The 55,971-nt window shown below is 70.0% G+C and carries 49 protein-coding genes and 10 pseudogenes (2 of these 59 cut by a window edge); 29 read left to right on the top strand and 30 right to left on the bottom strand.

Going from position 1 to position 55,971, the window contains the following annotated elements; translation table 11 throughout:
- The 4 genes and pseudogenes from ABZ865_RS33965 to ABZ865_RS33950 all read right to left on the bottom strand — a co-directional run.
- A pseudogene (locus tag ABZ865_RS33965) lies at positions 1-111 on the bottom strand (hypothetical protein) (its annotated part extends 255 nt beyond the left edge of the window); the annotation flags it as partial.
- Positions 112-216: 105 nt separating this feature from the next.
- Positions 217-2,013 carry an acyl-CoA dehydrogenase gene (locus tag ABZ865_RS33960; protein WP_361239079.1) on the bottom strand — a complete coding sequence of 599 codons (1,797 nt, stop codon included), beginning with the start codon at positions 2,011-2,013 and terminating at the stop codon, positions 217-219.
- Between the two features lie 69 nt (positions 2,014-2,082).
- Positions 2,083-2,853 (bottom strand): SDR family oxidoreductase, encoded by a 771-nt coding sequence (locus ABZ865_RS33955; protein WP_361239077.1) that lies wholly within the window; start codon positions 2,851-2,853, stop codon positions 2,083-2,085.
- 312 nt (positions 2,854-3,165) lie between these two features.
- Complete coding sequence (locus ABZ865_RS33950) at positions 3,166-3,543, bottom strand: MerR family transcriptional regulator (protein WP_361239075.1); 378 nt, start codon at positions 3,541-3,543, stop codon at positions 3,166-3,168.
- Between the two features lie 116 nt (positions 3,544-3,659).
- On the opposite strand from ABZ865_RS33950, the gene ABZ865_RS33945 reads away from it, so the two are divergent.
- From ABZ865_RS33945 to ABZ865_RS33930, 4 genes and pseudogenes are all read left to right on the top strand, one after another.
- The gene (locus ABZ865_RS33945) at positions 3,660-4,736 is read left to right on the top strand and encodes an alkene reductase (protein ID WP_361239073.1); all 1,077 of its coding nucleotides are present in this window, start codon (positions 3,660-3,662) and stop codon (positions 4,734-4,736) included.
- 78 nt (positions 4,737-4,814) lie between these two features.
- Positions 4,815-5,506 (top strand): annotated as a pseudogene (locus tag ABZ865_RS33940) (transposase); the annotation flags it as partial.
- Between the two features lie 159 nt (positions 5,507-5,665).
- Entirely contained in the window at positions 5,666-6,109 is a 444-nt protein-coding gene (locus ABZ865_RS33935) for a nuclear transport factor 2 family protein (RefSeq protein ID WP_361239071.1), read from the top strand.
- 182 nt (positions 6,110-6,291) lie between these two features.
- Positions 6,292-6,635, top strand: a pseudogene (locus ABZ865_RS33930) (IS1380 family transposase); the annotation flags it as partial.
- 285 nt (positions 6,636-6,920) lie between these two features.
- Here the strand turns inward: ABZ865_RS33930 and ABZ865_RS33925 are convergent.
- Together ABZ865_RS33925 and ABZ865_RS33920 are read right to left on the bottom strand one after the other, a co-directional pair.
- Entirely contained in the window at positions 6,921-7,772 is an 852-nt protein-coding gene (locus tag ABZ865_RS33925; RefSeq protein WP_361239069.1) for a hypothetical protein, read from the bottom strand.
- A 46-nt stretch (positions 7,773-7,818) separates the two neighbouring features.
- Complete coding sequence (locus ABZ865_RS33920; RefSeq protein ID WP_361239333.1) at positions 7,819-8,319, bottom strand: hypothetical protein; 501 nt, start codon at positions 8,317-8,319, stop codon at positions 7,819-7,821.
- Between ABZ865_RS33920 and ABZ865_RS33915 the strand changes: the two genes are divergently transcribed.
- The 4 genes from ABZ865_RS33915 (at position 8,207) to ABZ865_RS33900 (ending at position 10,542) form a co-directional block, all read left to right on the top strand.
- Positions 8,207-8,821, top strand: coding sequence for a hypothetical protein (locus ABZ865_RS33915; RefSeq protein ID WP_361239342.1), 615 nt, complete (start codon positions 8,207-8,209; stop codon positions 8,819-8,821). The genes ABZ865_RS33920 and ABZ865_RS33915 overlap by 113 nt on opposite strands.
- 144 nt (positions 8,822-8,965) lie before the next feature.
- On the top strand, positions 8,966-9,628 hold the full coding sequence (locus tag ABZ865_RS33910; protein ID WP_361239067.1) for an alpha/beta hydrolase family protein: 663 nt from the start codon (positions 8,966-8,968) through the stop codon (positions 9,626-9,628).
- A 90-nt stretch (positions 9,629-9,718) separates the two neighbouring features.
- Positions 9,719-9,979, top strand: a complete 261-nt coding sequence (locus ABZ865_RS33905) for a hypothetical protein (RefSeq protein ID WP_361239065.1) — start codon at positions 9,719-9,721, stop codon at positions 9,977-9,979.
- A 119-nt stretch (positions 9,980-10,098) separates the two neighbouring features.
- Positions 10,099-10,542: a hypothetical protein gene (locus ABZ865_RS33900; RefSeq protein ID WP_361239063.1), complete on the top strand. Its 444-nt coding sequence runs from the start codon at positions 10,099-10,101 to the stop codon at positions 10,540-10,542.
- A gap of 142 nt (positions 10,543-10,684) precedes the next feature.
- Here ABZ865_RS33900 and ABZ865_RS33895 read toward each other — a convergent pair whose 3' ends face one another.
- The 3 genes from ABZ865_RS33895 to ABZ865_RS33885 form a co-directional block, all read right to left on the bottom strand.
- Positions 10,685-12,286 (bottom strand): hypothetical protein, encoded by a 1,602-nt coding sequence (locus tag ABZ865_RS33895; RefSeq protein WP_361239061.1) that lies wholly within the window; start codon positions 12,284-12,286, stop codon positions 10,685-10,687.
- A 63-nt stretch (positions 12,287-12,349) separates the two neighbouring features.
- On the bottom strand, positions 12,350-13,003 hold the full coding sequence (locus ABZ865_RS33890) for a hypothetical protein (RefSeq protein WP_361239059.1): 654 nt from the start codon (positions 13,001-13,003) through the stop codon (positions 12,350-12,352).
- Positions 13,004-13,100: 97 nt separating this feature from the next.
- On the bottom strand, positions 13,101-13,511 hold the full coding sequence (locus tag ABZ865_RS33885) for a hypothetical protein (protein ID WP_361239057.1): 411 nt from the start codon (positions 13,509-13,511) through the stop codon (positions 13,101-13,103).
- 62 nt (positions 13,512-13,573) lie between these two features.
- Between ABZ865_RS33885 and ABZ865_RS33880 the strand changes: the two are divergent.
- The 4 genes and pseudogenes from ABZ865_RS33880 to ABZ865_RS33865 all read left to right on the top strand — a co-directional run.
- Positions 13,574-13,909, top strand: a pseudogene (locus ABZ865_RS33880) (DUF6192 family protein); the annotation flags it as partial.
- A gap of 390 nt (positions 13,910-14,299) precedes the next feature.
- Positions 14,300-15,367 (top strand): hypothetical protein, encoded by a 1,068-nt coding sequence (locus ABZ865_RS33875; RefSeq protein ID WP_361239055.1) that lies wholly within the window; start codon positions 14,300-14,302, stop codon positions 15,365-15,367.
- Positions 15,368-16,221: 854 nt separating this feature from the next.
- Entirely contained in the window at positions 16,222-16,830 is a 609-nt protein-coding gene (locus ABZ865_RS33870; protein WP_361239053.1) for an HAD family hydrolase, read from the top strand.
- 164 nt (positions 16,831-16,994) lie between these two features.
- Positions 16,995-17,210, top strand: coding sequence for a hypothetical protein (locus ABZ865_RS33865; protein ID WP_361239051.1), 216 nt, complete (start codon positions 16,995-16,997; stop codon positions 17,208-17,210).
- A 13-nt stretch (positions 17,211-17,223) separates the two neighbouring features.
- Here ABZ865_RS33865 and ABZ865_RS33860 read toward each other — a convergent pair whose 3' ends face one another.
- The gene (locus ABZ865_RS33860; protein WP_361239049.1) at positions 17,224-18,657 is read right to left on the bottom strand and encodes a hypothetical protein; all 1,434 of its coding nucleotides are present in this window, start codon (positions 18,655-18,657) and stop codon (positions 17,224-17,226) included.
- Between the two features lie 445 nt (positions 18,658-19,102).
- Positions 19,103-21,148, bottom strand: a complete 2,046-nt coding sequence (locus ABZ865_RS33855) for an AAA family ATPase (protein ID WP_361239047.1) — start codon at positions 21,146-21,148, stop codon at positions 19,103-19,105.
- A gap of 267 nt (positions 21,149-21,415) precedes the next feature.
- Here ABZ865_RS33855 and ABZ865_RS33850 point away from each other — a divergent pair, with 267 nt between their 5' ends.
- The 6 genes from ABZ865_RS33850 (at position 21,416) to ABZ865_RS33825 (ending at position 26,101) form a co-directional block, all read left to right on the top strand.
- Positions 21,416-21,913, top strand: a complete 498-nt coding sequence (locus ABZ865_RS33850) for an ATP-binding protein (protein ID WP_361239045.1) — start codon at positions 21,416-21,418, stop codon at positions 21,911-21,913.
- 252 nt (positions 21,914-22,165) lie between these two features.
- A complete protein-coding gene (locus ABZ865_RS33845) occupies positions 22,166-22,957 on the top strand; it encodes an aquaporin (RefSeq protein WP_361239043.1) in 792 nt (263 codons plus the stop codon).
- Positions 22,958-23,135: 178 nt separating this feature from the next.
- Positions 23,136-24,443, top strand: a complete 1,308-nt coding sequence (locus ABZ865_RS33840) for a YbfB/YjiJ family MFS transporter (protein WP_361239041.1) — start codon at positions 23,136-23,138, stop codon at positions 24,441-24,443.
- A 29-nt stretch (positions 24,444-24,472) separates the two neighbouring features.
- Positions 24,473-24,895 (top strand): universal stress protein, encoded by a 423-nt coding sequence (locus tag ABZ865_RS33835; RefSeq protein ID WP_361239039.1) that lies wholly within the window; start codon positions 24,473-24,475, stop codon positions 24,893-24,895.
- 1 nt (position 24,896) lies between these two features.
- Positions 24,897-25,322 carry an OsmC family protein gene (locus ABZ865_RS33830; RefSeq protein ID WP_361239037.1) on the top strand — a complete coding sequence of 142 codons (426 nt, stop codon included), beginning with the start codon at positions 24,897-24,899 and terminating at the stop codon, positions 25,320-25,322.
- 119 nt (positions 25,323-25,441) lie between these two features.
- A complete protein-coding gene (locus ABZ865_RS33825) occupies positions 25,442-26,101 on the top strand; it encodes a histidine phosphatase family protein (protein WP_361239035.1) in 660 nt (219 codons plus the stop codon).
- Positions 26,102-26,709: 608 nt separating this feature from the next.
- Here ABZ865_RS33825 and ABZ865_RS33820 read toward each other — a convergent pair.
- The 3 genes from ABZ865_RS33820 to ABZ865_RS33810 all read right to left on the bottom strand — a co-directional run bounded on the left by ABZ865_RS33820 (position 26,710) and on the right by ABZ865_RS33810 (position 30,043).
- Entirely contained in the window at positions 26,710-27,732 is a 1,023-nt protein-coding gene (locus tag ABZ865_RS33820; protein WP_361239033.1) for a sensor histidine kinase, read from the bottom strand.
- A 172-nt stretch (positions 27,733-27,904) separates the two neighbouring features.
- Positions 27,905-28,924 (bottom strand): GlxA family transcriptional regulator, encoded by a 1,020-nt coding sequence (locus ABZ865_RS33815; RefSeq protein ID WP_361239031.1) that lies wholly within the window; start codon positions 28,922-28,924, stop codon positions 27,905-27,907.
- 78 nt (positions 28,925-29,002) lie between these two features.
- Positions 29,003-30,043, bottom strand: coding sequence for a DJ-1/PfpI family protein (locus ABZ865_RS33810; protein WP_361239029.1), 1,041 nt, complete (start codon positions 30,041-30,043; stop codon positions 29,003-29,005).
- Between the two features lie 329 nt (positions 30,044-30,372).
- On the opposite strand from ABZ865_RS33810, the gene ABZ865_RS33805 reads away from it, so the two are divergent.
- A complete protein-coding gene (locus ABZ865_RS33805; RefSeq protein WP_361239027.1) occupies positions 30,373-31,623 on the top strand; it encodes a serine hydrolase domain-containing protein in 1,251 nt (416 codons plus the stop codon).
- 134 nt (positions 31,624-31,757) lie between these two features.
- On the opposite strand, the gene ABZ865_RS33800 is transcribed toward ABZ865_RS33805, so the two are convergent.
- The 4 genes from ABZ865_RS33800 to ABZ865_RS33785 form a co-directional block, all read right to left on the bottom strand.
- A complete protein-coding gene (locus ABZ865_RS33800) occupies positions 31,758-32,429 on the bottom strand; it encodes a response regulator transcription factor (RefSeq protein WP_361239025.1) in 672 nt (223 codons plus the stop codon).
- Positions 32,426-33,694, bottom strand: coding sequence for a sensor histidine kinase (locus tag ABZ865_RS33795; protein ID WP_361239023.1), 1,269 nt, complete (start codon positions 33,692-33,694; stop codon positions 32,426-32,428). Before ABZ865_RS33795 ends, ABZ865_RS33800 begins: the two co-directional genes overlap by 4 nt.
- A gap of 465 nt (positions 33,695-34,159) precedes the next feature.
- A complete protein-coding gene (locus tag ABZ865_RS33790) occupies positions 34,160-36,388 on the bottom strand; it encodes an MMPL family transporter (protein WP_361239021.1) in 2,229 nt (742 codons plus the stop codon).
- Positions 36,389-36,772: 384 nt separating this feature from the next.
- Entirely contained in the window at positions 36,773-37,645 is an 873-nt protein-coding gene (locus ABZ865_RS33785; protein WP_361239019.1) for a DUF6424 family protein, read from the bottom strand.
- Positions 37,646-38,263: 618 nt separating this feature from the next.
- Here ABZ865_RS33785 and ABZ865_RS33780 point away from each other — a divergent pair.
- Positions 38,264-38,956: a lysophospholipid acyltransferase family protein gene (locus tag ABZ865_RS33780; protein ID WP_361239018.1), complete on the top strand. Its 693-nt coding sequence runs from the start codon at positions 38,264-38,266 to the stop codon at positions 38,954-38,956.
- Positions 38,957-39,961: 1,005 nt separating this feature from the next.
- Here the strand turns inward: ABZ865_RS33780 and ABZ865_RS33775 are convergent.
- From ABZ865_RS33775 to ABZ865_RS33765, 3 genes and pseudogenes are all read right to left on the bottom strand, one after another.
- Positions 39,962-40,330 carry a VOC family protein gene (locus tag ABZ865_RS33775; protein WP_361239016.1) on the bottom strand — a complete coding sequence of 123 codons (369 nt, stop codon included), beginning with the start codon at positions 40,328-40,330 and terminating at the stop codon, positions 39,962-39,964.
- A gap of 444 nt (positions 40,331-40,774) precedes the next feature.
- Positions 40,775-41,176, bottom strand: coding sequence for a hypothetical protein (locus tag ABZ865_RS33770; protein WP_361239014.1), 402 nt, complete (start codon positions 41,174-41,176; stop codon positions 40,775-40,777).
- A gap of 66 nt (positions 41,177-41,242) precedes the next feature.
- Positions 41,243-41,375 (bottom strand): annotated as a pseudogene (locus ABZ865_RS33765) (IS5/IS1182 family transposase); the annotation flags it as partial.
- Positions 41,376-41,667: 292 nt separating this feature from the next.
- Between ABZ865_RS33765 and ABZ865_RS33760 the strand changes: the two are divergent.
- The gene (locus ABZ865_RS33760; RefSeq protein WP_361239012.1) at positions 41,668-43,224 is read left to right on the top strand and encodes an esterase; all 1,557 of its coding nucleotides are present in this window, start codon (positions 41,668-41,670) and stop codon (positions 43,222-43,224) included.
- A gap of 595 nt (positions 43,225-43,819) precedes the next feature.
- On the opposite strand, the gene ABZ865_RS33755 is transcribed toward ABZ865_RS33760, so the two are convergent.
- Together ABZ865_RS33755 and ABZ865_RS33750 are read right to left on the bottom strand one after the other, a co-directional pair.
- Positions 43,820-44,473: a class I SAM-dependent methyltransferase gene (locus tag ABZ865_RS33755; protein ID WP_361239010.1), complete on the bottom strand. Its 654-nt coding sequence runs from the start codon at positions 44,471-44,473 to the stop codon at positions 43,820-43,822.
- Between the two features lie 225 nt (positions 44,474-44,698).
- Entirely contained in the window at positions 44,699-44,893 is a 195-nt protein-coding gene (locus ABZ865_RS33750; protein WP_361239008.1) for a hypothetical protein, read from the bottom strand.
- Positions 44,894-45,053: 160 nt separating this feature from the next.
- On the opposite strand from ABZ865_RS33750, the gene ABZ865_RS33745 reads away from it, so the two are divergent.
- The 3 genes from ABZ865_RS33745 to ABZ865_RS33735 all read left to right on the top strand — a co-directional run bounded on the left by ABZ865_RS33745 (position 45,054) and on the right by ABZ865_RS33735 (position 46,254).
- Entirely contained in the window at positions 45,054-45,338 is a 285-nt protein-coding gene (locus tag ABZ865_RS33745) for a hypothetical protein (protein WP_361239006.1), read from the top strand.
- Between the two features lie 110 nt (positions 45,339-45,448).
- Positions 45,449-45,643 (top strand): hypothetical protein, encoded by a 195-nt coding sequence (locus ABZ865_RS33740; protein WP_361239004.1) that lies wholly within the window; start codon positions 45,449-45,451, stop codon positions 45,641-45,643.
- Between the two features lie 116 nt (positions 45,644-45,759).
- Complete coding sequence (locus tag ABZ865_RS33735; RefSeq protein ID WP_361239002.1) at positions 45,760-46,254, top strand: hypothetical protein; 495 nt, start codon at positions 45,760-45,762, stop codon at positions 46,252-46,254.
- Positions 46,255-46,442: 188 nt separating this feature from the next.
- Here ABZ865_RS33735 and ABZ865_RS33730 read toward each other — a convergent pair whose 3' ends face one another.
- Both ABZ865_RS33730 and ABZ865_RS33725 read right to left on the bottom strand, forming a co-directional pair.
- Positions 46,443-47,162: a DUF2993 domain-containing protein gene (locus tag ABZ865_RS33730; RefSeq protein ID WP_361239000.1), complete on the bottom strand. Its 720-nt coding sequence runs from the start codon at positions 47,160-47,162 to the stop codon at positions 46,443-46,445.
- A gap of 47 nt (positions 47,163-47,209) precedes the next feature.
- A complete protein-coding gene (locus ABZ865_RS33725; protein WP_361238998.1) occupies positions 47,210-49,414 on the bottom strand; it encodes an MMPL family transporter in 2,205 nt (734 codons plus the stop codon).
- A gap of 157 nt (positions 49,415-49,571) precedes the next feature.
- Here ABZ865_RS33725 and ABZ865_RS33720 point away from each other — a divergent pair, with 157 nt between their 5' ends.
- Positions 49,572-50,195, top strand: a complete 624-nt coding sequence (locus ABZ865_RS33720; RefSeq protein WP_361238996.1) for a TetR family transcriptional regulator — start codon at positions 49,572-49,574, stop codon at positions 50,193-50,195.
- A gap of 158 nt (positions 50,196-50,353) precedes the next feature.
- On the opposite strand, the gene ABZ865_RS33715 is transcribed toward ABZ865_RS33720, so the two are convergent.
- Both ABZ865_RS33715 and ABZ865_RS33710 read right to left on the bottom strand, forming a co-directional pair.
- Positions 50,354-50,569 (bottom strand): hypothetical protein, encoded by a 216-nt coding sequence (locus ABZ865_RS33715; RefSeq protein ID WP_361238994.1) that lies wholly within the window; start codon positions 50,567-50,569, stop codon positions 50,354-50,356.
- Positions 50,570-50,691: 122 nt separating this feature from the next.
- Positions 50,692-51,005: pseudogene (locus ABZ865_RS33710) on the bottom strand (transposase); the annotation flags it as partial.
- Between the two features lie 132 nt (positions 51,006-51,137).
- Here ABZ865_RS33710 and ABZ865_RS33705 point away from each other — a divergent pair.
- Together ABZ865_RS33705 and ABZ865_RS33700 are read left to right on the top strand one after the other, a co-directional pair.
- A complete protein-coding gene (locus tag ABZ865_RS33705; protein ID WP_361238992.1) occupies positions 51,138-51,899 on the top strand; it encodes a maleylpyruvate isomerase family mycothiol-dependent enzyme in 762 nt (253 codons plus the stop codon).
- Positions 51,900-52,067: 168 nt separating this feature from the next.
- The gene (locus tag ABZ865_RS33700) at positions 52,068-52,241 is read left to right on the top strand and encodes a hypothetical protein (protein WP_361238990.1); all 174 of its coding nucleotides are present in this window, start codon (positions 52,068-52,070) and stop codon (positions 52,239-52,241) included.
- Between the two features lie 29 nt (positions 52,242-52,270).
- Here the strand turns inward: ABZ865_RS33700 and ABZ865_RS33695 are convergent.
- Positions 52,271-52,393, bottom strand: a pseudogene (locus ABZ865_RS33695) (IS630 family transposase); the annotation flags it as partial.
- Positions 52,394-53,628: 1,235 nt separating this feature from the next.
- On the opposite strand from ABZ865_RS33695, the pseudogene snpA reads away from it, so the two are divergent.
- Positions 53,629-54,285: pseudogene (gene snpA, locus ABZ865_RS33690) on the top strand (snapalysin); the annotation flags it as partial.
- Between the two features lie 234 nt (positions 54,286-54,519).
- Here snpA and ABZ865_RS33685 read toward each other — a convergent pair.
- A pseudogene (locus ABZ865_RS33685) lies at positions 54,520-55,018 on the bottom strand (transposase); the annotation flags it as partial.
- 150 nt (positions 55,019-55,168) lie between these two features.
- A pseudogene (locus ABZ865_RS33680) lies at positions 55,169-55,522 on the bottom strand (transposase); the annotation flags it as partial.
- Positions 55,523-55,664: 142 nt separating this feature from the next.
- Between ABZ865_RS33680 and ABZ865_RS33675 the strand changes: the two are divergent.
- Positions 55,665-55,971, top strand: the 5' portion of a protein-coding gene (locus tag ABZ865_RS33675) for a 5'-nucleotidase (RefSeq protein WP_361238988.1). Its footprint extends 644 nt past the window's final position; the window shows 307 of its 951 coding nt (coding positions 1-307); it begins with the start codon at positions 55,665-55,667; the stop codon falls past the right edge of the window.

Raw genomic sequence — 55,971 nt, 5'->3', positions numbered from 1 at the left:
CAGGAACCGGATGCTGTCGGCGGCGTCCAGGCGAGCGGCGAGGGCCTGGCCGTCCCGGTGGTTCTTGATGGAACGGTAGAGCGAGTTGGCGCAGGCGTCGAGCCGGCCACTGGCGTTCCATCCCATGGCGACAAGCTCACGGCCATGGCCAGAACCCCTGCGTCCGCCGATCTTACGAATGACCGGCTCAGACCCACGCTCGGAAGGTGGGCAAGATCAGAAGCAGTCCGCGGGCATGTCGAGGGTGGTGCGATCGAGGCTTTCCAGAAGCGTGAACTGCGCCTCCGTCCTGGGCAGTTCGTATCGGAAGAAGTACTGACCCGCCCGGCGCTTGCCCTCGTAGAAGGCGCCGCTGCGTCCGGCGGCGGCCAGCATCTGCTCCAGCCACACCCAGGCGACGACGACGTGTCCCACGGCCTCCAGATACACAGAGGCGTTGGCGAGGGCGGTCTCGGCGTCCCCGGCCTCCCACAGGCGCCGCGTCACGGCGGCGACGCGGGCGACGGAGGCGTCCAACTGCCGTCCGAAGCCGGCGATCTGGTCGTCCGCGGTTGCCGCGCGGGCGGTCGTCGTGGAGACGGTCTCGATGAGCAGGCGGAGCCCCGCGCCGCCGTCCATGACGACCTTTCGGCCCAGCAGGTCGAGGCCGTGGACGCCGTGCGTCCCCTCGTGGATGGGGTTGAGGCGGTTGTCCCGGTAGAACTGCTCGACGTTGTACTCGCGGGTGTAGCCGTAGCCGCCGTGGACCTGGATGGCAAGGTTGTTGGCCTCCAGGCACCACTGGGAGGGCCAGCTCTTGGCGATCGGGGTGAGCATGTCCAGCAGAAGCCCGGCCCTGGTCCGCTCGTCGGCCGTCGGGGCGGTGCGTTCGTCGTCCAGCAGCCGCCCGCAGTACAGGATGAGAGCGAGCGCGCCTTCGACGTACGACTTCTGGGCGAGGAGCATGCGCCGGACATCGGGATGCCCGACGATCGGGATCTGGGGGGTGGTGGCGTCCCTGGCCGTGAGCGGGCGCCCCTGGGGCCGGGTGCGCGCGTAGTCCAGGGCGTGCAGGTAGCCGGTGTAACCGAGTGCTGTGGCACCGAGTCCGACACCGATGCGGGCCTCGTTCATCATGTGGAACATGTAGGACAGTCCGCGGTGGGGTTCCCCGACCAGGAAGCCGACGGCACCGGGGGCCCCGCCGGGCCGGAAGGCGCCCTCACCGAAGTTCAGCAGCGTGTTGGTCGTCCCTCGGTACCCCATCTTGTGATTGAGGCCGGCCAGGGCGACGTCGTTGCGCTCGCCGAGCGTCCCGTCGGCTCCCACGAGGACCTTGGGGACGATGAAGAGCGAGAGTCCCTTCACCCCGGGCGGGCCGCCGGGGATCCTGGCCAGGACCAGGTGGACGATGTTCTCCGTCAGTTCGTGGTCGCCACCCGAGATCCACATCTTGTTGCCGAACAGGCGGTAGGTGCCGTCGTCGGCCTGTTCCGCGCGGGTGCGCACATCAGCCAGCGAGGAGCCCGCCTGTGGCTCCGACAGGCACATGGTCCCGGAGAAGCGGCCCTCGACCATCGGGCGGACATAGGTGTCGATCTGCCCGGGGGTGCCGTGGGCCAGCAGCAGGTTTGCGTTGCCGATGGTGAGGAAGGGGTAGGCGGCCGTTCCCACGTTGGCTGCCTGGAACCAGGCGAAGCAGGCGTTGGCCACCACGCTGGGCAACTGCATGCCGCCCACCTCGTGGTCCATGCCCCCGCCGATCAGCCCGGCGCCGGCGAAGACCTTCAAGGCCTCTCCGACTTCGGGGATGATGTGCACCCGCTCGCCGTCGAAGCGCGGCTCCTGGGTGTCGTTCTTCTTGTTGTGCGGGGCGAAGTGCCGGGCGGCGATCGTCTCGCTGAGGTCCAGCACCGCGTCGAAGGTTTCGCGCGAGTGGTCGGCGAAGCGGGGGCGCGCGGTCAGGGATTCGACGTCGAGCCATTCGTGCAGCAGGAAGTCGAGGTCTCGGCGGGAGAGCAGGAGGGAGGCCATGGTGCTCTTCTTCTCGGGTTCGGGTTGCTTGTGCGAGGGGGAGGGAGGAGGGGAGCTGCTGACGGCCGGTCAGACCGTGGTGCCGAGGCCGCCGTCGACGGGGATGACGGCGCCGGTGACGTAGGCGCCCGCACGGCTGGCCAGATAGACGGCGACGCCCGCCATGTCGTCCGGCCGCCCGATCCGGCGCAGCGGAGCCGCCTCCGCGATCGCCTCGCCCATGGCGTCCAGGGTCGCGGCCATCATCTTCGACTCGAAGGGACCGGGCGCGATGGCGTTCACCGTGATGCCCTGTGGGCCGAGCTCCTTGGCCAGGACGCGGGTCAGGTGGTGCAGGCCCGCCTTGCTGGCCGCGTAGGAGTAGGCCGAGACCGGGCTGACGTGCAGGCCGTCGATGGATCCGACGTTGATGATCCGCGCAGGGTCCTCCATCGACCCGGCGGCGCGCAGCTTCGGCAGGAGGGCTTGGGTGAGCAGGAAGGGGCTGCGCAGGTTGAGGTCCATCACCTTGTCCCAGCCGCTCACCGGGAACTCGTCGAGGGGCGCGCCCCAGGTGGCGCCGGCGTTGTTGACCAGGATGTGCAGCCGCTCCTCCCGCTCGCCGATGTCTGCGGCGAGTCGGTGGCACTCCTCCTCGCGCGACAGGTCGGCGGGCAGCGCGACCGCCTCACCGGAACCGGAAAGTCCGCGCACGGCCTCCTCGCAGGCTTCCGCCTTGCGGGAACTGACGTAGACCTTGGCTCCCGCTTCGACCAGGCCCCGGGCGATCATCAGGCCGATGCCGCGGGAACCGCCGGTCACGAGGGCGGTCTTGCCGGAGAGGGAGAACAGTGAGTTCACGGTGGACTCCTGAGGGGGAGGGGCGGCACGGGCAGGTTGTTCCCGCCCCGATCAGATACTAAGCAGTCGCTTAGCCGATTTCCAAGCCTTGCGCCCACGGAAGAACCCCTTCCGTGCCTCCGGGCCTCGACGGTGGCGGAGCGGACCGGCAGCGGATCCCTCGGCGGCAAGAGGGCCGCCCGCGCCCTCTACGGCCGGCTCGGCCTGACCTTCCACATCGACGAACTCTTGCCCACCTACGCCGCGCGCGATCTGCACAACGGCTTTCACCTCACGCTCGACACCGAGGACTTCGCTACCGCGCTGCGGACATCAGTCGGCGACCGCCGACCGCTGGCGCTCCCGATGTGCCCGCGCCGTGGTCATCAGCCCGGCGAGGGCGTCCCGGGTGCGTACGAGGTCGGCGATGTGCTCGGACAGCCGGTCGTGCTCCAGCGCCATCCGTTCCAGCGCGGCGTCGGAGTTCTTCTCGCTGGGGGAATCGACGCACGGCAGCAGTTCGGCGATGGTGCGGCTGGACAGTCCTGCGGCGAACAGCCGCTGGATGAACGCGACCCGCTCGACCTCGTCGTCCGTGTAGTGCCGCTGTCCGCTGGCACTGCGGGTGCTGGTGAGCAGCCCCTGCTCCTCGTAGTAGCGCAGGGACCGGACGCTGACTCCGGCCCGTGATGCCAGCTCCCCGATGCGCACGCCGTCTCCCTCTGTGCTGTGGGCTGAGCCACAACCCTTGCCTCTGACGTCAGTGTCAGGTTCTAGCGTAGCTGCCGCGCCCGGGTGTCCGGCGCCGATCACGAAGGAGCCATGACATGACGACCCTGTTCACGCCGTACCAGCTGGGGGACCTGACGCTGCCCAACCGGATGGTGATGGCCCCTATGACACGTGTCCGTGCCGCCGCCGGCGGTCTGGCGACGCCGTCGATGGCGACCTACTACGCCCAGCGAGCCACGGCCGGACTGATCGTCAGCGAGGGGGTGCAGCCGAACGTAGTCGGGCAGTCCAACCCCGGCACGCCCGGACTGCACACCGACGAGCAGGTCTCCTCATGGCGCCCGGTCACTGATGCGGTGCACGCCAACGGCGGACGGATCTTCGCCCAGATCATGCACGGCGGACGGGTTTCGCACCCCGACACCACCGGTATGCAGCCGGTCGGTCCCTCGGCAGTCGCGGCTGAGGGGTGGAAGGTGTTCACCCCGACCGGGCTCCAGCCGGCGCCGATCCCGCGAGCTCTGGACACCGCCGAGGTGTCCGAGCACGCCGAGTCGTACGCCCAGGCCGCCCGCCGCGCCATCGACGCCGGCTTCGACGGCGTGGAGCTGCACGGCGCCAACGGCTATCTCATCTCGCAGTTCCTCTCGTCCAACGCCAACCTGCGCACCGACCGCTACGGAGGCTCGGTGAGCAACCGGATCCGCTTCGCCGTCGAGGCGGTGTCCGCAACCGCCGAGGCCATCGGCGCGGCCAGGACCGGTATCCGCCTGTCCCCAGACGCGACCTTCTGGGGAGTCGAGGAGACCGACGTCCCCGAGCTCTACACCGCGCTACTGACCGAGCTGTCCCGCCTCGGACTGGCCTACATCCACCTCGAAGCCACCGCCGAGGAGGAGGTGCTGGCGGGCCTGCGCCGCACATGGCAGGGCACCCTGATCATGAACCCTGTGCTCCCGATGGGACCGAAGCAAACCGGCCGGGAAGAGGCCGACCACTGGCTCGACCTGGGGGCCGAGCTCATCAGCTTCGGCCGCGCCTTCATCTCCAACCCCGACCTGGTCGAGAGGCTGCGCACCGGAGTGCCGCTCGCTCCCGTAGACGAGGCCACGTACTACCAAGGCGGCGACGCGGGGTACCTGACCTACCCGGCATACCAGTACACGGCGTGACACCGCCTCCTCGGCCTCCGGCCCCCGACGCATCCGGCATCAAGCCCGGGCCGGGGGCCGGTCCGATAAGACTGTGGTGTGACGCGTGCAGAACTCACCGACATCGAGCGGGAGTTCATCGAGCCGTTCCTGCTGGTCGGAAGATTCGGCTCGTACCCGAGCGGCTGCGTGAGCAGTTCGAGGGGGTGATCTGGCTGTTCCGCACCGGCAGTCAGTGGAGAGAGAGATGCCCGAGCGGTTCGGCGCCTGGCAGACCGTCTACAACCGCTTCATGCGATGGCGGGACGCGGGCGTCGTCCAGACCCTGCTGGACGAGGCGATTGCCGAGGCCGCTCGGGACGAGATCGACATGTCCCTGATCAGTGTGGACTCCACTACCACGCGGGCCCATCACGACGCCGCCGGCATGCGGGTCAGCGAACCGACCTTGGCCACGCTCGAGAAGGCGACCTCGAAAAGGGGGAGCGTCGGAGGGACGAGGCGGGCAGGACGGCGAAGCCGATCCGGTCCGCGCCGAACGCTGACGCATCCGCTGACGACGGCGAGCTCGGCTGAAGGCCGCCCTGCTCGGACGGTCCCGCAGTGGGCTGGCCGGCAAGATCCACCTGCTGCCGACCGGCGTTGGCGGCCGATGGCCTTCCCTCTGACCCCGGGCAGGCCGCCGACAGTTCCCCGTTCATCCCGATCCTGAGCGAGGTACGGGTCCGTCGGCCCGTCGGCCCGTCGGCCGTCCCCGCACCTGGCCGGCCGCCGTGGCCGGCGATAAGGCCTGACCTCGCGCTTTCACGAGCGGTGCCGACCAGGGCGACGGTCATGTGGCGCGTCAGTCAGGCGGGTGGGGTGCTGTTGGTCGAGACACCCCGCAAGACTGGCCTGGATCAGGCGATAATGATCACCAGCCGCCTGTGCGTATTACCTGGGGAGGTCTTGTGAGTCTGAGTCCGCGTGAAGTGTTTCTCCGGCTTGTTCATGGGGTCGCGGGCGGGAACTTCGATGAGTTGCCTGACCTGTATGGCGAGGTCACCGATGTCCGCCATCCGATGGCGACGCCGGAGTCCGAGCCGTTGACGAGTCGGCGTGCACTCCAGGAGCATTTCACGGTGCCGCCGGAAGCTCGGGGGTCCTTGCCGAAGAGGCGGGTCGTCGATGTCGTCGTTCACGAGACCGCCGATCCTGAAGTGATCGTCGCCGAGTTCGCCTATGAGTTCACGTTGCCGGACGACTCCATGAGCAAGGTGCCCTGCGTCTTTGTCATGCGTGTCCGGGACGGTCAGATCATCGAGTCACGCGATTACATCGACCCGATCCGTACGTACACGGCACGCGGGGACCTTGACCTCCTCATCGCGTCGTTGCGGAAGGATGTTTCCTGACGTCCGGCTTCACGAGCTGAGCTGTACGAGGCTTGATCACAAACGCGAGAAGTTCCCCTGAACTGCAACGACAGGGCTTGTCGAGAGTCCTGTTCGCTGCGAGGAAAGCAGCACTTCTCAGGTGACCAAGCGCATCGGGTCCTACCCCGCGTGTCCGCGTTGAGGACGACGGCCGTGCAGCGGTGTCCCAGGCCGGGGATTTACTGCTGGTTGAGACGGTCCACAAGACCGGTCGGGATCAGGCGGCATCAGCGGCGTTGGCGCCATGGCGGAAAGCCCGGCAGGAAGCCCGGCGGGAAGCGGGCCCCGGCGGCGATCCGGACCGAGCGGGCCGAAGTCCGCAAATATGTCCGGAAGTTGGCTGGCAAATGCCGCGCCGGACGCTGGTGGGCAGGTGACCGTACACCTGGACGGAGTGCTTGTCATCGCGCACTCCGACAAACAAGACGCCGCCGCCACCTGAAAGAAGACCTATGGCCCCCACCCGCTGAGGGGGTTCGTCGACCACGGCTGCGGCGGGTCCGGGTAACCGGTGGCGGGTCTGCTGCGGTCGGGCAATACCACCTCTGTCAGGACCGCTTACGCCCCCCGAGAGGGGGCTTCAGCAGGACCGCCAGGGCTTCGGACAGCTGCCACGCGGCGTCCTTCCAGACCGAAGGCGGTCCCGGGACCGGCACGACGAAGCTCCTGGCAGTCAGCGGGTGGTCTTGGCGGTCACCCTGTCTGCCGGGAGCTGCGTCGCTGCGTACTGCTTGGGCGCCTCACCTTGGAGGCAGCCCCGTGCGTGAGCCGCCTCCCGCGGTCGGCGGGATCAGCAGGGGAAGGTGCCGCTGTAGATGGCGTGTCCGTAGGAGGAGCTTCCGGAGCCGAAGCCGTAGATGCCGTCGTCGCTCCAGACCGCCTCGCGGAAGCCGTTGACGCAGGACGACGTCGGCGCGATCGCGAAGCCCTCCAGGTTGTCGGTCGGCATGACGGCCGGGTTCGTGTAGGTGACGTCCGGAACGATCGCGCCGCCGGCGTCGACCTTCATGAAAGTGTGCGTCTCGCCGCAGGTGTTGTCGCAGGTCGCGACGATGCGCTGGGTTCCGGCGTCGAACGTCACATCCATCACGGAGGCCTTGCCGGTCGCGATCGTGCCGAACGTGGTGAACGTGCCGTCGGAGTTCAGGCCGTAGACATGCAGCGTGCCGTCCCACTCCAGGCCGGCGAAGAACAGGCCCGACCCGTGCAGCGGGTAGTTCGCGGGGTTGTAGGCGGCGCCGGTGAGCGGGTCGACCCAGCCGTTCGCGGTCAGCCAGCTGTCCGGTACGTAACCGACGCCCTCGAAGCCCAGGTTGGCGTCGTCCTTGCTGCCGGTGTCGAGCTGCGGGAACTGCGAGGTCATGTCCCACTGGTGGATCGGCGTCAGCGTCGATCCGGTCGCGGCCGGGTCGAACTCCATGATCGTGTCCTTGGGGACCGTGTTGTTGGTGTTGTCACGCTCGGAGGTCACGTAGATGTGGCCGTTGGCGCCCACCGTCAGGCCCTCGGAGTCCGGCTGGCCGGTGCCGCCGGCGAAACGGATCTGCTTGCCGGTCGCGCTCCACGACGCGTCCGGGATCCACTTGCCGTTGCTCTTGACCAGCTTGTACAGCCAGTTCTTGTTCTTGGCGGCCCACAGCACCGATGGGTTCGCCGGGTCGAACGCCAGGCCGCTCAGGTCCCGGCCTTCAGGACCGGTGGACGTGGTGAACGCGCAGACGTTGTCGGCGATCGTGACGTCCAGACCGCCCGGCCACGCCGAGGTGCCCGTCGGGGTGGAACCCGTACCGGAGGGCGCCTCGGGGGTGCAGCCGCTGGTGAGCGAGCCGCCGCCACCCAGCAGCTGACCGCCGCCACCGCCGGTACCACCGCCGCTGCCGGAGCAGGAGTTCGCGCCGCCGAGCGTCGCGGTGGAACCATCCGGTGCCGTTGGCGCAGCGCTCGTCCGACGGCTTGGCGCCATCGGTCGCCCAGGTCACCGAGTCGACGGTGTTGCCGGTGTTGTCGAGGAGGAAGACCGAGTCGTTGTCGCCCAGACCGAGCGTGGAGTTGAACGTGACGTAGCCTCCCGCGGGGATGCTGGTCGCGCTCGGCGAGGAGGACGAGATCGAGACCGGGGAGTGCGTGGTGTCGTTGTCGACGTACTTCCACGACCCGATGCTGACCGCGCTCGTTCCTCCGTTGTACAGCTCGACGGTGTCCGCGCCGTCCGAGGTGACCTCGTTGATCCGCACCCGGCTCGCCGCCGGTATCGACGACGGGCAGCCCGAGGTGTTCGATGCGCCGAACGTGGACGCCGCGGTCGTGGTCACCCACGCCCCGGTGCCGTCGCCGCCGCAGCGCGCCATCGCCGGCTTCGCCTTGCTCGTGGCCCACTCGACGCGGTCGACCACCGTGCCGCCGGCCGTGCGACGAGCCAGGGACGGCGCAAGAAAGACGATCCGCATATCGGTGTCGCCGTGGGCGCGGTGCTGGTGCGTGCATCCGGCGGGAGTCCAGGCGATCCGGTTGGCGGGGACGATCGACGTGCCGCGGTCGGTGCGCACTGCCAGGACGCCGGTGGCCGCGTACACCAGGTGTCCACGCGCGTGCGACTGCACGGCGCTTGCTCCGCCGGACGGCCAGAGGTGCCGTCCGCCGGACGGCCACACATCTGACGTGACGGTGGTGGTGCCACGCGGTTGGCGGTGATCGGGCATCACGCGGCAGTTTATCGGTGGTCAGCCATGCCGTGACGTGATGATCTGGAGTGGTCATGAGCCACGGACGGCGCCCCGCAGAACACACGTCATCGGGGGAGCGCCTCGATGCCGCGGCGGAAGAGGGGAGAAGCCCATGGCGACGTTCGTCCTCGTGCCCGGAGGCTGGCACGGCTCGTGGTCATTCGAAGAGGTGGTTCCGCTGCTGGAGCGTGCCGGTCACACCGTTCACGCCCTGACCCTGACCGGTCTGCGGCCTGACGACGACAATGCGACGGTTGCGACCGCCAACCTCGACACCCATGCCGACGACGTACTGCACCTCCTTGATCGCGCTCGCATCACCAGCGCGACGCTGGTCGGCCACAGCTACGGCGGGATGGTGATCTCCGCCGCCGCCGACCGCGCCCGCGGCCGGGTCTCGCGACTTGTGTATCTCGATGCCTACGTGCCGCGCGACGGCGAGTCGTGCTGGCTGTCGACCACCGAGCGCTACCGACAAGCGTTCATCGCCGGCGCCGCGAGCACCGGCTACGCCGTGCTTCCGCCGGCCGGTGGCGATCCCCGCCGCCGCCCCCATCCCCTCGCCTCGTTCACGCAGACGGTCCGGCTCACCGGTGCCGTCGACCATGTGCCACGCCGCGAATTCATCTACTGCTCCGGATGGGAAGACCGCACCCCCTTCACCGAACTCCGCACCCGACTCCGAGCCGATCCGGACTGGCACGTGCACGACCTCCCAACCGGCCACAACGCAATGCGTGAGGCCCCGGATGCCGTCGCCGAACTACTGACGTGAGCAGCCCGGAGTGACGCACCGCGACAGCAGTTGACCCCAGAAGGGCGCAAACGGCTCGTGGAGCGCTGCCGCACTTGCCTTTATCGTCACATGGACGACGATCTCGAGATCATGAGCGACACGCCTTCACAACCCACCGCTCCCGCCTCAGGGATGACCGACGAGGATCTGGCCCAGCAGGCAGCGGAATTGGTCACGAGCTGGGCTGTCGACACTCCCTTGTCGATGGATGAGGGATGGGCACTCATCGGTCTGCAGAACATGGGGTCGTCGCAGGGCGAGATGCACGCGTTCGACCGAGGCGGTCTCGCAGATGCGCGCGATGTTCCTTTCCGGCACCCGCTCGGCTGAACAGCTCAACGAGACCCGCACGTAGGTGTGGGTCTCGCCCCTGCGAAGGACTTCGGCGGTGCGCCCTGGAACTGTTCGACGCGCTGCCAGCCAGCGTTTTATCCGGCCAGGGCGAGCACGTGGATGTCGCCGCCGTAGTCCGGTTGGTGATGAGTGATGCGATGTGGGACCGGATCGAGCCGTTGATGCCGCTGATCTGGTCCGCGGGCGAAGGTGGGCTGACCACCGGCTTCCGCGCTGATTTGTGTTGTCGAGGTGGCGCCCCGGGCACGCTGCCAATGATGGTGGGGGCCTGGCCGCTGCGCGTCTGGTTCGCCTCGGTCGTCGCCGTGCTGCCCGCCGTGCTGCACCTGGCGCTCTTCCGCCACAGCCATACCGCCCCGGCCGTCATCTATGCCTGCACCGGCCTCAACACCGTCGCCTGCCGGACAGCGTACGGTGCGCAGAAGCACGCTACGCACCGTACGCGCCGACACGGCCACCTACCCCCTGTACACGGGAACGTACTGCGCAACCCTCGCCACCGGCACACTGCTGTTGTAAGAGCTGGTCAACGCACGTGAGGCGAAGAGGGACAACGGCCGTTCCACGTCAAGAATCGCCATGAGCGGGGCTTGTGCCGTTCCCGCCCTGGCATGTGACGTCACGCCGGCCCAGTCCGTCCGGACCACGGCTGCGTTCGTCATGTCTGCGCCGCCGCCGGGTTCAAGCTGCCCCAGTTCGCAGCGCGTTGAGCAGTTCCGGAAGTGTGCCCTCGAAGGAGGGAAGACGTTCGCTCAGGGCTCTCCGCTGTTGCGCTGTGAGATCGCTCAGCAGAGCGTCCAACGCAGCGTTGGCAGCCTCTTCCACGTACTCCGGAAACGGTGGCAGGATCCGCTTGGTCTGCCAGTCCACCAGTGTGTGGGCGGGTTTGCCGAGGCGCAGCACGTCCGCGATCGTGATGGCGGGACGCCAGTCTTCGCCATCAGCTGTGGCTGCCCATAGGGCAATGGGTCCTGTGTCCGTGGTCAGGCGCATGGAGCGGAGCACGTCGAGTCCTTCGGTCCGGTGCCGGAACAGATGCAGGAAGGTGTACTCGTCGGCAGTCACCTCGTGTGTCAGCTGGCGCACGAGGTCCAGGGGGCAGTCGGCGTGCTGTACCAGGGTGCGGAGGTTGTAGTGGGGGATGCCCCGCCTGGTCGTGTTCGCGGGATCTGCCACCTGGCTGCGGACCACGTCCCAGTCAAGCGGATACCACGGGTCCTCGGCCAGGGCTCGGCTGTGGGCGAGGAGGCGGCTCGGGCGGTCGCGTTGGGCGGAACCGCCGTAGCCGTGGCGTGAGGAGAGTGCGGCGCAGGCCTCGTCGAGGAAGCCGTCCATGCGTTGGGTGAGCACAACGGCTCGCTCCAGCGTCTCTTCCGGGTTCTCCTGGCCGGTCGTGGCCAGTCTGTACCACTGCCGCTCATTGGGCCGGAGCGGGGCGGTGACGAGCGCCTCGGTGAGCAGATCGGCGCGGTCGGCGCGGGCCAGCAGCAGTCCGGACACGAGCTGCTGGTAAGGGCCGAGCTGCGCTGCGCCATCCGCGGTTCGGGCGCGCAGGGCCAGCATTATGTGTTCGGGCTCGGGCGCGTCGAAGCGGCGCGCCAGCTCGCGGGGGTGGACACGCTCGGCGATGCGCTCGGCCAGCGCCAGCGTCTCAGTCAAGCGCGGGACGGGTTCTGTTCGGCCGGGCGCGAAGGGGTGGCCCGTCAGGACGTCGAACTGCTGGCGTGGGGTGAGCCGGTCTTCGCGCAGAAGAAACAGGTTCGTTTCCGGGTCGTCCAGTTCCAGCAGCGCTGCGATGATCGCCCCGTCCGGAGCGGGCGGGCATGGACCATCCCGGTTCATCCGTACACGGTCTTTGGCGAGCTCCCTGCGTACGGCCAGGTCGCCGTGGCGTATCAGCGCGCGTGCCGCGGTGGAGCAGTATGTGGTCTGCTCTGCGAGCAGCTGCCGTCCGTCCGGTCCCATCCAGCGGACGATCCGGTCTACAGCTGATTCGGGGGCGAAGTAGATCATCCGCTGCAAGGGCCCGTGGATGACCGTCCACTTAGGGGGCGGCGGGCACTGTCCGCCGCGGGCGGCCTCCTCAGCGGTGTCGGCCAGCTCCGCCATGCTGCCCGGGAAGTCGGCGGCTATCAGCGCCACGGCATGCATCCAGCGGTCGCTGTCCTCGCCGAGTCGTTCCTCGAGCAGATCGCCGGCCCATACGGAGCCGTCGATCTCCAAGGCGGCCTGCGCCGGTGTGGCTTTCCACCAGCGTTCTTGGAGCTCAGAGGGCATGGACATCTGTGATTCTCCTGGTCCTGCGCGGCGCATCGCGTCCAGCGCTTTTGTGTTGCACGTGACCGATCATGGCGCACCGGGTCTCCCGACCCGTGGCGGACCAGATGGCATGAGCCGCCGGGCCGCTCCCGAAGGCCACCACGCCACCCACTTGCACTCGGGCCGGTCTGCTCGCGAGTGTGACGGGCCTGCGGTACCGGCCCCGGACTGCCTCGTCGGCTCTTCAGCCTTTGGCAGAGCAGCGGGAATTGATCCGGTGAGCCTGGATGCGGCCGGGGTCTCGTACGTTTGCGGGTTGTCGTCACCAGTACCGGGGGTGGTGTCCTCCCATATCGGCGATTCGCCGTCCCTCCTGGGGCAGATCTCGCCTTCTGCGTCGGCAGCCCAGTAGCGGAGGTGGCCGTGAAATGCATGGTCCGTGCCGATCAACGCCGACAAGGTCTGCAGTCGCCTGTCGACCTCGATGCGTTCGACACTGGGGTCTCGCACCTGCAGGTGCTTGATGGCCTGTGGCCGGCCCTGGTCGTCAGTGCCGGCGTCGGCGTCCGCGGCGAGCATCCAGCGCACCCGGTAGGCCAGATTGGCCAGTTCCCGCTCGTCCAGTCCGTGCGGCGCGACGTGGATCCCGCCCTGGTACGCGTCCTGTTCGATCAGCTTTCGCAGCTGTGCGAGCGGGACCGGGGGGTGCAGACGGATGGTCCCCTCGGCGGTGTAGTCCATGACTCCCTCTTGTTTCCTCTCCCTTGGTGCTCTGTGAGATGCCTTCGCCGAAGGCTCCTCGGTGCTTCCGGTCGGGATGCCTGTCCCGTCTGTCGGTCTACCGGCTTCGGCTGATGAGGGCGCGCAACTCGGCGCGGGGGTCGACGGGGTGGATCCGGGTCTTGTTGAGCCATTCGGCCGAGCGGATGCCGGAGAGGAACATGTCGCGCATCTGCGAGACCGCCTCGCTCCTCGCCTCGGCGGCGCAGTCGCGTCCTTCCGCGGAGTCACCGGCGGCCGCCAGTCTCTGAACCAGCTGCCGCTGCCAAGCGCAGATGCGATCGAAGGCGTGCATCTCGCCCTGCGAGGACCCGGCGTGCTGCAGAGCGACGAGATCCCACTCTTGCTCCTTGGACAAGGAGATGTCGGCGGAGACCCAGCTCGTGGCCACTTCGGCTGCTCGCTGGGCCAGTTCCTCGTCGCTCGTCTCCGAGGCGGAAGCGGGGGTTTGTGAAGGTGCGGCGTTCATGATCGCGAGCTTATCGTCTGAATGACGATAATTGCAAGGCGTGATTCCTGCCGCAGGATGTGGCCACCATCCTCACCCCGCCCGAGGGCAAGGCCCGGTGGACGCCTGACGAGGCCACACACCGCACTGGCCGGGATGAATCGGTGGCGACCACGGCCGCGACCAACCTGCTCCGCAGGCCGGACGTCGCCTACCTGGTCACCGCCTGCCACGCATTCGTCGCGGCGGTCGGCCGGGTCGTCCCCAGCACGCACGATCGCCAGCTCGGCGAGGACGAACGCACCATCGTCCACGAGAATGTCGCTCGCGTCAGGGCGACGTTGGACTGGATCAAGACCGCGGTGGACACCGGCAAGGTCGACGTCGACGGCGAGCCGGTCCAACTGCTGCAAGGTGAGCAGGCGATGCCGCGTGCTTCCGGGCGCAGATCCCCGCCGCCCAGCGACACACCGAGACCCCCTCCGCACCGGGCGCGGGAGTGCCGATCCTCACCCACACCTGACGTTGCGCCACGCAAACTCTACGCACGCTCACCATGGCGCCCGCATCTCTCACCTGGCCGGACGCGCAGAGCGCCCAGCACGACGAGCAGACAGCCACGGCTCCTCTGGAGCCCAGAGCCTGCCCTGCGACTCAGTCCAGAGCGCGTAACACGATCATGAGTCGTCACATAGGCAGGCTTGTTGTCACTGTGACTGAGTCAGCGGGCGTTTGGCTTGGCCAGTTGAGCGCCGAGGCCGGGTGGGGGCGGCCGGGGACTGTCGGTGGCTGGTGGCAGGATCGCTGGTATGAGCCTTGTTCGTACCACTCCGCCGCGGCCGGTCGACGTCGCCGCGGTCTTTCCCGAGTTGGCTCCGTTGGCGCGGACGGCGATGCGGCTGCATCCTCGTGCCGGGTCGCCTTCGGTGTTCGAGAGTTCAGTGGGGGGTCCGTTGTTGTGGCCCGCTGAGGAGCCGTGGCCGCACTGCGACGGCTCGCACCCGGGCAGCGGCAGGTGCAAGTCACCCGCAGAAATAAGGCTGGAGCGGCGCAGGCGGGCCCGACTGCACCGTGATCCCCACGGCCCTCAGTACACGCCCGAGGAGGAGGCGATCAAGAAGCGGAACGACGCGGTGTTCATGGAGCGCCTCGACGCCGGGCCCCCGTGGCCCGCGGAGAGCCCGGTGCCCATGCTGCCCGTGGCCCAGCTGTATCTGCGGGACATACCCCTGTTGCGGCCGCCCGGCGAGGCCGATCTGCTCCAGATTCTCTGGTGCCCCTACGACCACGAACCGGATTACAAGCCGTCGACCGCGCTGTTCTGGCGATCCGCCGGCGCGGTCGGCGACATTCTCGCCACACCGCCGGAACCGTATGAGGCGGACCACGACGGCTACGTGCCGGAGTCGTGCCTGCTCGCGCCGGAGCAGATCACCGAGTACCCCAACAGCCTCGATCTGAGCGCGGAGGTGCGGCAGCTGCTGGGGGACTGGAGCAGATGGCAGGCAGCCGGCGTCGGCGTGGACAGCTCGTACGCTGACTATCCGGCGGAGTTCTATGACTCTGAGCTGGCTGACGCTCCCGGCTGGAAGGTCGGCGGCTGGCCCCCGTGGGGCCGCACCGACCCGTATCGCCGATTTTGCTCTGTCTGCGACGCTCAGATGGTTCCGCTGCTGACCATCGCCTCCTTCGAATGGGACGGTGGTACGCGCGGCTGGGCGCCGTACGAGGATCAAGCCGACGCGTTTGCCGCCAGTCATGTCGCCGGCCACGACCCCGCGCAGCCGACCGCGGTCGAAGTCGGCAGCGCCGACAATCTGCAGCTCTACGTCTGCCCGGCATCTCCGGAGCATCCGCATACTGACCTGATCCAGTGAGCGGTCGTCAAGTTCTCTTTCGCGAGGCCACACACACCGCAACAGCTCTGGACGGGGTTCGGGTTCGGCCGGCCGCGCGGCTGTCGGGGGCTCAAACACTCCCTGAACATCAAACCGGCCGGGCCGGCCGCCCGACCACAGCCAAGAGCGAAGTCCTTGGCCGTGACGTGGAGGGTACGTGTCGTGTTGCTGGTAGTGCCCTGGGCTCGCCGATGCCTACGGTCGCCCAGAAGGGCTGGGAGGCGTGGAAGTGACTGCTCAGGTCGTGCCAGGGCAGACCGGGGTGCTTGTGGCGCAGCGCCTCAGGGGCAGTGGTGTCCAGTCTGCATCGGGCGTCCCGCTCCTCAACGTATGCCATCCCGATCACCCTGCCCATACAGCCATCTTGCTCAACTCCTCTCCGCTGGCGGCGAGTCCAGGCGCGCCGACCGAGCGCGGCGCCGGGACGCCCCTTGAGCGGACTGCTGCCGGGCCCGGGCCGGGGAGTCTTGATCGAGAGTGCTGCATGCTCGTCCGACGGGCGCCTGTATCGGCGGCCGGGCGCCGACCTCCACGCATACCTGCTGGTACACAGCCACAGTGGCCGACGCCTCGACGCCAGGAACCCCGCCTTCCCGACCCCCTCCGTTTTCGGTGTCGTGGTTGTAGCCGTGCATACGGACGGCCAGGCCGTACGCATTGACTCCCGCTGCACCCCCACCGGAGCTGCCTGCCAGCACTGCGGCCGGCGGTCGGCACGGAACCCGGGACGGCGTGGGCAGCCGGCGTGGCCCACGCAAAATTCCTGACCATCGGGGGGTATTTCACCCGGGCGGTTGCGACTCGAATGCGCTCCCCGCGGGGAGGCACTTCACATGCCTGTGATCTTCTTCGACATCGGGGCGACCCTGGCGGATGCCCACCTGGAACCCGACGGCTCCCTGACAGTTCAGCCTCGACCGCGTGTCATGGCCGTGCTCGACGACCTCCGTGAGGTTCGCAAGGGCATCATCTCGAACCCAGGACCCGGCGACGGCGCCGCCGCACGGGCAGCGGCCGCGCTGCGGGAGACGTTCCCCGGGCGCTTCACGGACGAGGCACTGGTGCACTGGGGTGCGAAGGACAGCCGCAAGATCTTCGACCAGGCGGTCGCGAGCACCGGGGGAGTGGCGGCCGACGACTGCGTCTTCGTGGGCGATGACGCCCAGGAGCGTGCGTTCGCACGGGAGGCGGGGATGCGTACGGCGGCTGACCCGGTGTTCGCTCGTGCCGCGACGGAAGGCCGTCAGGTGTTCCGGACGCGCGTCGAGTTGCGGGACGGCCCGGGTCTGACGGAGTTGACCGCAGTCGTGAACGAGACCGAGGCCGCTGTCGTGGAGGTCGTCACCGAGCGGCTCGTGCTCGCCACGGCGACCACGCGGGGAGCCGAGGCGCTCGAGCGCGCAGGTTTCACGGTGGACCTGCGAGGACCCGTGGACGGCTGAGCGGCGTTGCGGATCCGCGACGACCAGGTCGGTTCGCGGGCAGGCAGCTGAACCGCCGGCGGACGCGCCGTACGAATCCCTGAAGGCGGCCGGGAAGAACGTCGCCCCCGACGGCCCGCGTGGTCGGCCCCGGCATCAGGTGCCGACCTCATAAAGTGCGCAATATGAGCACGGATGGTCACGAAGACCAGAAGAGCGCGGGTGAAGGCGGACAGAGCGATGACACCGAGCGCCGAGCGACCGAGAAGTTCATCAGTGACCTGCTGGCGCGGGGTGAGGCGGTGTACGAGGGGGAGGAGCCGACGCCGAGGACGACGCACGTCATCAAGCGCGAGGACGACGGACGGCTCACCGTCCGCCGTCTGCGCTTTCACCGCTGATGACGCCGATCGGTCAGTCGAAGCACCGCCGGACCAGAGTGAGGCCGTCGCCGTTCGTGCCCCGCGTGATCTCGTGCGTCTTGAGCCGCGAGGGGCTGACGTCGACGAACGCCGCTTCGGAGCGGTGCTCCTCGGGTACGTAGACGCGGCCGCGGCGGAAGAGGTCCTCGAGGTACGACGTGGCCACCCGTTCGGGGTCGGCGGGCCGCAGCGAGCCGCCGGCGGGATCGGAGCTCGCGATGCCGAAGCGTCGTTCCTCCGCGGGGGCGGCGAGGGTGACGGGCTGCGTGACGCCGTACGTCGCCCCCTGGATGGTAATGGCCGACAGTCCCTCCTGCTCACCACCGCCCGGCGTCGCCTCGGCCATTCCGGCGGCTCGGCGTGCCACCGCCGGCTCGGTGATGGCTGCGGCGGCCTCCAAGGAGAGGATGCCGTGGCGGATGAACGCCGAGCGCAGGGCCAGACCGTACTTGCCGCCGTTGCGGCGCAGGTCAGCGGCGATCATGTGGCCCGCGACCTGCGCGTAGTAGGCGGACACCACGGGCGCGGCCACGACGGCGTCCACCAGCAGCTGTCCCGCGATCTCCGCCGCCCTGCCCAGACCGGCCTGGTCCTGCAGGTCCTGCTGCCGGAAGATCCCGGCGACGATCTTCAGGAATGCGCCGCTGAACACCCGGGAGAACGAGTGCGGCTCACTGGAGAGCATGCTCGCGGGTCCGTTGGGCGGCAGCTGGACCGGGTCGATGTAGAAGAAGTCGTTCGACATGTTGCGCAGGCAGTCCGGGTCCACCGCGCTCGGGTGACCCTGCCGGATCGCAGCGCCCAGTTGCTCGGCCATCCTCGACACCCGCGAGGACAGTTCGAGGTTGCTCTGGGTCTCGGCCAGCACCGCGGTCCGCAGCGGTTCCAGGTGGAGAGAGGTCAGCAGCGCGCTGATGTCGCCGTAGGCTTCGTGCAGGGCGGCCGTCTCCGCACTCGCGGCGTTGAACAGCTGGGGACGCAGCGCGTCGAGGATCGCGTGACCTGTCTCGTGCGCGACGACCTCGGGGCTTTCGCACGCGGCGACCGTGACACCTGCCACCGTGCTGCGGAAGAACCACAGGCCTTTACGGTCGTAGAAGGCGTTGAGGTCGGTTCCCGCGTTGAGGTGCGCGGTGAGGGCCCGACCGACTGTCGGATGCCACTGGGTTCCGGTCGGAACCAGCGGACCCCAGGTCCGGCTGGCCCTGCTGAGAGCGTCGGCCGCCACCCAGTAGCGGAACGCCTCGGTGCCCGGCCCTGCGCCGTTCGGGTGCGGCGCGGCGTCCGCGATGGCCGTCGGGAAGGGTTGTGTGTCGAGCTGGGGAACGGGATGCGGTACGGGCATGTTCACCCGCGGAGGGAATCCGGGGTCGTCCTCGTACACCAGTACTGTCGGGATCATGGCTTGCTGTTGCTGCACCGTCATTGAGGCTCCATGAGCGGGGAGAGAGAGCGGGTTTGGGATCCCCCCGGGGAGGCTCTGAACCAAGAGCCCCACGTTCAGTACGAGGGCCCGGTTGCCCGGTGTCAATTCGAACAGAAGCGGGTGGGACCGCATGCGATGGGCAGTGGCGGCGCGTAAACGGCGGTCGCACTTGCGCGTGGCCTGTGTGCTGTCCCACCAGGCCCGGCGAGGAATGCGGCTGGACGGGTGACAGCGAAGGGCCGGCCCGGTATTGCCGGTGTGACCAGGAAGGGCCGCCTGCGGCGACCAGAGCCCATGGGAGCTGCGAAGCATCCGAAGGCCATCCGGTGACCGGGCACGGCACGGGCGACGGCACGCGGCCGCCCCGGGTGGACTGCCTCCGGCGCAACGCGATCCGCCCGCGCCACCGCGCAGGCGAGGAGCCGCGGCCGGCGATTGCGCCGGTTCACCGCGGGCGGCATCCGCAGCGCGGGACCCGGCGCCGCGGGCGCGCGTCCGCGACGGGACGTCCTCCGCGCAGAGGACCGGCCCGCCCGGCCTGCCGCACCCGGTGATGCTCCGTCAATGCGGCGCGCAGTGCCGCGGGAACGGAGGCGGCCAGGGCCGTGTGCAGCGCGTCACCGGCGAAGAACAGCGTCTTCCCCTCCGCCTGGAGCACATCGGCGCGCAACGCACGTTCCAGGCGGAGGGCGACCTCACGGCCGGAAAGGCCGCTGATGTGCACCACCTCGTCGAAGCGGAACCGTGGGCCGATGAGCGCGGCCTGCCGCAACAGGTCGGCGACCGGCCGGCCCAGGCGGTGAACGAGGTCACGGGCCACCCGGGCCAGGCCGTCCGGCAGTCCGTCCGGCAGGCCGGCGGGGAGCGCAGCCCCGCGCATCGCGGCGGCAAGCGCTTCGACGAGCAGCGCGGGACGCCCGCCCGTGAGGCGGAGCAGGTCCGGCGCGACGGCCGGGAGGCCGTGGCGGGCGGCCAGTTCCGCGACCGCAGGCACCGGCAGCGGACCCATCGTCAGGTGGTCGGCCTTCCGGATGACCGGAAGCAGGCCCTCGGGTGCACCCTCGTCCCCCACCGCTGCGACGAGCAGAAGCCGGTGACCGGAGGCAGCCGCGTACAGCTGACGAAGTGCCGCCAAGGTGGCCCGGTCCGCGAGGTGCGCGTCGTCGACCGTCAGCAGCAACGGCCGTCGGGCGGCCGTCCGCAGGAGGAAGGCCGCCGTGGCGTCGGGCCCGGTGCCGGACGGCCCGGTGCCGGACGGCCTGGAGGCGGACGGCCCGAAAGTGGCCCGCGCCGGTGCGTCCACCGGGTCCAGCAGTGTGTGCAGCTCCGGAATGCGTTCTCGCAATGGCTGTTCCAGGCCTGCGGCGGCCTCTCGGACGTCCCGGGGGCGAGCCGTGCCGCAGTACCGGGCCACGGCTCGGGCCAATGCCATGCCGCCGGGGAGGTGCGCGGATTCCGCGCAGTGCACCTGGACGACCGCGGCGCCGTGCCGCTCGGCGTGCCGGGCGAACTCCGCGAGCAGGGCCGTTCTGCCCATGCCTGCGGAGCCCTGGACCAGCACGACTGTCCGCCGGCCGGTGACCGCCCCGCGCCAGGTCCTGTGCAGCCGTTCGAGTTCGTCCGCACGCCCGACGAGTGCGCCGGGGACTCCGCCCGTGGAGGCGGGAAGTGCTTGACCCCGCTCCTGGGTCCCGGTGGGCCGGTTGCCGAGCACGGCCTGGTACAGGGCTGTGGTGCGGGGGTCGGGGTCCGTACCGAGTTCCGTACGGAGTCTGCGGCGCAGCGCGTCGAACGTCAGCAGCGCGGCACCCGGCGAGCCGAGCGCGACCTGGGCGCCGATCAGGGCACGGCACGCCATCTCGTCGTAGGGATCGGCGCGCAGGGCCGCTGCTGCGGCCTCGGCCGACTGCCGGTGGTCTCCCAGGCGTGCCGCTGCCGACCAGGCGGCGTGCCGGGCTCGGTGCAGCAGCAGGTCCACCTCGCGTTCGAGGTCCTCGGTCCACGGTGCCTGCGGCAGCCCCTCCGCGGCCTCTCCGGCCGTGAGCAGGTCCAGCGCGCGCCGCGCCGTGACGTCACCGAGGGCCGGTTCTCCCCTCGCCAAGTGACGTTCGGCGGTGGCCACGAGGCGCGTGGCCTCGTCCAGGTCGACGCGCCAGCCGGTGGTGTCCAGCCGGTAGCCGGCGCCCACACGCTCCAGGCACCGGCCGACCAGCCTGCGCAGCCTGCTGATCAGGGCCGCGACGGTCTGCACCGCGCTGGGCGGGGCCTCGTCGGGCCAGAGGGCGTCGATGATGGTGGGGATGCCGACGATCCGGTTGCGGCGGGCGGCCAGAAGTCCCAGCAGTGTGGCGGCTCGTCCGCGGGGGACGTCCGGAAGCGGCTCCGACAGCGACGGTCCGACGACGGTGAGCGGGCCGATCAGGTGCAGCCGGATGTCACGGCCGCACGGACGGCGGGGCGAAGGCGACGGCGAAGGCGTGGGCGAGGGCATGGTGGCGGCTCCTTGCGGGGCGGGTGGCGGTCACGCCCGCGTCTCACCGTCACCCGGGCGGTCGGCCCCGTACCAGTGACGCTCGGGACGGGTCTCCCTCGGTTCCGGCCACCGTGCGGCGTCGCCGCCCCGGGATCCACGCGGCGACCGATGTCCGGAAACGTGGGGAACGGGGCCCGTCGACAAGCCACGGCTCCCGCGCCGGCAGCGGTTGCACGAGGGTCCAGCGGATCCACCGTCCGCCGAGTCCTCCGAAGGGTCCCCACGATGTCTTCCACGCACGCCTCAGAGCACAGGATCCTCAGACCGCTGGCGACCGGCCTCGGCTCGTACTACGTGACTCCCACCGGACCTGCGGCGCAGCCCCCTCCCACAACGGTCCGGACGGCCGTGCTGGCGCTGCCCGCCGAACCGCCCAGCGTACGGACCGCCCGTCACTGCGTCGCGGACATCGTCACGTACTGGGGACTCGACGCGGACGCCCGGGCCGCAGCCGAGCTGGTGGTCGGCGAACTGGCCGGCAACGCCGCCCGTCACGGCCGCTCCGAGATGGCGATCCGGCTGACCAGCCGCGACGGCGGCCCGCACCTGACGGTGCGTGACTCCGGCCGGCCCCGGCGCGAGCGGCGTCGTTCCGGTGACGGCGGCCCGGACGAACACGGCCGGGGACTGCCGATCGTCCGCTCCCTCGCTCAATCCGCCGTGTTCAGCCGGGGCCCCTGCGGGTGGCGCGTGGATGTGGTGCTGCGGCTGCCGGATCCATGATCCGGAGGCCAGGCAGTGGACGACGGCGCACCGTCGGAGCACGACCGCCCCCTCGTGCTCACCGGGTCCGCACGCCTCGGCACGGTTGGCGAGAGGGCACGGGCTGACGCCGGTCGTCGCGGGTACGGCCGCCCGTGCAAGTCGTGTGCAAGACCTACTCGGACCCTGGTCGACGGGTCTTCCGACCGGGCGGACCGGGAACTCCAGCCCGGTCGGAACACCCGTACCCATGCTGCCTGTCCGGAGGACCCTGTGAGCACGAGCGGTGGGCGCCGCCTTCCTTGGCCCGAGTGGTTCAGCGAGTTTGCCGCCACGGCGATCCTGCTGTTCGTGATGGTCGCGTTGTTCCGGGTGCTCTACGGCACGGACAGTTCGGTGGCCCACGCGCTCCCCGCGGCAGGGGGCAGGCTCGCGATCGACGCTCTGGTGAGCGGCGGCACCGTGGGCCTGCTGGTCGCCTCTCCCTTCGGGCGGCGCTCCGGTGGCCACCTCAACCCGGCCGTCACGCTGGCCTTCTGGCTGCTGCGCGCCCTTTCCGGGCGTGATGCGGTGGCCTACGTCTTGGCCCAACTCGCGGGATCGGCGGCCGGTGTGGCGGCAGGACGCCTGCTGTGGGGCGAGCGGGCGGCGACTCGGAAGGTCGGCTACGCCACCGTCAGGGCGGCCGACGGTGTGCCCTGGAGCCTGGTCTTCGCCGCGGAGGCCGCGGCCACGGCCATGATGCTCGCCGCCGTGGTCCTCGTCGCGACCCGGCCTCGGCCGGTCCTCCCGGTGCCCGTCGTCGTTGCCGGTGTGGTCGCCGGGCTGATCCTGCTGGTCGGCCAAGGGGCCGGCGGCAGCTTCAATCCGGCCCGGCAGTTCGGCCCGGCACTGTTCGCGGGGGACGTCACCTGGCTGTGGGTGTATCTGACGGCACCGCTCGTCGGTGCCGGGGCATTCGCCCTGGTGCGGTCCCGGGTGCGGACGGCATTGCCGCTGCCCTGCCCCCTGTGCGAGCGGCATTCCTGTCACGTCCCGGTCCGCCTGACCGCGGCGGAGTCGTAGCGGCGTCCCCGCGCCGTGGCCCACAGCCGGTGGCCGGATCCGTGGGATCCATGGCCCGTCCACCCGCCATCGTCGCCCACGGCAGGGCGGTTGGTACCGGACGTGCGCGCGGGAGCCGACCCCGGTCCCCGCGTGCGAACCCCGAAGGATCCGAAGCATCCGAGAAAGGCTTTCTGCGATGTCCGACACGACTCCCCTGAACCCCCGGGGGCCCGCGATGAACTCCGCGCCCTCCCCGGTGGCGAAGTCTCGGCCGGAGTTCCTGGTCGCGCTGGGTCTGGCCGCCGGTCCCGTGGTCGCGCTGGGCTTCACCCGGTTCGCCTACGCCCTGCTGCTGCCCGCCATGCGCGAGAAGCTGCACTGGAGCTACGCCTCCGCCGGAGGCATGAACACCGCCAACGCCCTGGGCTACATCATCGGCGCCGCCACCGCGGCGTGGTGGTCCCGCCGCTTCGGCGCCCGGGCGGCGTTCGTGTGGTCCATGGTGATCAGCGCCGCGGCCCTGCTGGCCTCGGCGTCCACCGGGGACCTCGCCGGACTCGCCGTCCTGCGGTTCGTCGGCGGTCTGAGCACCGCGGTCACCTTCGTGGTCGGCTCGGCGCTCGCTTCCCGCGTCCACAACGGCGGTCAGCAGTCCCGCTCCGCGGCACTCGTAGCCGTCTACATGGCGGGCGTGGGCATCGGTGTGGTCCTCTCCGGCGTCGTGGTGCCCGCGGCGCTCACGGCCTGGGGTGTGTCCGGCTGGCAGGCCGGATGGCTGCTGATGGGCGTCCTCGCGCTCGTCGCCGTCGCCCCCGCGGTCTGGGCCTCGCGCCATGTGCCCGAGGCGACCGGCGCGGCGGCCGCCCAGCGTGGCAAGGCCGGTCTGAAGGTGCTCGCACCGACGTTCGCCTGGTACGTGCTGTTCGGCGCCGGCTACGTGTCGTACATGACCTTCGTCATCGCCTTGCTGCACAGCCAGGGCATGAAGACCTGGGGCACAGCGACGTTCTTCATCGTGCTGGGGGCGGCCTCCGCGGCCGCGACCCTGCTCGTGTGGGGCCGGCTCATCGGCCGGCTGCGCGGCGGCACGGCGCCGGCGCTGGTGTCCGTCGTCGTCCTGGTCGGTGTGCTGCCGGTGCTGCTGTGGCACGGCACGGTCGCCGCGATCGTCTCGGCGGTCGTCTTCGGCGGCTCGTTCATGGCCGGGCCCACCGCCGTCACCGTGCTCGCCCGCCGGATGCTGCCCCAGCACGCCTGGACCTCCGGCATCGCCCTGCTGACCGTCGCCTTCAGCGTCGGCCAGGCGGTCGGTCCGCTGGTCTCCGGCCTGCTGTCGGACTCCTCCGGCGGCATCGCCAAGGGCCTGTGGCTCTCCGTGGTCCTGCTGGCCGTCTCCGCCGCGGTCGCCCTCGTCCAGCGCGAGCGCGGTGCCGTCGAGCACCGGCACCAGGACGCCACGGCCCCCCTCCCCGTTCCCGCCGACCGGTCCGCCGTCGAGCGCTGACCGGCCCACAGCTCCGAGGAGTCCCCGCCATGTTCCACCGCATCCTGGTCGCCGTCGACGGTACCGATGCCTGTCACAGTGCCGTCGAAACCACCGCCGAACTCGCCTCGCTGACCGGCGCGACCGTACGGGTCCTGCACATCGACACCTCCGACGTGGTCTACGACACCGTGGTCCCACTGGAGGACGACCCGACCGCGCACCGGACCCTGCAAGGCGCCGTGTCCGCCCTGCGGCAGGCCGGCGTCGAGGCCGACGGCGAGCTGCTCGACGGTCTGGTGTCCGATGTGGCACCCGCCGTCGAGCAGGCCGCGGAGCGCTTCGGCGCCGATCTGATCGTCGTCAGCCCGCACCACCGTGGCCGCCTCGCGTCCTGGTTCGCGCCGAGCGTCAGTGACGCCATCGCCCGCACCAGCGAGACCGCCGTACTCCTTGCTCCTGGAAGGAGCTGACATGCCCACCCGCGACGTGCTGGTCACCGAGCGGGCGGGCATGACCCGCTCGGTCGCCGTCGGCTCGCACCGACTGGTCGCCGACGAGCCGGCCCCGTACGGCGGCGACGCGGGACCGAATCCCTTCGAGTTCGTTCTCGCCGGCCTGGGGACGTGCACCTCGATGACCCTGCGGATGTACGCGGACCGTCATGCGTGGCCGCTGCGCGACGTCCGGGTACGGCTGCGGTTCGACGGTCCGGCCGTCGTCCGGGAGATCTCCCTGGAGGGGGATCTCGACGACGACCAGTGGCACAGGCTCATGTCCGTGGCCGAGCGCTGTCCCGTCAACCGGCTGCTGAGCTCGCCGGTGCCGATCACCACCGTGCCCGTGGAGAACAGTGGGCACACCGCCGAATCGGCGGACACCGTGCAGAAGCAGAAGTAACGGCGCAGAAGCAAGAAGCAAGAAGCAAGAAGCAAGAAGCAAGAAGCAAGAAGCAGCGGCAGGCGGCCCCCGCCCCGGAGAGGCCGCCCCGGCCGCACCCTGGAAAGGCGACGCGCACCATGCGCCAGATCGTCCTCGTCCGGCACGCGGAGACGGCGTGGAACCGGTCCCGCAGGTACTACACCGGGCAGGACGACCCCACACTGACGCCCGCGGGCGAGAGCGAGGCCGCGCTCCTGCGCCCGCACCTCGCGGTCCACCGCGACGCGCACGTGCTGTGCAGTCCGGCGCTGCGAACCCGCCGTACGGCGATGCTCGCGGGGCTGGAGGCCGGCTTCAGCGCGGATCTCCGGGAGTGGAGCTACCGGCTCCCCGACGGCCACACCGTCGACGACGGCTGTGCGGCGGCGCCGTGCCGCCACGACGTGTGGGACAGCGCGCTCCGGTCGGGACCGTGCACGGGCGAGTGCCTGCCGGAGGTCACCGCGCGGGCGGACTACGTCCTCGACTGCGCCCGACGTCTGCTGGCCGGCGGCAGGGACGTGGTGCTGGTGACCCACGGCAACCTCATCCGTATCCTGACTGCCCGGTGGCTCGGCCTGCCCGCCGGCGCGGGCGCGCACCTGGCCCTGCGGACCGCCTCCATCGGGCGTCTCGCGATGTACGACGCCAGGCCCAGTCTGCTGGGATGGAACTTCAGCCCGGCCTTCGACGTGCTCCCCGTTCCTGCGCCGCAGACGCGCCCGGACCCGTTCTCTCCGGCCGAGAGCCGACCTTGAGGCAGGAGCCTGGCTCGTTCGACGGGCGTCACTGGGGCCGGTGGTTCCCGACTCGCTTGTGAGATGGGTGAACGCCTGGGGGAAGTCGGCGAGTTGCTCTGCCGACTGGCCGATCCGGCACGGTGGACGCCTCGTTCGACCGGTGCCTGGCTGGGCCGTGCCCTGTTCGAAGGGCGGTCCGCGGAGCGCACCTTGCCACGGACGACGAGGGGTGATTCAGGCTGGTCGGCGCGGTGCGGGCGGGCATTCACTCGCCGAACAGCCGGTCTCCCGGCCCGGCAGCGTGACGACGCGGCGTACCGCGACACTCGCGGATGCCACGCGGAAGCCCCGCCGCGTCGATGAAGGCGAGTCCGGCCGCGTCCACCGTGATGCTTGCTGCCTGCTCGACGCGGACGTCAGGGCGGAACGCCGGCGATGTCGAGTTCGGCTCACGGGTTTCCTCCGGGTCGGTCGGTGAATCCTGTGGCACGCGGGGGTGTGGGCCGCTCACCTGTCCCAGCCTTCGCCGTTCCCGGCCCGCCGGCATCGGGGTCAGCGCGGATTCGCCGGTTCGCTCCCGAGGGTGAGGACCGGAGGACGGCGCCGCCGTGGTGTCCTGTCGTGAGTCATCCCTTCGCGCCGTGCCGCTCCAGGGGCAGCGCAGCGCGGACGAGGAAGCCTCCTTCGGGACGTGGGCCGGTGTGCAGGGTGCCCCCCAGGGCGGCGACGCGCTCGCGCATGCCGACCAAGCCGTGTCTCCCGCCGGCCGGCAGTACGGTCGTCGCGGCACCGGAGGGCCGTCCGTCGTCGCGCACCGTCACGGTCAACAGGTCGTCCCGCCATTCCAGTACGACGTCCGCGCGGGTGAGCCCCGCGTGCTTGAGGCTGTTGGTCAGGGCCTCCTGTACGACCCGGTAGGCGGTGAGTCCGGTTCCGGCCGGAACCGGCCGGGGGGTGCCGAACGACGTCCACCGCACGCGCAGCCCGGCCTCGCGCACGGCGCCCAGCAGGCGAGGGATGTCCGCGATCCCACGATCCCGCCTCCCCTCCGCCCCGGTCTCCTCCTCGGCGCGCAGCACCTCCAGCAGACGGCGGAGTTCGACGACGGTGGCCCGGCCCGTCTCCTCGATGGTGGCGTGCAGTTCGCGGATCCTGCCGGGGTCGCTCTCCCGGATCCGCCCCGCGGCGGCGGCCTGGATGACGATGAGGCTGACGTTGTGGGCCACGATGTCGTGCAGCTCTCGGGCGATCCGGGCGCGCTCCTCCGCGACGGCGGTGCGTGTCCTCGCCCGCTGCTCCCGTTCCGTGTCGGAGGCGTACTGGGGCGTCCTCGCCGCCGTGGCCCGGCGCACCCGCTGCGGGCATCCCATGACCCACCCGAACGCCAGCGCGCCCACGACCGTCGCGATCAGGCCCGTGGACGCAGTGGCGTCCCCGAGCGGCCGGGACAGCATGAGCACGGTGGCGGCGGCGCTCACGAGAGACAGGGCGAGCAGTGCGGCGACGGCGGGAGGGCGCACGCGCCATCGCGCGGGCACCGCCCGGCCCATGGTCTCGCCCGTCATGGAGTCCGTCACGGAGCCAGTCATGGAGTCCGTCATGGAGCCGGTCATGGAGTCCGTCGAGGAGTCCGCCATGGTGTGGGTCATGGAGACAGTTCCTTCCCGCGCCGGAGCTCTTCCCGGTCCAGTTCCGGGCAACGTGTCGCACCGCTCGGCGCCGTTCGGGAAAAGCCTCGGAGAATCCCCCGCATTTCCGGACGGACACATCTCTGCCGGATCCGAGGGAATCACGGCCGGATGCGCGCGGCCGTCCTGCCTGTCAGCCGCCGGCGCCGGCCATGCGCTCCGCGGTGTGGGCGGTGCGTGTGGTGCGGAACCGCGCACGGTAGGCACCAGGGGTGACACCGAGTCCGCGCTGGAAGGCGCGTCGCAGGGTCTCCTCGGAGCCGAAGCCGGAGCGCCGGGCCACGACGTCCAGTGGGTCGGTGCCGGACTCGAGCAGCGTCTGGGCCGCCTCGATCCTGATCTGCTCCACGAAGTGGGTGGCGGTCGTGCCGATTTCGGCGCGGAAGAGGCGGGTGAGCTGCCGCACGCTCATGCCGGTCCGGCGGGCCAGGGCGTCCAGGCTGTGGTCGCTGGCCGGGTCGGCGGTGACCGCGTCCAGAGCCGCCCGTAGCGTCTCGTGCCGGGGCTGGCGCGCCGCTTGGCGGACGCTGAACTGCGACTGGCCTCCGGGGCGCGCCATGAAGACGACCAGATACTTCGCCGCCGCGCGTGCCACCTCGGGCCCGAAGTCCTCCTCGACCAGGGAGAGGGTGAGATCGATGCCGGAGGTGACACCTGCCGAGGTGATGGTCTTGCCGTCCCGGACGAAGATCGAGTCCCGGTCGACGTCGATCGCGGGGAAGTTCTCCGCGAGTTCCGCCGCGAGGCACCAGTGCGTGGCCGCCCGGCGTCCGTCGAGCGCTCCGGTGGCGGCGAGCGGGAACGCGCCGGCGCACACCGAGGCGACCCTGCGTGAGGGCCGCAGCAGACGGCTGATCCCGGCGATGAGCTCGCGATCGGCCACCGCCGCCCGCCAGTCGAACCGACCGGGGACGATCAGGGTGCCGATCCGGCCGGAGACCTCTTCGAGGGCCGTGTCCGCGGCGAGCCTGGCCCCGGCCGTGGTGTGCACCTCCCTCCCGCTGCAGGAGGCGGTGAGCAGCCGGTAGTCGGCGCCGTGATCGTTGGCCGAGGCGTAGACCTCCAGGGGGCCGGTGACGTCCAGCAGCTGGACGCCGTCGAAGAGCACCATCACCACCGGGTGCGGCCGACTCCGCTCCGTCCGACCTTCCATGACCACAGCGTCCGTCCGCTGTCCCCTCGGGGCAAGGGGGGCGAGGCGGTCGCGGCCCGGCGTTCGCGTCGTACCGGATCAGCCGTCCGTGGCTGGCTCGCCGGGTACGGGGCGACGGGCCGGCCGACGGATCCGGAAACGCGCCCGATAGGCGCCGGGGGTCATGTCGAATGCCCGCACGAAGGCGCGGCGCATGGTCTCGGCGGAACCGAAACCGCTTCTCCGGGCGACGAGGTCGAGAGGGTCCGTTCCGGTTTCCAGCAGTCCCCGTGCGGCTTCGAGGCGGATCTGCTCGACGAACCGGGTGACCGTCGTGTCGGCCTCCTTGCGGACCAGCCGGGTCAGGTGGCGCACGCTGACGCCGGCCCGTGCCGCGAGCGCGGACAGGCTGTGGTCCGCACCCGGTTCGGCGGTCACCGCATCCAGCACGGTGCGCACGGCGGCGCTGCTGCGGTAGCGGGCCTGCATGCGCACGCTGAACTGGGACTGGCCGCCGGGCCTTGCCATGAAGACCACCAGGAATCTCGCCACCGCCCGGGCCGCCTCCGGCCCCAAGTCCTCCTCCACCAGGGAGAGGGTCATGTCGATTCCCGAGGTGACACCGGCGGACGTGACGTACCGCCCGTCCCGCACGAAGATCGACTCACGGTCCACCCGTACCGCGGGGTAGCGGGCGGCGAGGTCGTCGACCAGTTGCCAGTGGGTGACGGCCAGGCGTCCGTCGAGCAGCCCGGTCGCCGCGAGCGGAAAGGCTCCGGCACAGACCGCGCTGACCCGCCGGGCGGAGCGTGCCAGCCGCGCGAGGTGGCTGACCAGGTCGCAGTCCGAGACCGCCGCCCACCAGTCGGGGCGGCCGGGCACGACGAGGGTCCCGACGCGGCCGGTGAACTCCTCCAGGGCCATGTCGGCCGTGAGGCCCAGGCCCGAGGTGGTGGTGACCTCCTTGCCGCCGGGAGAGACGGTGACGATGCGGTACCGGCCGCCGTGCCGATTGGCGGCCGCCCACACATCCAGCGGCCCCGTGACGTCCAGGGCCGCGACCCCGTCGAAGAGGACCATCACCACGGTGTGGGGTGGGCGCGCATGTGCCGTGGCGGCGCGGTCGTTCGACGTGCTCATGCCGTTCATGGTCGCGTCGGGGCGCGCAGGCCACCACAGGTCACCAGGACAGGTGACCCTCGGATCGGGCCGCCACGTGCCCGCGTCCCGCCGCCGGTGAATCGAGCCGGGCCGGGGCCGCGACCTGCTGCCGGTGATGCGGGTCGGGCCGGGGCCGGCCGCGTCACCTGCTGATCCGCAGGAGGGATACGGCGGCGGCTCCTCACCCCTGCGGCGGAGGCGCGAAACCGCTCGCGAGGCAGAGGAACGGCTCTGGGGACGACACCACGATGAGAACAGGAACCGGGCGGCCAAAAGGGCCGTCCGGCGCGTTGAAAGGGTGCAGCAGCATGCCGCACAGTTCATGGATCACCGACCGCGCTCGTCGCAGGGTCCGCCGTCGGGTGGCCGCGACGATCGGGGCGACTCTCGTCGCAGGGGCTGTCCTCGGGGTGGGGCAGGGTGCGCACGCCGACGGATGGGCCCCTCGCCCGTCGGAGCGGCACCACTCCTTCCCGGCCGAGCCGGTGATGCGCAAACTGACGCCGGAGGTGCGCGCCCAGCTCGACAACGCCATCCGGAACGTGCTCAGGACGACGAAGACGCCGGGTGTCACGGTGGGCCTGTGGGCGCCGGGAAACGGCAGCTACGTAAGGGCCTTCGGAACCGCTGACAAGACGACGAACGCGCCCATGTCGCCGGGGTTCAACATGCGCATCGGCAGTGTCACCAAGACCTTCACGGTCACCGCGCTGCTGCGTCTGGTCGATCAGAAGCAGGTGAGCCTGGAGGATCCGATCTCGCGCTATGTGTCCGGCGTCCCGAACGGCGACCACATCACGCTGCGTCACCTCGCCGAAATGCGCAGCGGTCTGTTCAACTACCTCCTCGATCCCGACTTCGGCAAGGACTATCTGACCGACCCCCGCCGCGTGTTCACCACGGCCGAGATGCTCGCCTACTCCTTCAGGCATCCGGTCGCCTTCGCGGCGGGCGGCAAGTACCAGTACAGCAACACCAACACCGTCCTTCTGTCGATGGTGGTGCAGAAGGTGACCGGGCAGCCGTTCGACCGTTACGTGGCCGAGCACGTGCTGAAGCCGGCTCACCTGAAGCACACGTTCATGCCGCAGGGCACCGAGTTCCCGGCGCCGCACGCCCGCGGGTACACCGACCAGACGGCGGACGGCTCGATCGAGGACGCGACGGACCGGAACCCGCTGGGTGGCCCGTCCGGGGCGATGATCTCGAACCTGGACGACATGCGGTCCTGGGCAGCCACGCTCGCCGAGGGGACACTGCTGTCCCCGGCCACCCAGGCCGAGCGGCTCACGATGAAGCCGACGGGTCTTCAGGGCGTGGGCTACGGCCTGGGAGTGTTCGACGTCCACGGGTGGATCGGGCACAACGGATCGCTGCCCGGCTACCAGACGGTGGTAGTACGTCTGCCCGCGGCCAGGGCCACGCTCGTCGTGCACACCACCAGTGACATCGACTTCCAGGGTGATGCGCTGGGCACGAAGTTCGCTCAGGCCGTCACGAGCATCGTGACTCCGAAGAACGTGTACACCCTCAAGCCCGCTGGCCCGGCGCACGGGTAACCGCCCACGAGCAGCGCGCGTCAGCCGGGCCGCCGCCCTCACAGGGCGGCGGCCCGGCTGACGTGTGACTCGGGCGGAGACCGACGTGTGATTCGGGCGAAGAGGTGACGCCCTCACATGTCCCGGCCCGACGGTCAGGAGCCTGCCGCCGGGCGGACCAGGCCGGTGTCGTAGGCGAGGATGACCGCCTGCACCCGGTCGCGCAGCTGGTACTTGTCGAGGATGTGCGCGACATGCGTCTTCACGGTGGCCTCGCTGACGTGCAGTTGCCGAGCGACCTCGGCGTTCGACAGCCCCCGGCTGAGTGCGCGCAGCACGTCCAGTTCCCGGGCGGTCAGCGCGTCGAGGGTCGGTGGAACGGCGGGCGGGGCGTGGTCGGCGAGGCGGGAGAAGCGGTCGAGGAGTCTGCGGGTGACCCGCGGCGAGATCACCGCGTCGCCCCGGGCGACCGTCCGGATCGCGTCCACCAGGGAGTCGGCGGGGCCGTCCTTGACGAGGAAGCCGCTCGCGCCCGCCCGCAGGGCGTCGTGCACGTGTTCGTCGAGGTCGAACGTGGTGAGAATGATGACGCGACTGGCTGAACCCGATTCGACGATGAGCCGGGTCGCGTCGACACCGTCCAGGCACGGCATGCGGATGTCCATCAGCACGACATCGGGCTGAAGCGCACGTGTGCTGTCGACGCCGGCCTGTCCGTCCCCTGCCTCCCCTACGACGATCATGTCGGGTTCGGCTTCGAGGATGAGCCGGAAGCCGGTCCGGATCATGGGCTGATCGTCGACGAGAAGCACGCGGATGGCGGTCATGGACCCTGTTCTCCTTCAGTCGTGCCACACTCGCTCCCGGCGGGCACCGGAACGGTGGCGTGAACGCAGAATCCGCCGTCCGGACGCGGTCCGGTGTGCAAGGCGCCACCGATGGCGGCGATGCGCTCCCGCATGCCCACCAGTCCGTGACCGGCGCCTCTGACCGCCGCTCTGGGCGTCGGCAGGATGGTGCCCGGCCGTCGGCCCTCGTCGCACACGCGCACGGTCAGGGACCGGTCCGTCCCCCAGTCGAGGCTGAGGCGCGCGCGGGTGTGACCCGCGTGCTTGAGCGTGTTGGTCAGGGCTTCCTGGGCGACACGGTAGACGGCGAGCTCGGAGCCGGCGGGCAACTGCGCGGGCTCGCCCCTGGACGTGAAGTCGACGTCGAGCCCGGCCGTGCGTACCGACGCCACCAGCCGGGGGATCTCCCGCAGCGTGGGCTGCGGCAGCTGCCGGCCCGGGGCACCGTCCTCGTTCTCGTCCGTCCGCAGCACGTGCAGCAACTGTCGCAGCTCTCCCACGGCCGCCCGGCCCGTCTGTTCGATGATGTGGTGCAGTTCGTGGGCCTTGGCCGCGTCGCGGTCCTGCACGCGGTCCGCGGCAATGGTCTGCACGACCATGAGGCTGACGTTGTGGGCCACGATGTCGTGGAGTTCACGGGCGATACGAGCACGCTCCTGAGCCACGGCTGCGCGGGCGTTCGCATCCTGTTCCCGCTCCAGGGCGGCGGCCTTCTCCACCGCGTCCTGAGCCAGCGCCTTACGGGCCCCGGACAGCCGGCCCAGCGCCCAGGCCGCGATTAGCAGGATCATCGTGGTGACGGCATTGGCCGTGCGGAAGCCGGGCTCGATCAGCGCCTCGGCGACGGCGACAGCGGGAATCACGGCCGTGACGACGATCGTGGCGACGCGGCGCGAGGACCGTACGGCGGTCAGGAAGGTGGCAACGGCGACGCCCAGGTAGGGCACCCCGATCGAGGTGCCTGCCGGTCCCACCGGCGGCGGAACATAGTGGCAGGCCTGCATGGCGCCGACGGCCGCGGCGACGGATAGCAGCACGGCCAGCGGCCACTTGCGGTGGACGGCCAGCGGGAGTCCCGACAGCAGCGCGAGCACCAGTCGCCATGTGTCGGGATGGCTCAGGGGTGGCCCGCCCGCGGGCTGCTCGGGGACGGCCAGCCCCCCGACCATGACGAGCAGGGCCAGGACCATGTCGACGACGGCCTGCGGCACGCGGCGCCGCGCGATCGAGTCGAGATAGGTCATGTATGTCACCGTAGACGCGCTTCGTCCACACGCCCTCTGCCGCGAGAGCGAGCCCGGAGCGGCTGCCTCGTCCTTGTGGCTGTCATCCCGGATGAGGAGCGCCACCGCGGTTCGCGCCGGCCGCGACCAGCGTGTGCTCCGTCCACCGGCCGATGCCCGCGCGCCGGCTCGCTCCGGCAGCCGATCCGCCGTGTCACCGGCACGGCCGGGGAATCGGCGATCCGTCCGGGCATGGTGGGAACGGCGGCGCTCGCGGCAGTGGCGGCACTGGTTCCGGCACGGGCCGTGCTGCGCACGCGTCCCGTCGAGGCGATCGGCACCAGGCAGTAACGCTTGACGGCCACGGCACGAACGATGAGCGGCCCGAGCGGGATGCGCCATGCGCGGCCGCTTCCCGGAACAGACCGAGCCCGGCTCCCTCGCTGAGGGAGCCGGGCTCAGTTGCCACGCGCCGACGGACTCGCGTCACCCGCGGACGGACGCGGCGTGCCGGTCCTGTTCCGGAAGGAACGTCGCCATCGCGGGTCCGGCGCTTTCGCGTGCGCCGTGCAGCTTGCGGCCTTCGACATCGACATCGGGCAGAACCCTGCGCAGCCACCTCGGCAGCCACCAGGCCGCGTCGCCGAGGAGCGCCAGCACCGCGGGCACGATCGCCATGCGGACGACGAAGGCGTCGAGCAGTACGGCGACGGCGAGGCCGAGACCGATCATCTTGACCGAGTCCTCGCCTGAGGCGATGAAGCTGCCGAAGACGGCCGTCATGATCACCGCGGCCGCGGTCACCACGCGTCCGCCGTGGTGGAAGCCGGTGACGATCGCCTGCCGTGATGTCTGCCCCGCCGCATGGGCCTCGCGCATCCGCGTGACCAGGAAGACCTCGTAGTCCATGGCAAGACCGAACACGATGCCCACCATGAAGATCGGCATGGTGCTCACGATCGGCCCGGTCTGCTCCACGCCCAGCGCGTCGGCCAGCCAGCCCCACTGGAAGACGGCGACGACCGCGCCGAGTGCCGATCCGATGGACAACAGGAACCCGAGGGCCGCCTTGAGCGGGACCAGAACGGACCGGAACACCAGCATCAACAGCAGGAACGCCAGGCCGACCGTGATGCCCAGATAGGGCAGCAGGGCCCCGTTGATCTTGGCGGAGAAGTCGACCTTCATACCCGTCTGTCCTGTGACGAGGAGCGGGGCACCCGTGGCGTCGCTCAAGTCCGCCCCCGCGTCCCGAATTCTGTGCACGAGGTTCTCGGTCTTGACGCTGCCCGGCTTGGTGCTCGGTACGACTGTGATCACCGCGGTGTCGTGGGCCGGGTTGAAGGTGGCCCTCCCTACGGCGGCCACACCGTCCATGCCTCGCACCGTGGACCTGACCTGCCGTGCCGCCGCGTCGGCGTGGTGGCTGCGGTGGGCGTCGACGACCACCGTCAGGGGGCCGTTGACCCCGGGTCCGAATCCTTCGGAGATCAGATCGTAGGCCTTGCGCTGTGTGCTGGCGGCCGGCATCGCACCCTCGTCGGGCAGGCCGAGCTTCAGGGACGCGGCCGGTACGGCGAGGGCGCCGAGGCCGATGACCGATGCGACCAGCACCGACACCGGCCGCCGCAGCACGAACCGCGCCCAGCGGGCGCCTACGGTCGACCGACCACCAGCCCGCTTCGCGGGTGCCCGGCGGCCCCGTCGGCCGACTATCCGCTTGCCCGCGATCGCCAGCAGCGCCGGGAGCAGGGTGAGCGCGACGATCACGGCGAGGGCGACCGTACCGGCCGCCGCCAGCCCCATTTTCGTCAGCACGGGGATACCCACCACGGACAGGGCCGCCAGGGCGATCACCACCGTGAGGCCGGCGAACACGACCGCCGAGCCCGCTGTGCCCGTGGCCCGGCCGGCGGCCTCCTCCCTGTCCCGCCCCTCGGCCAGTTCGGTCCGGTAGCGAGTGACGATGAACAACGCGTAGTCGATGCCGACCGCCAGGCCCAGCATCATCGCCAGGGTGGAGGTGGTGTCGCCGAGGTCGAGGGTGTGGGCGAGCGCGCTGATCGTGGAGACGCCGATGCCCACACCCAGGAGCGCGGTGAGCAGGGGCAGACCGGCGGCCACCAGCGACCCGAAGGTGAGGACCAGGACCACCGCAGCGATCGCGACACCCACGATCTCCGCCCCTGAGTCCCCCTCGTCCTGCTGTACGGCACTGCCGCCGACCTCGACGGTCAGTCCACCGGTACGCGCCTTCTGCACCGTGCTGAGCAGGGTGTCCTTGGCCGTCTCGCTCAAGGTGGCCGCTTGGGCCCGGTAGGTGACCGGCGCAAAGGCGGTGGATCGGTCCTCGCTCACGGTGCCGGCTCGGAACGGGTCGGCGACATCGGCCACTTGGGGCGAGCTGTGTCTGACCGCGGACAGGGTCTTCTCGATGGCCGCTCGGGTGCCTGGTTCGGTGACCTTGCGGCCGCCCGGCGCCTTGAAGACCACGCGGGCCGTCGCGCCGTCGGCCGCGGCACCGGGAAAGCGCTCCTTGAGCAGATCGACGGCCCGCTGGGCCTCCGTCCCCGGCATGGAGAACGAGCTCGGGGTGGGAGGCGTCGCCGCGGACGCCCCGAGGCCGGCCAGGACGAGGAGTGCGACCCAGGCCACGGCCACGCCGTACCGGTGCCGGAAGGCGAATCTGCCCACTCTGTAGAGAAATGTAGCCACGCGGCTGTGCTCCGCTCGCAGTCGATGTGCTCAGGAAAGGCAAATGCCCCGCTGGTCAGGGCACTCGTCCAGTCTTGGGCGCCCAGGCACCCAGTCCTTCCGCACTCACGACGAGCTTTGGGCTCAGCCGTGGGAATGAGCTGCATGCGAAGTCATCCACGAGACCGACACGGTCCCGGCCGACACGCGGGAGAGCCAACGGCCGGCCCGTGGGTGGTCGCCGCCGACATGGGCCCGACGCCGGGGGTCGTAGTGGACGAGTTGCCGCACCGTCCGCGTCCAGCACGTCCATCAGCCTGACCACATGGGCGGGGTCGCGCCCGCCGGTTAGCCGGTGCCGTCCGGGCAGCCGACGGCGGCCCGAGGCGTACCCGTCCTACCCTTCTATCCGGAGCTACGGCGGCCGGGCGGTGCTGAGTGGGTCAACGGTCCGGAGGCGGTGCGGCGGCCGGGAGGGACCTGCTGGGCGAAGGCCTGCAGCGCCACCGAGCTGTTCGCCGGCAGAACGGCCATCAGGCCGAGGTCCTGCGCCTCTGCGACCGTGGCTGCGGCTTCGCTGCCTTCGGGGACGAAGGCCAGGCGGACGTGCCCGTCGCCGGAGCCGCGGCGGTCCACCGGCGCGACCGCACCATGGGTGCCGTCCGGCAGGGTCACCCACAGCTGGAAGTCGTCGTACCGGACGAAGTCCGCGCCCTTCACCGGCCAGGGATAATGGTGTTCACCAGGCACGCTGGGAAGGATCCCCTGGTGGTTCCCGTGACTCAGAGGCACGCATGAATTGAACAGTGAGTCGGTCCACGCCTCGACGCCGTCGGCGTCCTTGATCGGCGTGCGCAGCAGATCCTCGGCGCGCCCGTAACCCAGTTCCGAGAGGGCGGGCAGGGTGAGCGGAAAGGCGTCGACCAGTTCGGCGGCCTCCTGCCGGAGCCGGTCCACCTTCTCGGGGTCGGCACAGAACTGCATGCTCCACTCGATGCCGACCCGGGCGCGGTACATCCGCCAGCCGCCGGATCCCTTGACCCACAGGCTGCCGCCGTGGTGCATCTCCCAGTGCTCGGAACCGTTCGGTCCAGGATCGACGGGCCTGGGCCCGTAGGGCAGGTCCGCGTCCTCCATCTCGCGAAGGATCTCGTGTGCCGTCTTCTTGGCGGCGCGGAACTGCGCGGACTCAAATCGTTTCGGGTGTTCGACGAGGCGGATCTTCCACGGATGGTTCTCCGATTCGATGCCGCCCGGCCGGAGTTCGGTGTGGGCCATGCCTTACCTCCTCGGACCGGCCCCACGGGCTGGCCACCGGCTCACGCGGCGGAATCTCCCCCCGGTTCAATCGTCCGCCTCGGATCGGTCGGTCGCGACTCGAGGAGAGGCACCGTCAGGTACGGGACCGGAGACGGCCGGGTGCACGACGGGCTGCAGGAGAGCAGGTCCGCTGTCGAAAGACGGCGGAAAGTGGCTCGTTGGTGCACGGACGATTGGGAGACCAAGGCAACGAGGCCACGCATCGGCGCGAGTTGCAGGCGTTCACTTGGGAAATTACCCTCAAATTGGAGCCCGAGAACTCCCGTGGCCGCGGCCTTTCGCGGGCACGAACCGTCAATACCTGCCGGAAATCCCATAACATGAGTGACGGCTTGGCCAATAGTGCCGCCGTCGACTCGAACTCCGGGTGCGCGCGGCCATGGAATTCCGACTGGGAGCCGATCTGTCACGGGTGCGGGGGCACATGCGGGCGGCCTTTCCCGGCCCCGCAGATACCGAGGGCGCCCTTCGCGGCCGCATGTACAAGATGCAGGCTCGCCCTGCGCGCCCACGCCGACCTGTGCGCGTGTCGGGTCCCCCGGCGGGCGCTGCCCAGGCAGGAGTCGGGAGCCGGCCGTGTTCTATTACGTGCTCAAGTACGTCCTTCTGGGGCCGTTGCTACGGCTGCTGTTCCGGCCGCGCGCTGAGGGGCTCGAGCACGTTCCGGCCAAGGGCGCGGCGATCGTTGCCGGGAATCACCTGTCCTTCGTGGACCCCCTGCTCATGCCCGCGGTCCTGGAACGGCGCATCACGTTCCTGGCCAAGGTGGAGTACTTCACAGCGCCGGGCCTCACGGGCCGACTGACCGCGCTCGTTCTCCGCGGTGCCGGGCAGATTTCGATCGACAGGTCGGGCAGAACCGCGGCGCAGGCGGCGATCCAGGAGGGGCTCGGAGTACTGGCGAAGGGAGAACTGCTCGCGATCTATCCGGAGGGCACGCGTTCCCCCGACGGCCGACTGTACAAGGGCAAGGTCGGGGTGGCGGTGATGGCGCTGGCCGCGCAGGTTCCGGTGATTCCGTGCGCGATGGTGGGGACGTTCGGGATCCGGCCCCGGGGGCGTGTCCTGCCGAGGCTGCGGCCGGTCGTGATCCGTTTCGGGGAACCGCTGGACTTCTCGCGCTTCACAGGGATGGAGCACCACAAGGCAGTGCTGCGGGCCGTCACCGACGAGATCACATACGCGATCTTGCAGCTGTCGGGCCAGGAATACGTGGACCGGTACGCGGCCGACGTGAAGGCCGGACAGGCGAAGGGGCAGCGGAGTTGAGGTTCCGCCGCCCTCGGGGTTGCCGATGTCCCATCCTCCAGTTGCATGGTGCGGATACTCTTCGGCCGTGCCGCGCGGACGGCGGCCAGGCAGATGATGAGCCGGATGCCCGGGTTGGTGGCGGTGGCGATCGCCTCGCCGACGTCCACGTGCCGCAACCGCGACCGCAGAGAGGCAATGGGGTTCTCTCGCTGTTTGCCGGTGACGGCCTCCCAGGCAGTGGTGATTCCTGTCGGGTGATGCGCTCGTGGTCGTCGCCTGCGGGGCGACGGCCGTGGCGGGCCCATCCGCACGACACGCCGACGTCGGTGCCGACTTCAGCGCCATTGGCGATCAACTCAACCAATCCATAGGCCACTTCACCATCCACCTTCCCGACCGTCGTCCCGCCCACGGCCGATGGCACGCCCTCCGTGACGGCCTCGGAGAGCCCGTCGGTCTCACCCACGCCGCCCGGACCACCGCCCCGCCGACCGCCGAGCCGCCCACGCCTGGTCGTGGGCCTCGCACCACGGCACCTGACACGCGCTGCTCCCGGATCGATCCGCGAGCCCGCGCTCCGCACGCTGCGCATCGACCGCGCCCTGCTGCACCGGAGGGCACGCGCGAGCGGCTGGCGGCCACGGTGCGCGCAGTGGCGAAGCTCAGGCTGCCCGGAGTGCTCGGCACGGTCGACCTTGTCGCGGAGGCAGGGGAGGTGCGGCTCATCACCACCCGTGGAACCTGAGACTGATCGCCGCGGTGTGGGGTGTCATGGCCGGCGTAATCGGCGAGCTGCTGGCCGTTTTTGCGGCCGACAGGGCCGAACAGTCCACGGATGTGGTCCCGCATCAGCCGCGCTGTGGTGCCGTCGCCGACCGGAAGGAGGAGCCTTGACACAACTGGCCCCCGCCCGTGCCACCCACCTCCTGTGCGCCTTGCTCGTGCTGACGACTCGAAGCCACTACCGACTACCGACTCCTACCGCAGGTAGCCAACGACCGGCACAAGCACCGCGGAACTGCGTCACCCGGCCGGGATCGGCTGGGTGAGGTTCACCGGGTTGCCGTCGGGGTCCTGGATGTGGGCGACGCGCTGTCCCCACGGCATGTCGTTGGGGCCGCTGCTGACCGAGCCGCCCAGCGCCTCCACCCGGCCGAGCGTCTCGTCGACGTCGTCGACACCGATGCTGAGCAGGATCCGCGGCGCTGCCCCGGTCCCCGGGTTCGCCTTGGCCACCAGCCCGAGGTCGGTGTCACCGATGCGCAAGCCGAGGTAGAAGACCGGGCCTTCAGCCGGCACCCGGAAGATCTCCTCGGCGCCGAACAATTTCGTATAGAAGCCGAGCAGGGCGTCGTGGTCGGCAGTCAGGATCACTGGCTGGATGGTGGACATGGCACTCCTGTCGAGAACGGTCGTGTCGCTGGGTAGACCGTTCGAGGACGGTGAACTCATCGGTGAAATGCTCGTGCTGCGGTAGGCAGCGATGGAGCCGGCCGGGCATCCGGTAGACGAGGTCACGCAGAGCGGCCGCGTGCCAGTCTCTGTGGGCGTCGCGTCGGCATCGGTAGTGGGCCTTGGCGCCAGGATCCGTTGGGGCCGCGAAGGCCGACAGGTAGCCGGCGTGAGCCAGACCTCGCGGATTCGGCCTGCGTCGGCCTCGGATGCCGCGCTTGCGGCCGGCCCGCTTGAGTGCAGGCTGGATCTGCGTGCTGCTCAGCCGCGGCCTGGGAAGGCGTGGGAGTGAGCCCGAGCCGGCTTCGTTGATCTCCAAGGACACGCTTGTCGACAGTTTCCGGGGGCAGTGAGACGGTGTCTCGATTCACGATTGTGCCGTGGTTACAACTCGCACCATTCGCCCAGTTCGCCAGGTACCCCTGTCTGGATGAAGTTGCCCACGAGGGTCCATGCGTGAGTGACAGTCAGGACGAAGTCGCCACTGAATGCAGCCAGGTCATCCATGACCGGGACGTCGACCACGGCAGCCGCGGCGGTGCCGTCCCCGACGAGCAGGGATGACGTTTCAGCATCGTCGAACAGATGAATGACCGCTTGATCACCTTGAAAGCCAAGGGTCAGCCGGGGGAACTCGCTGCCGGACCGTCGGACTTCGAGGTACCCCTGGCCGCGAGAGCGCAGTTCGTTGAAGTGATCTGCCAGCCCCCCGACGTCCGAATCCCTCTCGACGGCGGAGTGCCGTCCCGGCGACTCCAGTGCCGTCGCTGTCCATGTCACGCGCATCCCTGCACCTCCGACGCACGCCCCGCTACCTGGCCATCTCATCAGGACAGGAGTATGTCGTGACCAGGTGAAGCGTCGGCAGCCGATCAGGGCACTGGCCAGGCCGACGAAGGCCAGGAAGTGCTCGGCCCTGCGGCTCGCAGCCGCGGGGTAGCCGGCGGCACCCGTTCAGCCAGGACATCGTTCGCTCGACGACCCAGCCACTGCGGTGTCGCCGCCGTCCGCGCAGTACCGGTCAAACGTCGAAGGACGAAGTCACGGCGTGAGGCTCCGTCCTTTCACGCGTGTGTCTGTCGTCGCCCCGGGTGCCCGGATCGAAGCATCGTCTTCGGGCGAAGAGGTGATCTTCTTCCGCGAAACAGACATGTCTCCCGTACAACCCTTCCTCCGTATGCGGTGTCAAACACGGTGCCGGACACAGGAACGGGACCTGTCCGGACACCCCCCGCGCCCCCGAGCCAGCCGGTCGTATCTGAGCCAAGGAGCCGCTCATGCGCAAGCACCGCTCGGCCGCCGTCGCGGCGGCATCATTTCTCCTCGTGACCGGCGCGGTCATCGTGACCGCTCCGAGCGCCTACGCCGGAATCCCCGGCGGAACACACGCCAACGACCGCAACACCGACTTCAACGGCGACGGATACGACGACGTGCTCGTCGGCGGCCCCAGGGCGGCGGTCGGCGGGCACAAGGGCGCGGGCATGGTGACCGTGCAGTATGGAGGCCCCAAGGGCATCGGCACGACCAGAGGCAAGGCCTTCAGCCAGAACACCACCGGCGTCCCCGGCGCCGCCGAGACCGGTGACGGCTTCGGCACGTCGCTGGCCACCGGCGACCTCGACGGCGACGGCTACGACGACGCGATCATCGGCATCCCCGGCGAGGACCTCGGCGCCGTCGCCGACGCGGGCGGCGCGGTCGTCCTGTGGGGCACGCCCAACGGCCTCACCGGCTCGGCCAGCGACTGGCTGCAGGCCGACGACCTCGACCTCACCACGGGCGGCAGGTTCGGCGCCGGGCTCGCCGCGGCCCACTTCGGCGACACCACCCCGGGCGACCTGCTCGCCGTCATGGACTCGTTCGGCGTGACGGTCTACGGCTTCGAGTCCGCCCCCCAGCCCACCGCCAAGAGCGCGGACTCGCAGGCGCGGCGGCCGGTGCAGAAGTCGCGCACCACGCTCACCTCGCCCCCGCGCCAGACGCTCAGCCGGGCCTCCGCCGACGACCCGCCGGGCATCCAGCCCAAGTCGATGACCACGGGCGACTACGACAACAACGGCTTCGCCGACCTGATCGTCTCCGGCACCAGCCTGGGCGACGAGCCGGGGTACGGCTGGTCGTTCATCCTGCCCGGCACGGCGTCGAACGAGGAGCCGCTGCCGATCACTGCGGTGCGCGGCGGCCCGGTCGTCGCGTCCGGCGACATCAACCGTGACGGCTACGACGACCTGGTCACCGGCGAGCCGCACAGCCCGGACGACGGCGGCGCGAGCATGACCGGCGGCATGGTCGGCGTCTACTACGGCAGCGCGGACGGGCCCGCCGGCCAGGAGGGGCCGGGCACCCCTCCCGTGTGGTGGACCCAGAACTCGGCTGGCGTGCCGGGCACGAGCGAGCGGGGCGACGGCTTCGGCACCGACCTCTCCGTCGGCGACAGCAACGGCGACGGATACGGGGACGTGGCGATCGGTGTCGCGGGCGAGGACATCGGCAGCGTCGCGGACGCGGGCGCCGTCACGGTCCTGCGCGGCTCGGTCAAGGGCATGACGTCCACGGGCGCACTGTCCGTGAACCAGGGCACCGCGAACGTCCCGGGCACCGTCGAGAAGGGCGACAAGTTCGGTGGCCAGGTCTCCTTCACCGACCCGAACGACGACGGCCGCTTCGGCCTGCTCGCCTCGGCGCCCGGCGAGAACACGAACGACGGCTACGTCTGGGTGTTCTCCGCGGGCAGTTCGGGCCTGACCACCTCCGGCTCCTGGAGCTACGGCCCGAGCGCGTTCGGCGGCCTGCCGACGGACGCGCTGTACGGGGCGGCCATCGACGACTGAGACTGCCAACAGAACAACTTTCAAAGCCTCGTTGGGGCTTGAACAGGGGTAGCTGCCGCGTGCGAGGGTCCGGCCGTGCTGGATGAGATCGACGCGGTGGACTGGGGTTCGACACCGGGCCATCCCGACTGGTACGAACCCGATCGTGCCGTCCGTGGTCGGCGTGCCCTGGCCGTGGCAGCGAACCTGGTACAGGCGGCTGAGGCCGACTCGCGGCTCGGCGGCGGGGGAATTGTCCATGGTCACAGCGCCGCGGTGTTCCCAGCGGCTGTGGCTGCACCCGCGTGGGCCTCGCCGCTGAGCGAGGCCCGCAGGGTGGGGGAGTCCTGGCCGTTCAGGGTGACGTGGGCCCGGGGCAGGAACGGGACCAGGAGCTCGACCAGCCCTAACCGCCGGGCGTGGGTGATGTCCGCGCAGCTGCCGGGCCGGGTCGGGCTGCATAACAGCACTCGGCCGTCCCCGTCCATGACCACCATGGCCTTGACGGCGCGTTGCTTGCTCTTGCCGGAGATGAGCTGTCACGGCCCTTGCGTGCGACGGCCGGCCACCGGACCGGGTCTCAGTGCCGTCGACGATCTGTGGATCTAAGCTGCGCTCACCTCAGCGTGGGCTTGCGGGCGAGGATCTGGATCCCCGTTGACTCATGCCCGTTCATGGTCGCCACCGTGATGTTCCGGGTGTCGACGGTTTCGAATCCGGCGAGCAGGGTGGAGAGCCACTCGCGGGAGTGATGGCGACAGACCGCACCGTCGCCGGTTTCGAACACGCCATAACTGCCGTAGCGATCGGCATAGCGGCTGTAGCGGCTGCGGTTGCGTTCGTCGCCTTGCAGCAGAAGGTCGCTGATGTAGAGGATCCCGCCGGGCTTGAGGACGCGGTTCAGCTCGGCGATCAATCGGTGTTGGGCTTCATCGCCGGGGACGCACGTCAGCACGGCGAAGAGCAGGACCGCGTCGAAGCCGGCGTCCGGATAAGGCAAGACCGGTGGTGCATCCAGGGCTGCAAAGCGCATGGTGGGGTGCAGGTGGCGTGCCCGTTCGATCATTCCTGGCGAGGCGTCGGCCCCCGTGAGGTCGTCGAAGCCGTGCCGTTCGAGCTCCTCCATGATGCGTCCGTAGCCGCATCCGTAGTCGAGGATCGCTGCCTGCCTGCCGATCCCGTTGAGCCAGGGCAGATACAGCGGGTGGGTGAACGTCTTCGTGGCAGCGGCGGCATCCCAGTAGGAAACCTGGCTGTCGAGGCCGGACATGGCGGATGCCTCCCTGGGCGCTTGGCTGAAGCCGATCATGCTGCCACGGCGGTGGGACGTTCGACGAGTTGGCCCCGCTGGAAGCGTGTGCCTTCCCAGCTGACGCGGCAACGTCGGCCTTGCTCGATGACCTATCGATCAATCGCCCGGGAAGGCACGTCCTCCCCGAGCCGATCCACAGATCGTGAGCACGGCTCGCCTCACCGCCCACCGTGCACCAGCTCGCTAGGCGTCAGGCGACGGCAACCGCGCGGCCAGCTCCGCGGCATAGCGTCGCGCCTGGCCTCCCCAACTGTCGTCGAAGGCGCTGAAGTGGTTGAGCATCTCCAGCAGGTCATACGCCTGCGACAGGGTGAACAGGGGCAGGCGCGGCTCGTACAGCTCCGCGGGATCAAAATCGGCGTCCAACACATCATCCATGCCGTGGCAACGGGCGGCGGGGCAGACAGTTACGGGCCCGCCTCGGTGGAGGCGCTGCGGCTCGCGAGCAACGTCCTGGCAGAGTCCCTCTGGCAGAGCTAAAAGTGGTACCACTTACGCGCTAGCCTGAACCAGAAACCGCCAGCGCTTGGAGGCCGGAATGAGCGAGCAGCCGTGGACCATCGAGTCCATCCGCGACGCCCTCGGCAACCCGGCCCTCGCTCAGCGGTTCCTCGCTGAGATCAACCGGGCGCCGGCATACGAACTGCTGCAGGTATTCGCCAGGTGGGAGCGCATCGCCAAGGACATCGTGGCCGCTGTCGAACGCGGCCCGGAGATCGCAGCAGTGGAGTCCCGCGGCGAAGACCCGACCGCGGACTGGGCCGACGTCACCTACCGAGTCCTCGCTGATGCCGAACGGATTCGCACACGTGGCGCAGCCTGAGAAGGCACCACACACGGTCACTCATAGCGTCGTAACAGCGTATTCGTGGGAGACCCCTGTCCGCGTACCGACTCAAGTACGACCCGGCCGCCGAGGCCGTCCACGAGGCGATGCCATCGGACGCCGGCGAAGCCCTCACCCTCGCACTCGCCGACGCATGCCACGAGCCCATCGCCGCCACCCAGCCCTACGGTGAAGACGATGGCGTCATGCGGATGATCGTCACCGATCACGCGTTCGCCGTCCTCCTCGTAGGGGAGGCGTTCAAGACGATCACCGTGCTGCAGGTCACCTACCTCCCATAGCCGCTGACAGGGCTTCACTCATCTCGGACGGAATGGTCACAACTCCCCAGGGAGTCGGGCCCAATGAATAGCTGCCATCTGGGCACGACATCCGTCACCAGCCTTACACTCCAGCCATGCCGATCCAGCCCCGGTCCGCAGGCGCCGCCGAGGAGCAGCTGTCGATCATCGATGCCTTGATCGCTCTGCCGTTCCCCGAACAGGAAGGCCGGTCGAGGACGCGACACGGATGGAGCGGGCCCGGATATCACATCGCTGTTCTCCGGGAGAGCCGGGACTTCTGGGACGTTCCTGGTCCGGAGACGATCACGTCGGCCGAGGAGGAGTTGGAGGCAGACCTCACCGCACTGGTCACGGTGCTGGCTGGGCGTTGGGGCAGTCCGACCGAGGTCGATCTGTGGCCCTATCTCGGGCTCGACAACCCGGACTACCCAGACATCGAGGAGGTGCCTGAGCCCCTGGGCTCCCTGTGCATCCTTGCTGGGAGCATGCAGATGTGGCAGGTGTCGTCCGCTGGTCGCTGGTTGGGGCTCACCATCGGCCAAGTCGATCGAGAGCTCCCCTTCGAACTGCTCGCCGCCGTCGGCGAGGCCTCCACGCTTCCACAGTGAGCCGCGGGGCTGCCTGACCCACCTTGTCCGCGTCATCGCCTCTGACGGACACCACGCAAACCCGCGGCAGGTGACGACTTCAGTGCCCTGACTGTGACGGCTGTCGTGCTCAGCTTGAGAACGGACCCCAGGTCACCAGTCCGTGTGGGCCCGCCCTGATCTCCGAACCGCGGGAAGATCCCTAGCCGTCAAGCGGTTCCTCCGGCAGCGGCCGGTGTGGGGCCCGCGGCGATCGAGAAGGCGAGCACGAGGCCGTGGTCGGTTGCGTGCGCCGAGGTCAGCGCGACGCCGCGTGGCAGATCCGTGACGGCCACGGTCCGGGGCTCGAGCTTGTCCCGCAGCCCGGACGCGGCCGGCAGGGCGTCGAGATCGTGGACCGCCATGCTGCGGCCCAGGACGTCCACCGCCGTGGGCGTGACGGTGATGGCGTTCGAGGCCGTGGACACCTCGGCCCGTACGGTGACCGGCAACCCCAGGCTGCCGACGCTCCCGCTGAGGACCAGGCTGCCGTTCTGGGCGCCGGCCGTCAGGCCGTCACCCAGAACGCCCAGGCGCCGGGTCACCTGGTCGTATCCGACAGTGGCGGTCCCGCTGCCGCCGGCGCTGTCGCCGTCCGTCGTGACGTCGTCCAGCCGGACGGTCACGTCCATCACCGCCTGCTGACGGCGTACGCCCTTGGCGCTGACCTCGACGTCACCGACCTGTCCGCCGAGGGCACGTAGCCCGGCGAGCGGGTCGGTGAGATCGGCATGCACCGATCCTTCAGGCTTCAGCCGCTGCGACGCCTGGGCGGCGATGCGCTCCTCGGTCCTGTGCTCGACCAGGAGATCGGTCGCGCAGACGAGAGCGGCCAGTGCCGCGGTGATCGCGACAAGGATGCGGACCTTGCTCCAGGGGTTATGGGGCACGTGGTTCCCTACTCCGAAACGATGGGCTGGGCGGACGGGTGATGTGGTCAGGCGGACAGGTGCGGGAGTACCCGGTCGAGTCGGCGGGGTATCCACCAGTTCGCCCTGCCCATGAGGAACATGGCGGAAGGCACCAGGATGAGACGGACCACCGTGGCGTCGACGATCACGCTGATCGCCAGTCCCAGCGCCAGCATCTTCACGACCACGGTCGGTGAGGCGGTGAAGGACAGGAACACCGCCGTCATGATGAAGGCCGCGGCGGAGATCACGCGCGCCGTCGCCGACAGTCCTTCCCCCACGGCGAGCCGGTTGTCACCGGTGCGCTGCCAGGCTTCGGCGATCCGGGACAGCAGGAAGATCTCGTAGTCCATGGACAGTCCGAAGACGATCGCGAACATCATCATCGGGACGTACGACTCGATGGGCACCGGTTCGGACAGTCCGAGCAGTGAGCTGCCCCAGCCCCATTGGAAGACCGCGACGAGCACGCCGTAGGACGCGGACGTGGTGAAGAGATTGAGGACGACGGCCTTGAGGGGGATCACCACACTGCGGAAGACGGTCAGGAGCAGCAGGAAGGCGAGGACCAGCACGATGCCGATGACGATCGGCAACCGGTCGCCCACCTTGTGACGGAAGTCGGCCTGCCCGGCCACGCTGCCGGTGAGGTAGGCAGTGGCACCCGTGCCGTCGAGGGCCTTCGGCAGCGTTCGCCCGGAGAGGGTGTCGAGCAGGGCGCCGGTCGCGGTGTCCTGTGGGCCCGTGGCCGGGGTGATCGTGGTGACGAGGATCTTGCCGTCGGCGCTCGCTTTGACAGGGCTGAAGTAGGCCACGCCATGCGTGTCCTTCAAAGCCGCCGTCACGTCGTTCGAGATCCGGTCGACGGGCGTCTTCGCCCGGCTCACGTCCACCACCGTGAGGACCGGGCCGTTCGCCCCCACCCCGAAGCCCGGCCCGTCGGCGTGCGCGATCCAGTCGTAGGCGGTACGGGTGCTGCTGCCGGGTCGGTCCGCGCCGGCGTCGACGTGTCCCAGGCGCATGGACGCCAGCGGCACGGAGCACAAGCCGAGGACGGTGAGGCCGACGGCCAGGAAGGTCCACGGGCGCCGGGAGACGAGTCCCGCATAGCGGTGCCAGCCGTCGTGCGCTCCCGTGCTCTCGGCGACGGGGCGGCGCAGCCGGAACCGGTCGACGTACCTGCCGACCAGGCCCAGAGCTGCCGGAACCAGGGTGAGGGCGGCACCGGCTGTCACGAGCACGGCGAGGGTCGCCGCCAGCCCTATCTTGCCGATGAAGCTCAGCCCGCACGCGTACAGGCTCAGCATGGCGAGGGCCACGGTCAGGGCGGCGACGAGGACGGCCCGTCCGCTGGTGCGCGCCGTGCGGGCCGCTGCCTCGACCGGGTCGCGCCCGTCGATGAGGTCCTGGCGGAAGCGCGTCGTCAGGAAGAGGGCGTAGTCGATGCCGACGCCCAGGCCGATCATGCCGGCGAGGGTCGTGGCAGAGGTCGCGAAGGAGAGGGTGCCGGCGACGATACCCACGATGCCCAGGCCGACTCCCACGCTGATCAGGGCGGTGACCAGGGGCAGCAGCGCGGCGAGGACCGAACCGAAGGCCAGCAGCAGGATGGCGAGGGCGGTGACGACGCCAACGCCCTCGCTCAGCTTGTCGTCGGCCGGTTCACGGACCACCTGTTCGAAGTCGCCGCCGTAGGCGACGCCCAGCCCTGCCGCCCGGGCGGGCTCCGTCGCCGTGTCGAGTCGCTCGGTGTAGTCGTGGCCGAGGTTCTTCAGCTGCTCGTCGAAGGAGACGGTGGTGTACGCGGTGCGTCCGTCGTCACTGGTCACGGCGGCGGAAGCGGCGGTTACGTGGGGCAGGTCGCGCAAGTCGGCCAGGGTTTGATCGAGGGCGGACCGTCGGTCGGCCACGGTGCCGGAGCCGGCGTGGAAGACAACTTTGCCGCTGGGTCGGCCCGCTTGGGGCATGGAGGTGGCGAGGAGGTCCGCGCCGGTGTGGGAGGCGGTGCCGGGCAGGCTGACCTCGTCGCTGAAGGTGGGCGCGGCGAGGTGCCGCCCGACCAGGGCGGCACCGAGGACCAGCAGCCATGCGGCGATGACCAGGATCGGATGCCGGGCGCAGAAGCCGCCGAGGCGGCCCAGCCTGCCGTGTACGGGGGCGGTGTTCGCCGGCGGATGCGCGTCAGTGCGGGCGCCGGCCGGCGCAGTGCGGTCCAGTGAGGGTCGGGGCACCGTGGTCTCCAAGGAAAGTGTCACGAGTGACACGAACTCTAGAGAGGAAATGGCATGCATGCCAAGTGGCACTCATGCCACTTCGCGACCGTAAAACCCTTGGCTGTGGCACGCGTGTCAATTGACAGTCGCGACACCATGGCGGAGGCTTCGACCCATGCCGAGTGAGATCGCCCCTGGTGGCCTGCGTGAACGAAAGAAGGAGGAGACGCGGCGTCTGCTCCTTGAAGGAGCCGCTCGCCTGTTCAAAGAGCGCGGCTTCGAGGCCACCACCGTTGCGGACATCGCCGCATACGCGAACGTCTCCGTGCGCACGTTCTTCCGCTACTTCGAGAGCAAGGAAGCGCTCCTGCTGCCGGACGGCGTCGAGGTCTTCGCCTACGTCGAGAACGCCCTGTCCGAGCGTCCGGCGGACGAAGAACCCCTGGACGCGGTGTGCAACGCACTGCTGGAGGCGGCCAAGCCGTTCGCAGCCTCCACACTGACCGCCCTCAGCCACCCGCTCGAAGACATCCAGAACGTCATCACGGCCCGACTCGTGCAGGCCTTCTCGGACTTCGAGGAACGACTCACCGTCCTGGTCCGGCGCAGGCTGCCACAGAACACGCCGGACGCCGACCTCAAGGCAGCCGTCATCGCCTGCGCCGCGCTCTCCGCAGTACGTGCTGTACTGCGGACGCGCCGGGCCCGCCGGGCGTCCGGCATCACTGACACGGGTCCGGCGCCCCTGCTGCAGGCCTTCGAGATCCTGCGCGAGATCGGCTCCCCTGAACGCCCGTGACGGCGGGCAGATGTGAGAAGCCCTGGCCGGCGCGCTGGACCCGCGGTTTCCCCCACCACGCCCGGCGGCTACGACCGGACCGCAGGGGCGCTCGCCGTGCGACAGTCATCGTGTGGAAGCGGCGCCAGGCAGCGGTCGACCTCGCCGCCACCAGTCAGCTACGCGGCGAGGAACTTTCCGACAGCGGAGGACAGATCACCCTCCGGGGCCCTCACGCCGTACGGCGACTTCGGCACCTCGGCCTGGACCGGACCGGCTACCACCGCGGGCGCATCGGTCACCGTGAACGAGGCGCCCGCCCGGTCGGCGGCCACCGGCACGGCGCCGTAGCGCTGCCTTCCGTCGGCGTACTGCGCCGCCACCGTCACCGTCACCGACCACGCGCCGCCTGCGCGCCGCGCGCCGCGCGCTGCGCACCGCCGTCAGGGACGGCTTCGACTGCGCACCCGCTGCCGGGTCGGTCAGGTCGACGTCCGGCGCCATCGACTGCGCAAGGCGAGCAGTCCAGCTTCCCGGCACGGTGCAGCTCGGTCAGCAGCACCTGGTGCAGCCGGTCCCACACCCCGGCCTCGTGCCAGTCCCGCAGCCGGCGCCGGCACGTCATCCCGGACCCGAAGCCGAGCTCCTGCGGCAGCCACTCCCACTGGATCCCGGTGTGCAGCACGAACAGGATGCGCTGCAGGCAACCACGGTCGTCCACTGGCAGCCGGCGGAATGGCGCGGACGCCGCTGCCTGACCGGCAGCAACGGCTCGATCCGCCCCCACAGGTCATCCGGCACCATCCACGGAGGACCGTTCCCCTTCCCCATGACTCGTTCGACGAGCCGGCCAGAAAGGGGATATGGCTACGACCAGGCGTTCTCTTGGGTGCTCCAACTCCCGCAGCTGACGGCCCGGAAAATAGGATGCGGTCGGCTGAGCTGGGGTGATAGGTAAGCGATGTGACAGAGAGTCTTGAGTTTTCCGCCCTGCTGCAACTGATCGACGAGCGGTCGGCCGCGTTCCGGAGTGCGGTTGCCGCCGCGCCCAGCCTTGACGCGCCGGTGCCGTCCTGCCCCGAGTGGACGTTGTTCGATCTGGTGCAGCACCTGGGTACGGGCCAGCGCTGGTGGGCAGCGATCGTCGCCGCGGGCCCGGCCGAGGCTCCGCCGGCCAAGGATGCCGCGGAGGCGCCGCGCGAGCCCGAGGCGCTGCTGGCCTGGTACGCCGAGTCGAACGAGCTGCTGCTGAGTGCGCTGCGCGAGGCTGGCCCGGAGCGCGAGTGCTGGGCGTGGTGGCGCGCCGGCGTGTCGCCGGCGAATGCCTGGGGCGTTGCCCGGCGCCGGGTGCACGAGGTGCTGGTGCACACCTATGACGCCCAGCTCGCCGCAGGCGCCGTGCAGCCGATGCCGGCGGACGTCGCGATCGACGGCGTGGCCGAGTTTCTCGACACCTGCAACTCCACCCCGACGGCCTGGCCGCACGAGGCCGCCACCATCCACTACCACGCCACCGAGGGCCGCTCCTGGCTCCTCGCGCTGGACGGCACCGGCGCCTGGCCCGCACCCCTCACGGACGACGCCGCGCCCGCCTCCGCTTCGGCCACGGGCACGGCCGAGCAGCTGCTCCTCTTCGTCTGGGGCCGCCTCACGCTGAGCGACCTGAAGATCGAGGGCGACCAGCAGGTGTTCGAGCAGCTGATCGCCTGGGAGCCCGAGGACTAGCCAGTCAATACCGCCAGCGGACGGCCTCGATGACGTCCGCGTCGGTGAACATCGCGAACAGCTCCGCCTCCGCACGGCGGACGGCCAGTACAGCCTCGTACCGCTCGGGCCCGAGGCCTCCCGCAGCATTGCCGACTCAGCCAAGCGGTCAGGCAGAGCCCCAGCCGGTTGGAAGGCAGTGCATGCCCCGATGTCCTCGTCTGGGTCAGCCGCGCTGAGGCTGACGTCGACGCGGCGCTGGACGTCCTGCTTGACGCTCTGGGCATCGGCAAGGATGCCATCACCTTTCGCGACGACGGCGAGGGCGGATTCGTTGACCTGGGAAGCGAATCCCAGGCCTGAGGGCGCTGCTTCAGAGACGGGCTGTCCGTCCAGCGGACGCCCTTCTCCCTGCGGATGCGGGCGCGTTCGCGGCATTGGGCGGCCAGCACGTCGGGGTGGCGGGCGTTGGCGTTGTGTCGGCGCAGGTAGTTGTGCAGGCCGCGGGCCGTGCGCGATCCGGGCGCGGTGGTGTTGCACTGTGCACGGTCGCTGGTGCTGGGCGGGGACAGATCGCCGGTTGTGGCGTTGCTGAACGGGCTCAGCCAGTACGGCTGTTGGCTGTCCGCTTGGTCGGTATGACGATCACCGGTCGTCCTGGCTGAGCCGTTCAGGCGGCCGGCCGGGCAGAGGCACCCCCGTCCTGGCTGGGCGGGCGGTGCCTGTTCTGTTTGCGGTCAGGGCCGCGTGCGGCGGCGGCGCAGGGCCATGGCGCCCGCTGCCCCGGCTCCGGCCAGGAGGAAGGCGCTGGCCCGCCGTGGCGATCGTGGACGCCTCGCTGCCTCCGGGCGTGGCCAGCTGCGAGCTCGCCCCGGACGTGCCAGAGGTCGCCTTAGCCGCCTGGGTGCCGCAGCGGCGGGCGCAACACCCTGGTGAAGTGACCCCTTAGGCGTCCGAACCCGGAGCTCATACCTGACGTGATGCGTCTCCCGCTGCCCGGCTGAGCACTACCACCAGCAGCGCCTCTCGGGTGCCAAAACCGGAACAGGCACAGCGGTACAGGCGGGACCGGTGTCGAGCCAGGCGACCTGTTCGAGACGGGCACGTACTTCGTTCGCGTGGCTGACGACTGCCCGGCCCGCGCAGTCCCGAAGCCACCGGGTGCGGCGGACGCGCTGCCGGAGGCGGCTGAGGAACCCATCGGCCTTGCCTCCGCGCCGCTCGCCGGGCTGCACGCCGGGCTCGGCGGCCTCCAACGTGATCAGGACTGAGCGGCGGCGGCTCAGCGGTGAGGGGTGCCGCCCAGGGGGCAGGGGGGCGCGAAAGAAGCGGAAGCTCATGTTCTATGACGTCGGTCACAGGGCCCCGCCGACAAACCAGCACGCTTAGTAGATGGGATATGGCAGATATCCAGGGATTTGTCCGCCTTGGCCTGGATATGGATCCGGCCGCGCGTCCTGGGATTTCCCCGGTCGGCCCGCACCGCCCGTTTGCCCTATGATGTAAGGATTCTGACGCCGCGACAGCTTCACCTCCTGCCTGCCAGGTGCGGACCGGAGAGCCGTGCACTGCCCTGGCGACGTCCGGGGACCTACGAGGCGACATAGTGGAAGGGACCCTTTGCGCTCCCTGTCGAGCCGTTCTAAGAATGACGACCCACAGGACGTCGCCGCAGTTCGGAGCCGGTGTTCAGGCAGAGTCGACCGCACACCGGGCGCTCGGCGTCACCGAGTGAGTAGGAGCCCCCCACATGAACTCGTCCCGAACGTCCGCGAGACTCCTCGCCCTCGCTCTCGGCCTGGGTCTGGCCTCCAGCGCGCTCGGCGCGGCGGTGCCGGCCAGCGCCCAGACGGCCGACACCCCGTCCGGTGCCACCGGTACCTCCGCGGCGCAGTACACCGGGTCGGTTGAGGAGGCCGCGAACAACAAGGCGTTCTTCGAGGCCGTCCGCAAGTCCGTCGCCGAGAAGCGTGCCGCCCAGCCGAACGCGCAGGCGGTGACCCTCTACTACAACGCCTCCCAAGCACCGAGCTTCCGTTCGCAGATAGCGAGCGCGGCGTCGATCTGGAACAGCTCCGAGTCCAACGTCAAGCTCCAGGAGGCGTCGAGCGGGGGTGCCGACTTCTCCTACCGCGAGGGTAACGACCCGCGCGGGTCCTACGCCTCCACCAACGGCCACGGAAGTGGCTATGTCTTCCTCGACTACACCCAGAGCCAGCAGTACGACTCGGTCCGCGTCGTCACCCACGAGACCGGGCACGTGCTGGGCCTTCCGGACGACTACGGCGGGCCGTGCAGTGAGCTGATGTCAGGCGGTACCGCCGGCCCGTCCTGCACCAACCGCTACCCGAACGACACCGAGCGCTCGCGTGTCGACCAGCTGTGGGCCAACGGACCCGCGCAGGCTCCGGGCACGGCAGGATCACCCGAAACCACCGGCCCGCTCGCAGGCGGTGCCGCCGGTGGGGGCGGGGCACCGATCAGGGGCGATGCCCAGGCGCCCAGCGCGCCTGGGATCACCGCGCCGGCACCCGCACCGATCCTGATCCGTATTGGCTGATCCCACGGCAACAGCAGATCACCCGGCAGTGCGTACAGCCCGAACACTGCCAAGGACCCTGCCACGACCAACAACGACCGTGAATGCCAGCCGGGGTGCGTCGTATCCGGCGTCCGCGATGACGAGGATGACCGGGTCGCCCGTCCGCCATTGCCCGACGGTGATCAGTCGTTCCAGCAGTTCGCGCAGTTGGCGCGCGGTGACGGTGGCCGTGTCGTCTCCCGGCGTCAGACGCGGTGCGTCCAGGGGTGCGGTCCGCGAGCGGCGGCCGGACTCGAGTGCACAAATGATCGAGTATGGCCAGCCCGGGGGCAGGGATGTGCTGGTCTTAGCCTCGGCCGTCGGTGTGACACAGGATCCGCTCTGGTGAGGTGTGGGCGTCGGGCCGCAGCCGGCAGGTGATGTCGACGGCCAGGACCAGTCGGCCGTCAGTGGCCCGCGGCAGCGGTACTTCGGCCAGTGCCTGACGCAGCCGGCCGGTATCGATCCGTCCATGAGCCACGGCCGCGTAGAGCCCGCCATGCCCGCGGCGGTGTTCGCCCACGAGCGACAGCTCGGCCAGAGACCTCACCGGCCCGTCGCTCGTGAGCTTCGGGAGGAGACAGGGTTTGAACTCGCTGCTGCTCGATTGCTGGATCACCCTGGCCGACCTGAAGGACGCCATGCTGTCACCGGCAGCTACCGATACAGTTAGCATGCTTGATCCTCAGGTTCAGAGTGAACATGCTCGTCACAGCCGTTCGTTGAGGACTGCGACCAGCACGGTCGCCTCGTAGCGGACGGCAAGCTTGTCGTATCTCGTGGCCACGGCCCGGCGGCGCTTGAGGCGGTTGATCTCGCATTCGACTGCGTGTCGTTCGCGGTAGTCGGTCTTGTCGAACTTCGGCGGCCGACCGCCTCAGGAGAGGAGTCTTCGGCGGTTGAGGACTCGGTCCGCCGGAACCGGGATGGTCGCCCTGATGCCGCGTCATCGCAGATAGGCCCGGCTATTGCGGGAGTTGTACACCTTGTCGGCCCGTACTCGGCTCGGGCGCCTGCGGGGTCGGCCCCGACCGAGCCGGGGCACCCGGATTGTCTCCAGGACCGGCTCGAACTGCGGTCAACGTGCGTGGCGAGCCGCTCCACTCCCTGCCCCGCATGAAGGTACCCCGCACGGCCGCTCCCGTAGCACGTGGCGGCTTACCCTGATTGAGGCTGGTGTGCGAATGAGTGTGGGGGAGGACGCCGTGGCCGTCTATGACCTCAAGAACCGCCTCGTCGTCGGTATCGCCTCCAGCGCACTGTTCGACCTGGCCGAGGCGGATGCTGTCTTCCGTGATCAGGGGGAGGAGGCCTACCGCGCCTATCAGGAGGCGCACCTGGATGACATGCTGGACAAAGGGGTCGCCTTCCCCTTCATCCGCAGGCTGCTGTCCCTGAACGACCTCTCACCCCACGACCCTCTGGTCGAAGTCATCATCCTGTCCCGCAACGATCCCGACACCGGGCTGCGGGTCATGCGATCCATCCAGTCCCACGGCCTGCCGATCAGCC

Origin of the sequence: Streptomyces sp. NPDC047085, assembly GCF_040643735.1 — a bacterium.
GTDB lineage: Bacteria > Actinomycetota > Actinomycetes > Streptomycetales > Streptomycetaceae > Streptomyces.
This window is presented reverse-complemented; position numbering and strand designations above follow the sequence as displayed.

Excerpts from the sequence above, each read along its gene's own strand:
- ABZ865_RS33835 (WP_361239039.1), top strand. The coding sequence starts at position 24,473 with ATGTTCCACCGCATCCTGGTCGCCGTCGACGGTACCGATGCCTGTCAC.
- ABZ865_RS33890 (WP_361239059.1), bottom strand. The coding sequence starts at position 13,003 with ATGGACTACACCGCCGAGGGGACCATCCGTCTGCACCCCCCGGTCCCG.
- ABZ865_RS33785 (WP_361239019.1), bottom strand. The coding sequence starts at position 37,645 with ATGGCCCACACCGAACTCCGGCCGGGCGGCATCGAATCGGAGAACCAT.
- ABZ865_RS33740 (WP_361239004.1), top strand. The coding sequence starts at position 45,449 with ATGCCATCGGACGCCGGCGAAGCCCTCACCCTCGCACTCGCCGACGCA.
- ABZ865_RS33815 (WP_361239031.1), bottom strand. The coding sequence starts at position 28,924 with ATGGAAGGTCGGACGGAGCGGAGTCGGCCGCACCCGGTGGTGATGGTG.
- ABZ865_RS33865 (WP_361239051.1), top strand. The coding sequence starts at position 16,995 with ATGAGCACGGATGGTCACGAAGACCAGAAGAGCGCGGGTGAAGGCGGA.
- ABZ865_RS33735 (WP_361239002.1), top strand. The coding sequence starts at position 45,760 with ATGCCGATCCAGCCCCGGTCCGCAGGCGCCGCCGAGGAGCAGCTGTCG.
- ABZ865_RS33850 (WP_361239045.1), top strand. The coding sequence starts at position 21,416 with ATGTCTTCCACGCACGCCTCAGAGCACAGGATCCTCAGACCGCTGGCG.
- ABZ865_RS33875 (WP_361239055.1), top strand. The coding sequence starts at position 14,300 with ATGAGCCTTGTTCGTACCACTCCGCCGCGGCCGGTCGACGTCGCCGCG.
- ABZ865_RS33720 (WP_361238996.1), top strand. The coding sequence starts at position 49,572 with ATGCCGAGTGAGATCGCCCCTGGTGGCCTGCGTGAACGAAAGAAGGAG.
- ABZ865_RS33885 (WP_361239057.1), bottom strand. The coding sequence starts at position 13,511 with ATGAACGCCGCACCTTCACAAACCCCCGCTTCCGCCTCGGAGACGAGC.
- ABZ865_RS33910 (WP_361239067.1), top strand. The coding sequence starts at position 8,966 with ATGGCGACGTTCGTCCTCGTGCCCGGAGGCTGGCACGGCTCGTGGTCA.
- ABZ865_RS33810 (WP_361239029.1), bottom strand. The coding sequence starts at position 30,043 with ATGAGCACGTCGAACGACCGCGCCGCCACGGCACATGCGCGCCCACCC.
- ABZ865_RS33805 (WP_361239027.1), top strand. The coding sequence starts at position 30,373 with ATGCCGCACAGTTCATGGATCACCGACCGCGCTCGTCGCAGGGTCCGC.
- ABZ865_RS33760 (WP_361239012.1), top strand. The coding sequence starts at position 41,668 with ATGCGCAAGCACCGCTCGGCCGCCGTCGCGGCGGCATCATTTCTCCTC.
- ABZ865_RS33830 (WP_361239037.1), top strand. The coding sequence starts at position 24,897 with ATGCCCACCCGCGACGTGCTGGTCACCGAGCGGGCGGGCATGACCCGC.
- ABZ865_RS33825 (WP_361239035.1), top strand. The coding sequence starts at position 25,442 with ATGCGCCAGATCGTCCTCGTCCGGCACGCGGAGACGGCGTGGAACCGG.
- ABZ865_RS33945 (WP_361239073.1), top strand. The coding sequence starts at position 3,660 with ATGACGACCCTGTTCACGCCGTACCAGCTGGGGGACCTGACGCTGCCC.
- ABZ865_RS33745 (WP_361239006.1), top strand. The coding sequence starts at position 45,054 with ATGAGCGAGCAGCCGTGGACCATCGAGTCCATCCGCGACGCCCTCGGC.
- ABZ865_RS33855 (WP_361239047.1), bottom strand. The coding sequence starts at position 21,148 with ATGCCCTCGCCCACGCCTTCGCCGTCGCCTTCGCCCCGCCGTCCGTGC.
- ABZ865_RS33905 (WP_361239065.1), top strand. The coding sequence starts at position 9,719 with ATGGACGACGATCTCGAGATCATGAGCGACACGCCTTCACAACCCACC.
- ABZ865_RS33820 (WP_361239033.1), bottom strand. The coding sequence starts at position 27,732 with ATGACCCACACCATGGCGGACTCCTCGACGGACTCCATGACCGGCTCC.
- ABZ865_RS33860 (WP_361239049.1), bottom strand. The coding sequence starts at position 18,657 with ATGACGGTGCAGCAACAGCAAGCCATGATCCCGACAGTACTGGTGTAC.
- ABZ865_RS33775 (WP_361239016.1), bottom strand. The coding sequence starts at position 40,330 with ATGTCCACCATCCAGCCAGTGATCCTGACTGCCGACCACGACGCCCTG.
- ABZ865_RS33840 (WP_361239041.1), top strand. The coding sequence starts at position 23,136 with ATGTCCGACACGACTCCCCTGAACCCCCGGGGGCCCGCGATGAACTCC.
- ABZ865_RS33800 (WP_361239025.1), bottom strand. The coding sequence starts at position 32,429 with ATGACCGCCATCCGCGTGCTTCTCGTCGACGATCAGCCCATGATCCGG.
- ABZ865_RS33750 (WP_361239008.1), bottom strand. The coding sequence starts at position 44,893 with ATGGATGATGTGTTGGACGCCGATTTTGATCCCGCGGAGCTGTACGAG.
- ABZ865_RS33895 (WP_361239061.1), bottom strand. The coding sequence starts at position 12,286 with ATGTCCATGCCCTCTGAGCTCCAAGAACGCTGGTGGAAAGCCACACCG.
- ABZ865_RS33795 (WP_361239023.1), bottom strand. The coding sequence starts at position 33,694 with ATGACCTATCTCGACTCGATCGCGCGGCGCCGCGTGCCGCAGGCCGTC.
- ABZ865_RS33770 (WP_361239014.1), bottom strand. The coding sequence starts at position 41,176 with ATGCGCGTGACATGGACAGCGACGGCACTGGAGTCGCCGGGACGGCAC.
- ABZ865_RS33915 (WP_361239342.1), top strand. The coding sequence starts at position 8,207 with ATGCTGGTCGCGCTCGGCGAGGAGGACGAGATCGAGACCGGGGAGTGC.
- ABZ865_RS33960 (WP_361239079.1), bottom strand. The coding sequence starts at position 2,013 with ATGGCCTCCCTCCTGCTCTCCCGCCGAGACCTCGACTTCCTGCTGCAC.
- ABZ865_RS33755 (WP_361239010.1), bottom strand. The coding sequence starts at position 44,473 with ATGTCCGGCCTCGACAGCCAGGTTTCCTACTGGGATGCCGCCGCTGCC.
- ABZ865_RS33870 (WP_361239053.1), top strand. The coding sequence starts at position 16,222 with ATGCCTGTGATCTTCTTCGACATCGGGGCGACCCTGGCGGATGCCCAC.